The organism is Embleya sp. NPDC025285 (assembly GCF_055558835.1).
Window position 1 is genome coordinate 1 of record NZ_JBVHLU010000070.1, and the last position, 57,671, is coordinate 57,671.

At 71.1% G+C, this 57,671-nt stretch carries 41 protein-coding genes (1 of these 41 running past the window's edge); 16 read left to right on the forward strand and 25 right to left on the reverse strand.

Annotation, left to right across the window (positions count from 1 at the left end; all coding sequences use genetic code 11):
- Nucleotides 1-347: 347 nt before the first annotated feature.
- Nucleotides 348-3,311 (reverse strand): LamG-like jellyroll fold domain-containing protein, encoded by a 2,964-nt coding sequence (locus ACZ4FV_RS35140; protein ID WP_465324395.1) that lies wholly within the window; start codon nt 3,309-3,311, stop codon nt 348-350.
- A 617-nt stretch (nt 3,312-3,928) separates the two neighbouring features.
- Here ACZ4FV_RS35140 and ACZ4FV_RS35145 point away from each other — a divergent pair.
- Nucleotides 3,929-6,289 carry a hypothetical protein gene (locus ACZ4FV_RS35145; RefSeq protein WP_465324397.1) on the forward strand — a complete coding sequence of 787 codons (2,361 nt, stop codon included), beginning with the start codon at nt 3,929-3,931 and terminating at the stop codon, nt 6,287-6,289.
- A gap of 66 nt (nt 6,290-6,355) precedes the next feature.
- Here the strand turns inward: ACZ4FV_RS35145 and ACZ4FV_RS35150 are convergent, their stop codons facing one another.
- Nucleotides 6,356-7,363: an LLM class flavin-dependent oxidoreductase gene (locus ACZ4FV_RS35150; protein WP_395865963.1), complete on the reverse strand. Its 1,008-nt coding sequence runs from the start codon at nt 7,361-7,363 to the stop codon at nt 6,356-6,358.
- Between the two features lie 376 nt (nt 7,364-7,739).
- On the opposite strand from ACZ4FV_RS35150, the gene ACZ4FV_RS35155 reads away from it, so the two are divergent.
- Nucleotides 7,740-9,515: a 3-hydroxyacyl-CoA dehydrogenase family protein gene (locus ACZ4FV_RS35155; RefSeq protein WP_402230624.1), complete on the forward strand. Its 1,776-nt coding sequence runs from the start codon at nt 7,740-7,742 to the stop codon at nt 9,513-9,515.
- Between the two features lie 118 nt (nt 9,516-9,633).
- Nucleotides 9,634-9,933: an ATP/GTP-binding protein gene (locus ACZ4FV_RS35160; protein WP_465324399.1), complete on the forward strand. Its 300-nt coding sequence runs from the start codon at nt 9,634-9,636 to the stop codon at nt 9,931-9,933.
- On the opposite strand, the gene ACZ4FV_RS35165 is transcribed toward ACZ4FV_RS35160, so the two are convergent.
- The 3 genes from ACZ4FV_RS35165 to ACZ4FV_RS35175 all read right to left on the reverse strand — a co-directional run bounded on the left by ACZ4FV_RS35165 (nt 9,917) and on the right by ACZ4FV_RS35175 (nt 12,719).
- Nucleotides 9,917-10,369, reverse strand: a complete 453-nt coding sequence (locus ACZ4FV_RS35165) for a hypothetical protein (protein WP_395865958.1) — start codon at nt 10,367-10,369, stop codon at nt 9,917-9,919. The two genes, ACZ4FV_RS35160 and ACZ4FV_RS35165, sit on opposite strands and share 17 nt — an antisense overlap.
- A 176-nt stretch (nt 10,370-10,545) precedes the next feature.
- Nucleotides 10,546-12,087 (reverse strand): long-chain-fatty-acid--CoA ligase, encoded by a 1,542-nt coding sequence (locus ACZ4FV_RS35170; RefSeq protein ID WP_395865956.1) that lies wholly within the window; start codon nt 12,085-12,087, stop codon nt 10,546-10,548.
- A gap of 239 nt (nt 12,088-12,326) precedes the next feature.
- Nucleotides 12,327-12,719: an SCO5389 family protein gene (locus ACZ4FV_RS35175; RefSeq protein WP_395865954.1), complete on the reverse strand. Its 393-nt coding sequence runs from the start codon at nt 12,717-12,719 to the stop codon at nt 12,327-12,329.
- Between the two features lie 395 nt (nt 12,720-13,114).
- Between ACZ4FV_RS35175 and nucS the strand changes: the two genes are divergently transcribed.
- Complete coding sequence (gene nucS / locus ACZ4FV_RS35180) at nt 13,115-13,774, forward strand: endonuclease NucS (RefSeq protein WP_395865952.1); 660 nt, start codon at nt 13,115-13,117, stop codon at nt 13,772-13,774.
- Nucleotides 13,775-13,928: 154 nt separating this feature from the next.
- On the opposite strand, the gene ACZ4FV_RS35185 is transcribed toward nucS, so the two are convergent.
- The 12 genes from ACZ4FV_RS35185 to mce form a co-directional block, all read right to left on the reverse strand.
- A complete protein-coding gene (locus tag ACZ4FV_RS35185) occupies nt 13,929-14,114 on the reverse strand; it encodes a hypothetical protein (protein ID WP_402230629.1) in 186 nt (61 codons plus the stop codon).
- A 447-nt stretch (nt 14,115-14,561) separates the two neighbouring features.
- A complete protein-coding gene (locus ACZ4FV_RS35190) occupies nt 14,562-15,155 on the reverse strand; it encodes a GTP-binding protein (protein ID WP_395866498.1) in 594 nt (197 codons plus the stop codon).
- A gap of 40 nt (nt 15,156-15,195) precedes the next feature.
- The gene (locus tag ACZ4FV_RS35195; RefSeq protein ID WP_395865948.1) at nt 15,196-15,600 is read right to left on the reverse strand and encodes a DUF742 domain-containing protein; all 405 of its coding nucleotides are present in this window, start codon (nt 15,598-15,600) and stop codon (nt 15,196-15,198) included.
- The gene (locus tag ACZ4FV_RS35200) at nt 15,590-16,045 is read right to left on the reverse strand and encodes a roadblock/LC7 domain-containing protein (RefSeq protein WP_395865946.1); all 456 of its coding nucleotides are present in this window, start codon (nt 16,043-16,045) and stop codon (nt 15,590-15,592) included. The genes ACZ4FV_RS35195 and ACZ4FV_RS35200 overlap by 11 nt, the downstream gene beginning before the upstream one ends.
- Entirely contained in the window at nt 16,042-17,937 is a 1,896-nt protein-coding gene (locus ACZ4FV_RS35205; RefSeq protein ID WP_465324405.1) for a sensor histidine kinase, read from the reverse strand. The genes ACZ4FV_RS35200 and ACZ4FV_RS35205 overlap by 4 nt, the downstream gene beginning before the upstream one ends.
- Before the next feature lie 306 nt (nt 17,938-18,243).
- Nucleotides 18,244-19,188 carry an ABC transporter permease gene (locus ACZ4FV_RS35210; protein ID WP_465324407.1) on the reverse strand — a complete coding sequence of 315 codons (945 nt, stop codon included), beginning with the start codon at nt 19,186-19,188 and terminating at the stop codon, nt 18,244-18,246.
- A gap of 3 nt (nt 19,189-19,191) precedes the next feature.
- Nucleotides 19,192-20,307 (reverse strand): ABC transporter ATP-binding protein, encoded by a 1,116-nt coding sequence (locus tag ACZ4FV_RS35215; RefSeq protein ID WP_395865940.1) that lies wholly within the window; start codon nt 20,305-20,307, stop codon nt 19,192-19,194.
- Nucleotides 20,308-20,467: 160 nt separating this feature from the next.
- The gene (locus ACZ4FV_RS35220; RefSeq protein ID WP_402230635.1) at nt 20,468-21,958 is read right to left on the reverse strand and encodes an AI-2E family transporter; all 1,491 of its coding nucleotides are present in this window, start codon (nt 21,956-21,958) and stop codon (nt 20,468-20,470) included.
- Nucleotides 21,959-22,123: 165 nt separating this feature from the next.
- Entirely contained in the window at nt 22,124-23,065 is a 942-nt protein-coding gene (locus tag ACZ4FV_RS35225; protein ID WP_020555437.1) for a coiled-coil domain-containing protein, read from the reverse strand.
- Nucleotides 23,066-23,174: 109 nt separating this feature from the next.
- Nucleotides 23,175-27,782, reverse strand: coding sequence for a hypothetical protein (locus ACZ4FV_RS35230; RefSeq protein ID WP_402230638.1), 4,608 nt, complete (start codon nt 27,780-27,782; stop codon nt 23,175-23,177).
- 157 nt (nt 27,783-27,939) lie between these two features.
- Entirely contained in the window at nt 27,940-29,277 is a 1,338-nt protein-coding gene (gene ccrA / locus ACZ4FV_RS35235; protein ID WP_402230641.1) for a crotonyl-CoA carboxylase/reductase, read from the reverse strand.
- 252 nt (nt 29,278-29,529) lie between these two features.
- Nucleotides 29,530-29,970: a methylmalonyl-CoA epimerase gene (gene mce / locus ACZ4FV_RS35240; protein ID WP_395873469.1), complete on the reverse strand. Its 441-nt coding sequence runs from the start codon at nt 29,968-29,970 to the stop codon at nt 29,530-29,532.
- A gap of 261 nt (nt 29,971-30,231) precedes the next feature.
- On the opposite strand from mce, the gene ACZ4FV_RS35245 reads away from it, so the two are divergent.
- Together ACZ4FV_RS35245 and meaB are read left to right on the forward strand one after the other, a co-directional pair.
- Complete coding sequence (locus ACZ4FV_RS35245; RefSeq protein WP_395873458.1) at nt 30,232-31,419, forward strand: acetyl-CoA C-acetyltransferase; 1,188 nt, start codon at nt 30,232-30,234, stop codon at nt 31,417-31,419.
- Between the two features lie 188 nt (nt 31,420-31,607).
- On the forward strand, nt 31,608-32,558 hold the full coding sequence (gene meaB / locus ACZ4FV_RS35250) for a methylmalonyl Co-A mutase-associated GTPase MeaB (RefSeq protein WP_402230643.1): 951 nt from the start codon (nt 31,608-31,610) through the stop codon (nt 32,556-32,558).
- Nucleotides 32,559-32,732: 174 nt separating this feature from the next.
- On the opposite strand, the gene ACZ4FV_RS35255 is transcribed toward meaB, so the two are convergent.
- Nucleotides 32,733-33,233, reverse strand: a complete 501-nt coding sequence (locus tag ACZ4FV_RS35255; protein ID WP_395873456.1) for a MarR family winged helix-turn-helix transcriptional regulator — start codon at nt 33,231-33,233, stop codon at nt 32,733-32,735.
- Between the two features lie 172 nt (nt 33,234-33,405).
- Here ACZ4FV_RS35255 and ACZ4FV_RS35260 point away from each other — a divergent pair, with 172 nt between their 5' ends.
- From ACZ4FV_RS35260 to ACZ4FV_RS35275, 4 genes are all read left to right on the forward strand, one after another.
- Complete coding sequence (locus ACZ4FV_RS35260) at nt 33,406-33,987, forward strand: MarR family winged helix-turn-helix transcriptional regulator (RefSeq protein ID WP_402230646.1); 582 nt, start codon at nt 33,406-33,408, stop codon at nt 33,985-33,987.
- Between the two features lie 124 nt (nt 33,988-34,111).
- The gene (locus ACZ4FV_RS35265; protein ID WP_395873454.1) at nt 34,112-34,432 is read left to right on the forward strand and encodes a DUF3817 domain-containing protein; all 321 of its coding nucleotides are present in this window, start codon (nt 34,112-34,114) and stop codon (nt 34,430-34,432) included.
- An 86-nt stretch (nt 34,433-34,518) separates the two neighbouring features.
- Entirely contained in the window at nt 34,519-34,836 is a 318-nt protein-coding gene (locus tag ACZ4FV_RS35270; RefSeq protein WP_395873453.1) for a DUF3817 domain-containing protein, read from the forward strand.
- 136 nt (nt 34,837-34,972) lie between these two features.
- On the forward strand, nt 34,973-36,697 hold the full coding sequence (locus ACZ4FV_RS35275; protein ID WP_465324414.1) for an acyl-CoA mutase large subunit family protein: 1,725 nt from the start codon (nt 34,973-34,975) through the stop codon (nt 36,695-36,697).
- Nucleotides 36,698-36,911: 214 nt separating this feature from the next.
- On the opposite strand, the gene ACZ4FV_RS35280 is transcribed toward ACZ4FV_RS35275, so the two are convergent.
- Nucleotides 36,912-37,553: a TetR/AcrR family transcriptional regulator gene (locus tag ACZ4FV_RS35280; protein ID WP_402230652.1), complete on the reverse strand. Its 642-nt coding sequence runs from the start codon at nt 37,551-37,553 to the stop codon at nt 36,912-36,914.
- 292 nt (nt 37,554-37,845) lie between these two features.
- Here ACZ4FV_RS35280 and ACZ4FV_RS35285 point away from each other — a divergent pair, with 292 nt between their 5' ends.
- From ACZ4FV_RS35285 to ACZ4FV_RS35295, 3 genes are all read left to right on the forward strand, one after another.
- On the forward strand, nt 37,846-38,799 hold the full coding sequence (locus tag ACZ4FV_RS35285) for a tetratricopeptide repeat protein (RefSeq protein ID WP_395873451.1): 954 nt from the start codon (nt 37,846-37,848) through the stop codon (nt 38,797-38,799).
- 457 nt (nt 38,800-39,256) lie between these two features.
- Complete coding sequence (locus ACZ4FV_RS35290; protein WP_395873450.1) at nt 39,257-39,892, forward strand: DUF6230 family protein; 636 nt, start codon at nt 39,257-39,259, stop codon at nt 39,890-39,892.
- A gap of 77 nt (nt 39,893-39,969) precedes the next feature.
- A complete protein-coding gene (locus tag ACZ4FV_RS35295) occupies nt 39,970-41,721 on the forward strand; it encodes a DUF6114 domain-containing protein (protein ID WP_465324416.1) in 1,752 nt (583 codons plus the stop codon).
- A 64-nt stretch (nt 41,722-41,785) separates the two neighbouring features.
- Here the strand turns inward: ACZ4FV_RS35295 and glgB are convergent, their stop codons facing one another.
- Genes glgB through ACZ4FV_RS35315 form a run of 4 tightly spaced genes read right to left on the reverse strand, consistent with a single transcriptional unit; the run spans nt 41,786 to nt 49,550 of the window.
- Entirely contained in the window at nt 41,786-44,065 is a 2,280-nt protein-coding gene (gene glgB, locus ACZ4FV_RS35300; protein ID WP_395873448.1) for a 1,4-alpha-glucan branching protein GlgB, read from the reverse strand.
- Nucleotides 44,066-44,113: 48 nt separating this feature from the next.
- On the reverse strand, nt 44,114-45,565 hold the full coding sequence (locus ACZ4FV_RS35305) for a maltokinase N-terminal cap-like domain-containing protein (protein WP_395873447.1): 1,452 nt from the start codon (nt 45,563-45,565) through the stop codon (nt 44,114-44,116).
- On the reverse strand, nt 45,562-47,256 hold the full coding sequence (treS, locus tag ACZ4FV_RS35310; RefSeq protein ID WP_355532028.1) for a maltose alpha-D-glucosyltransferase: 1,695 nt from the start codon (nt 47,254-47,256) through the stop codon (nt 45,562-45,564). Before treS ends, ACZ4FV_RS35305 begins: the two co-directional genes overlap by 4 nt.
- Nucleotides 47,253-49,550: a maltotransferase domain-containing protein gene (locus ACZ4FV_RS35315; RefSeq protein WP_402230660.1), complete on the reverse strand. Its 2,298-nt coding sequence runs from the start codon at nt 49,548-49,550 to the stop codon at nt 47,253-47,255. The genes treS and ACZ4FV_RS35315 overlap by 4 nt, the downstream gene beginning before the upstream one ends.
- A 419-nt stretch (nt 49,551-49,969) precedes the next feature.
- Between ACZ4FV_RS35315 and glgP the strand changes: the two genes are divergently transcribed.
- Nucleotides 49,970-52,582, forward strand: coding sequence for an alpha-glucan family phosphorylase (gene glgP / locus ACZ4FV_RS35320; RefSeq protein WP_395873445.1), 2,613 nt, complete (start codon nt 49,970-49,972; stop codon nt 52,580-52,582).
- A gap of 84 nt (nt 52,583-52,666) precedes the next feature.
- Here glgP and ACZ4FV_RS35325 read toward each other — a convergent pair whose 3' ends face one another.
- On the reverse strand, nt 52,667-54,979 hold the full coding sequence (locus ACZ4FV_RS35325) for an MMPL family transporter (protein WP_395873444.1): 2,313 nt from the start codon (nt 54,977-54,979) through the stop codon (nt 52,667-52,669).
- A 262-nt stretch (nt 54,980-55,241) separates the two neighbouring features.
- Between ACZ4FV_RS35325 and ACZ4FV_RS35330 the strand changes: the two genes are divergently transcribed.
- Together ACZ4FV_RS35330 and ACZ4FV_RS35335 are read left to right on the forward strand one after the other, a co-directional pair.
- Nucleotides 55,242-56,531 carry a sensor histidine kinase gene (locus ACZ4FV_RS35330; RefSeq protein ID WP_465324420.1) on the forward strand — a complete coding sequence of 430 codons (1,290 nt, stop codon included), beginning with the start codon at nt 55,242-55,244 and terminating at the stop codon, nt 56,529-56,531.
- A complete protein-coding gene (locus ACZ4FV_RS35335) occupies nt 56,488-57,168 on the forward strand; it encodes a response regulator (protein ID WP_402230666.1) in 681 nt (226 codons plus the stop codon). Before ACZ4FV_RS35330 ends, ACZ4FV_RS35335 begins: the two co-directional genes overlap by 44 nt.
- A 79-nt stretch (nt 57,169-57,247) precedes the next feature.
- Here the strand turns inward: ACZ4FV_RS35335 and ACZ4FV_RS35340 are convergent, their stop codons facing one another.
- A protein-coding gene (locus ACZ4FV_RS35340; protein WP_402230667.1) for an enoyl-CoA hydratase/isomerase family protein crosses the window boundary here: on the reverse strand, nt 57,248-57,671 show its 3' portion. Its footprint extends 350 nt past the window's final position; only the last 424 of its 774 coding nucleotides appear in the window; its start codon lies beyond the right edge, outside the window — the gene reads right to left on this strand; the stop codon is at nt 57,248-57,250.

Consider the following 57,671-nt stretch of genomic DNA (forward strand, 5'->3'; position numbering starts at 1 on the left):
TTCCGGGGGAGCGGCGGTTGGTGAGTGCCGGTGTCCTCAAACGCCGGACGGGCTGGAGTGGGGTTGGTCCGGCTTCCGGGGGAGCGGCGGTTGGTGAGTGCCGGTGTCCTCAAACGCCGGACGGGCTGGAGTGGGGTTGGTCCGGCTTCCGGGGGAGCGGCGGTTGGTCAGTGCTCGGGTTTCGGGTGTCCTCAAACGCCGGACGGGCTGGATTGGGTGCCGGTCGGGCTGGAGTTTGTGCCGGCGGGCTGGGAGTGGTGCCGGGCGAGCTGGAGTTTGTCTCGGCGGGCGGGAGTTGGGGTGGGAGGGTGCCGGACGGGCCTGGGTGGCCCGTCCGGCGGGTGGAGTCAGGGGATGGGGCGGGCCATGTCGGCGGCTATCTCGGTGGGGGTGAGGGGGCGGTTGTAGATGCGGACGTCGTCGATGAGGCCGGTGAAGTATTCGCCCCAGACCGTGTTGCCGCCGATGCGGAGTGCGCCGCCGGCGTCGACGATCGGGCCGGTGTGCGCGGTGGACCGGACCTGGACACCGTTGACGTACAGGCGCAGCGTGGCGCCGTCGTAGGTGGCCGCGACGTGTGCCCAGGCGCCGGTGGCCAGGGGTGCGGTGCCGTCGGCGTAGGTGTCGTTGTTGGTGCCGGTGGTGTTGATGGACGTGTTGGGCGCGTTGGTGCCGTTCGCGTACAGCGCGTAGGACAGGCCGCCGCCGCGTTCCTTGAGCAGGATGGTGCGCCAGTTCGTGATCGCCGAGGGTTTGACCCAGGCCTCCAGGGTCATCCCCGTGGTGAGCGTGAGCCGGGCGCTGTGCGGCACCGTCACCATCGACGAAGTGCCGTTGAAGGAAAGCGCGTTGCCGGAATGGCCGGGGACCCAGGTGCCGCCCGTGACGGTGCCGTTGTTGCCCTGGCCGGCGTCGTCCGTGACGAGCGTGCCGCCGGCCGCGTTGAAGCCGTACTGGGCCATCAGCCCGGGCGTCGGCCCGTCGATCTCGCGATAGGTGGCGGTCAACGTGACCGGCGTCGCGGGCGCGGTGATGTTGTGTGCGGCGGCGCCGCCGTCCGACCAGGACACGAACTCGTAGTTCTTGCCGTTCAGGACCTGGGTCGAGGGTGCGGCGATGGAGGACGTGCCGCCGACGATCACCGTGCTGGTGAACGGCGCCGGGCGTTGCGAGGAGAACAGGCCCAGGGTCAGGCCCGGTGGGTTGGACGCGAGCGTGACGTTCACGGTCTTCGGGTCCAGCCGCACGCTGGTGGTCCCGGTCAGGCCGCCGGAATCGGTCGCGGTCAGCCGCAGTTCGAGCCAGGACGGGTACTCGTGGTCGACCGCAGTGAAGCTGCCCGAGGCGCCGCCCTGCCCGGTTATCTGGTGTTCGTGGCAGGTGCTGGGCGTCGTGCAGTGGTGCATGATGATCTGCCAGTTCAGACCGCTGCCGGGGATGGTGCCGTCCTGGGGGTCGGTCGCGTGTCCGCTGAACGCGATCGGGTCGCCCACCTTCCAGGTCAGTGACCCGGCCGGGGTGTCGATCACCGGGGTCGGCGGCGCGTTGCCCGCCGAGATGGTGATCGGTGCGGAGACGCCGGTCAGGCCGACCGGGTCGGTGACCCGCAGTCTGGCGGTGTACGTGCCGGACGCGGTGTAGGTGTACGAGGGGTTCGCCGCGGTCGAGTCGTCGAACGCTCCGTCGCCGTCCAGGTCCCACGCGTACGTGAGGGACTCGCCCGGGTCCGGGTCGGTCGACGCGGAGCCGGTGAACGACACGGTCAGCGGGGTCGTGCCGGTGGTCGGGGTCGCCGAGGCGACCGCGTTCGGCGCGCTGCCGGTGTAGCGGACCCGGTGGATCGCGCCGTCCTCGAAGCCGACGTAGTACACATCGCCCTCGGGGCCGGTGGTGAGCTGGACCGGGTTCGCGTTGGTCACGAACGCCTGGCGGGTGGCCGGGTCCGGGAGTCCGTCGGGGCCGGCCAGCATGCTCCACACGCAGCGCCGACTGTGGTCGGCGAAGAACATCGCGCCCCGGTACGCGGCCGGGTAACGCTGCCCCGAGTAGAAGGTCACGCCGGAGATCGCCGAGCCGCTGCCGGTCGGACAACCGTCACCCGGGGCCACCACGGCGCCGTGCTGGTAGGCGTAGTAGGGCGTCTTCACCGCCGCCGGACCCTCGGCGTAGAGGTTGGCGCACAGGTTCAGGCCGATCGACTCGTAGCCGCCCTGGCGGGACGAGCCCTCGTAGCAGGGCCAGCCGAAGTTGGCCACGGCGGCGCTCGACGGGGTGAGTCGGTCGATCTCCTCCCACGTGCTCCAACCGACGTCGCCCACCCACAGCTCGTTGGTGCCCGGCCGGAAGCCGAAGCGGAACGGGTTGCGCAGGCCGGCCGCCACCAGTCGGCGGGCGTTGGCGTCGGCGTTGCCCGCCAGCGGGTTGCCGGGCGCGCCGGCGCCGGTGGCCGGGTCGATCCGGATGATGCTGCCGTTGAGCGCGAACGGGTCGCCCGACGTACGGAAGTCCTGCGCGCGCAGGGCGCCGCCCTCGGCGGTGGGCGCGGCCAGCACGGTGCCCACCGGACTGGTGCCGTCGGCACACGGGTTCGCCGGAATCGGGTCCTTGCCCGGGATCGGGCCACTGGCCGTGGTCTGGCCGTAGTCCGCCCAGTCGAAGCTGGCACCGTCGCCGGCGGAGGCGTACAGGTAGCCGTCCGGGCCGAACCCCAGGCTGCCGGTGGCGTGTGACGGGAACTGCTGGCACCAGCCCTCGACCAGCACCTGTTCGGGGCCGGCCGTATTGCCCGTCGCGGTCAGTTTGGCGATCCGGCCGGTGACCAGGCAGCCCTTGGCCTGGGCGCCGGGCGGGTCCGGGCAGCCGTCGTCCAGGGCGCCGGCGGTGCCCCAGTAGGGCGCCGAGCCGCCGGGGCGCGCGTCGTGCGTGTACATCACGTACACCGACGGATCCGTCGGGAAGTTCGGGGCCAGGGCCAAGCCGAGCAGCCCTCGGTCCCAGAAGTTGTGCACCTTGGCCCGCAGGTCGGTGAACACCGTGGGCGTGGGGTCGGTGATCGAGTCGAACACCTTGACGACGCCGGTCTTCTCGGCGACGAAGACCCGACCGTCCTTGGCGAAGGCCACATCGACGGGTTGGGTCAGGCCGGTCAGTACCGCGTCGTCGGAGAACTTCGGCGGTACCGCCGCCGCCTGCGCGGACGCGGCGCGTGCGGTGGGCGCCGAGCCGAACAACTCGGGACCGGGTGGGCGGGACGGGGTGTCCGAGACACCCGCGGACGAGGCCGGCGACGCGCCGGCCGAGGGTATGGACAAGGCTAAGGAGGCGAGCAGTGCGACGGCGCACGCGAGCCGGGTCCCGCGCCGACTCACCCGCCGTCCCACGCGTCGCGTACGTATGGAACCGGACATGTGAGTCCCCCTGTTCCCCCTGTGCGCCGGACTGATGTGGCGCCCCTTGTGCACCATAGGGCGACTCCACGCGCATGCACCGACTTTTCGCCAAGCCCGCCGCGGTGGGCGCGCCTGGGCCGATCGGTGGGTGTGCGCCGGCGCCTCGGCGCGCTCGTACCGGCCGTTCGGCGGGCAACGGGGGGTCGGGACGCAGCCCGGCGCGATCGTCCCCGTGACCACTCGGGGGGCGCGCGCGTTGTTGTGAAGAGGGAGCGAAGGTCGGCCCGGACCCGGTCCACTCGACGGCGGGAGGTGGCAAGGTGGGACGCGGTACGGAGGGGACACGCGCAACCCATGCTCGGTCGCCCCGCCGCTCGACGCGTCGGTGCTCAACGATCTTGTCACGAACCCGGCACCGGGTATCGGTGTGCCGGCCGCGCCCGGCACACTGATCACCGGTTTCCGCCCCCCGGGGCCCGGACTTGTCCCCGGCCGCACCGGTGCGTCGAGAAACCACGACGGGGAGCACAGGGAGTGGCATGAACGGCGGCGGCAGGGAACGGCCGGAAGAAGACGGGGAAAAGCGCTTCGAGGACGACCCGCTCGAATTTCCCGCCGACGCCTCGGCACGCTCCGCGGCCGATTCGGGAAGCGGGTCGGCGAGCGGCTCCTGGGGCGACGACGCGTATCTGGACGAGTTGTTCGGGCCGCGCCCGGGTGCGGCCGAGGAGCGTGACGCGCGGGCGGTCGAGCCGCCCGGGCTCGCGTCCGGCTCGGCGCGCGCGTCCGGGTCCGCGCGGGCGTCCGCGCCGCGCATCGGTGGGGCCGAGCCGATCCGGCTCGACGACGACGACCGGTCGGGCCCGGTCCCGGGAGTGGACCGGGGCGGCGCCGACGAACCGGGGTCGGGCGCGCTGCAACTGATCGCGGGCGACCTGCTGTTGACCTTCGGCGGACCGGACGGCACCGACGCGAGTGCGATGCCCGCCGGAGCCCGGCCGCCACTGACCTCCAGGCTGCCCGGCTCGGTGCCCGCGAACGACCTGCCGCCGCTGGGCCGCGACGTGGAGATCGCCGAGCTCACCGGCCTGTTGCAGCGCGGGACGTCGGTGCGGATCGGCGGGTCCTCGTCGAGCGGTCGCACCACCGTGCTGCGGCACCTGGCCGCGCTCGACCCGGCGGAGGCGCCGGACGGGGTGGTCCTGCTCGACGGGCGCCGCCGCGGTCTGGACGACCTGCTGCAGCAGTTGCACGACGCGTGCTTCACCGGACCGGCGTACCGGCCGACCCGGCGGCAACTGGGCATCATCCTGGCCGGTGTGGCCGCGCTCGTGGTCGTGGACGACCTGGAGCTGGGGCAGGAGGACGTGCACGAGCTGCTGCGGATCGCCCCGGAATGCGCTTTCCTGGTGGCCGGTCCGGAGGTGGCGGATCCGATCGTGCGCCGGGACTCGCCGCTGCACGAGATCACCCTGGGCGGACTCCCGCAGGAGGCGTGCTTCGACCTGCTGCGGCGGATCGCCGGGCGTGAACTCGACGACGAGGAACTGGCCTGGGCCTCCGCGCTGTGGTTCCAGGTGGGCGGCCACCCGGGTCGGTTCGTGCAGGCCGGCGCGCTGCTGGGGCGGCGTGAGCGCGGGCGGTCCGGCTACGGGCTGCTCGACGACGGTACGGCGGACAGCTCGGGCGAGTTGCCCTCGCCCGGCGAGCCGAGGCAGTTCGTACCGCGCCTGGTGCCGCTGGTGTCCGCGTCGGCGCAACAGGTGCTGCGGCTGGCCTCCGCCTTGGACGGGGAACTGCCGGACCCGGTACACCTGCCGGCCCTGACCGGCGCGGTGGACGCGGTGGGCGCGGCCGACGAGCTGGTCGCGGCCGGGCTCGCGGTGCGCGAGTTCGGCCGGTATCGGCTCACCGGCGGCACCGCCGAGGCGATCGCCACGATCGTGCGCGGGCCGTCCTCGTGGGCGGTCGCGGCGATACAACACTTCACCTGGTGGGTCTCGCACCCCTCGGTCACTCCCGTGGAGATCGCGCGCGAGGCGGACACGATCCTGGCCTGCCTGCGTGAGTCGGAGCGGCTGGGCAAGGCCGGATCGGCGCGCGCGCTGGCCCGGTCCGCGGCGCCCGCGTTCGGCGCCTCGGCACGCTGGGACACGTGGGGCGAGGTGCTCGACCTGGGCCTGGCCTCGGCGCGCGAGGCGGGCGCCTCGGCGGCGTCCGACCACGCGTGGTTCCGGCACGAGCTGGCCGTCCTGGCGCTGTGCACCGGCGACACCCGGGGCGCGCGCGAGGAGGCGGTCGCGGCCACCCGGATGCGCGACGTCGGCTCGGACAAGCGCGGACTCGCGGCGGACCGCCGGGTGCTGGCGCTGGCGGGCGGCGACCGGGTCGCGGTCGCGGCGGCGGGCGGGGACGGGTCGGGCGGCGCGGCACGCGGCGGGATCGGTCGTCGCGGCGTGCTGATGACGGCGGGAGCGGCGGCGGTCCTGGTGCTGACCCTGGCCGCCGTGGTCGCGATGGGCTCGGATTCGCCGGACAAGATCGACCACCGCAATCCGGTCGGCTCGACCGGCTCGGCGGCCTTCGACCCGAACACGCCCAACCGGGGTCCGGAGGCGGATCCCAAGGCCGACCGGGACAAGCCGGCGTCCCCGACCGGCAGCCGCAAGCCGGGCTCCGGCAGCGCGACCTCGACGATCACCACGACGACCCGCGAGTCACCGCCCGCGACCACCGCCCCGGCGAGCACGGCGCGCTCGTCCAGCCCGGCCAACTCGGCGTCCCAGGGCAACAGTTCGCCCCCGACCACGACGTCGGCACCCCCACCGGCCTCGACCGCGCCACCCCAGCCGAGCACATCCGCCCCGGCCCAGCCCCCGGCGGCCGGCGACGGCATGTGAGGTCGACGAACGCGGCCTCGGCGCCGGATCCCGGGGCCGGGCGCCCGGCGTCCGGCCCCGGCGGCATCACCGCAGCGCCGGCAGTACTTCCTTCCCCAGCCGCTTCACGTTCTCCAATGTCGTCGATGCCGCGCCCCCGCCCTCGGTGAAGAGCAGGAAACGGGTGATGCCCGTGCGTTCCGCGGTGTGGGAGAGGCGGCGGACGCAGTCGGTCGGGGAGCCGACCGGGTGGATGCGGCACAGGAAGTCGGTGTATTCCGCCGGGTCGCGCATGCGGCGTTGCCGGTCGTCCACCGTCACGTGCGCCGACAGGCCCCGGCGCAGCCACCTCGGCATCGCGCCACGCAGGGTCTCGGTGGCCTCGCGGCGGGTGTCCGCGACGTAGGCGACGCTCGCGGCGGCGTGCTCGACCGCCTTGGGGTCGCGGCCGCACGCGGACGCGGCGCATTCGTAGGTGCGGACCATCGTGGCCTTCTCCTCGTCGTCGGCGTGCATGCCCAGGAGCATCGGCAGGCCGTGGCGGGCGGCGAGCGAGGCGCTCGCGGGCGAGGTGCAGGCGACGATCACCGGAGGGTGCGGGTAGGTGCGCGGACGCGGTACCACCGGCACCTTGCGGAACGCGAAATGTTCGCCCTCCGCGCCCACCCTCGGGTGGGTGAGCCAGCGCATCAGCAGGTCCAGCGACTCCGGGAAGGCATCGTCGTACCGGCGCAGGCCGGTGCCGAAGACCTCCAGGTCCACCCACGGGCCGCCGCGCCCGACTCCGAGGGTGAAGCGCCCCCCGGAGAGTTGGTCCAGCAGGGCGGCCTGCTCACCGAGAGCGACCGGGTGCTGGTCGGAAAGCACACTGATCGCCGTACCCACCCCGATTCGATGGGTACGCCCCAGTAGCATGGAGGCGAACGTGACCGCCGACGGGCACAACCCGTACGGCACGAAATGGTGTTCGGCGATCCACGCCTCGTCGAACCCGGCCTCCTCCGCGGCGATTCCCGCGTCCATGGCAGCGGTGAGCACGCCACCGTGATCGCCCGCGTCGAACTGTGCCGCCAGCAGGAAGATGCCCAACTTCATCGCGTCCTCCTTGTCGTGACCCCGTCGGCCCGGGCCGGGCGGGACCGGCGGTGGGCGGAGCGGGAGGTGGGGACAGGGCGCCCACAGACAAGACAACGCTCGAAGGCCTTCGGAGGTAATCCTTCACCTGTGATGGTTTTTCACCCGACCGGGCGGTTATCGGACCGGCGGCGCCATCGTGCGGTCGGCGACGGGGACGCTTGATCACCCATCCGAACACATATTCGGGACGGATCGAGGCGAACGGCACATCCCACCGGTCTGTGCCTGTCCGACAGGGGCTGCCATACTCCTGAAACCCCGCGGTACTACTTCGCAGTAACCAAGGCGTACTCCCGGTAGGGAGACGCCATTTCAGCAGCGAGGAGCACAGCAGATGACCCGTGACATCAGCACGGTCGGCGTGGTCGGCCTGGGCACCATGGGTGCCGGCATCGTCGAGGTCCTGGCCCGGGCGGGACTCACCGTCGTGGCCGTGGACGTCTCCGACGAGGCCATCGCGCGTGGCCGGGCCCGGATCGCCGAGTCGACCGCCCGCGCCGCGGCGCGCGGGAAGCTGACCGAGGACCAGCAGCGAGACATCTTCGATCGCATCACCCTCGGCACCGACCTGAACTCGGTCGCCGCGGCGGATCTCGTCTTGGAGGCGATACCCGAGCAGCTCGAGCAGAAGCAGGAGCTTTTCGCCCGGCTCGACAAGATCTGCGGCCCGGACACCATCCTGGCCACCAACACCTCCTCGCTGTCGGTCACCGAGCTCTCGGTGTCCACCACACGTTCCTCGCGCGTCGTGGGGCTGCACTTCTTCAACCCCGCGCCGGTGATGAAGCTGGTCGAGGTCGTCCGCACGGTGGTCACCGAACCCGAGGTGCTCGCCGACGTGGTCGCGCTCGCCGAGCGGCTGGGCAAGTCGCCGGTGGTCGCCGGCGACCGGGCCGGCTTCATCGCCAACGGGCTGCTGTTCGCGTACCTCAACCACGCGGCGTCGATGTACGAGCAGAAGTACGCCACGCGTGAGGACATCGACGCGGCGATGCGCTTCGGCTGCGGTCTGCCGATGGGCCCGCTCGCGGTGCTCGACCTGGTCGGGATCGACACCGCGTACGAGATCCTGGAGCAGATGTATCGCCAGTCGCGCGATCGCCTGCACGCGCCCGCGCCGATCCTCAAGCAGATGCGTACCGCGGGCCTGCTCGGGCGCAAGAGCGGTCGCGGCTTCTACACCTACGAGCAGGCGGGCTCGCCGGTCGTGGTGGCCGAGGCCGGCGAGACCGGCGCGGTCGCCGGCACGCCGCGCGACGTGCGCGCGGTGGGCGTGGTGGGCACCGGGACGATGGCCACGGGCATCGTCGAGGTGTTCGCCAAGTCCGGCTACGACGTGGTCTACGTCGCGCGCAGCGAGGAGAAGGTCGAGCGCGTGCGCACGGCGCTGATCCGCTCGCTGGACAAGCAGATCCAGCGCGGCCGGTTGACCGAGGAGGCCAAGGCCGACGCGCTGGCCCGGGTGACCGGCTCGACCCGGCTCGACGACCTCGCCTTCGCGGACCTGGTCGTGGAGGCGGTGGTCGAGGAACTGTCGGTCAAGCAGGCCCTGTTCGAGAACTTCGACGAGATCTGCAAGCCCGGCGCGATCCTGGCGACCACCACCTCCTCGCTGCCGGTGATCGACTGCGCGGTGGCCACCTCGCGCCCCGGCGACGTGGTCGGCATGCACTTCTTCAACCCCGCGCCGGTGATGAAGCTGGTCGAGGTGGTGCGTACGGTCGCCACCACGGACGACGTGGTGGCCACCATCCACGAGGTCTGTCGCCGCACGAGGAAGCACGCGGTGGACTGCGGCGACCGGGCCGGCTTCATCGTCAACGCGCTGCTGTTCCCGTACCTGAACGACGCGGTGCGCATGCTCCAGGCCAACTACGCCGCGGCCGAGGACATCGACACCGCGATCAAGCTGGGCGCGGGCTACCCGATGGGTCCGTTCGAACTGCTCGACGTGGTCGGGCTGGACGTCTCGCTGGCCATCCAGAAGGTGCTGTTCGCCGAGTTCCGCGAGCCCGGCTGGTCGCCGGTGCCGCTGCTGGAGCACCTGGTGACCGCGGGCTACCTCGGCCGCAAGACCGGACGCGGCTTCCGGGACTACGCGAAGCGGTAGCGCGGGCCGGAGCGCTGCGGGCCGGAGCGATGCGGCCGGACCGGTCGCGGTCGGACGGGAGTAAGTAGTACGAGAGGGGTACGGGTGCACGCGGCGCGTGCACCCGTACCCTTTTTGTGTGCCGCGTCGTAACAAGCCCACCAGCCGCTCCCGGTCCGTCGACCGGGACGAACCCCGCGACCCCAGCCTCGGCTTCGAGGAGCGCGAGTCGGGGATGGACGGGGATTGGCTGGTGCGACCGATCAGCGGTCAGGCCGCGACCAAGACCTACCGTTGCCCCGGATGCGACCACGAGATCGCGCCGGGCGTGCCGCACGTGGTCGCGTGGTCCGCGGACGGCCGGGTCGAGGAGCGCCGGCACTGGCATCGCCCGTGCTGGAACAGCCGCGGGCACCGGCGGATCACCCGGCGACGGTAGAGGCCCCGTCCCGACCCGTGGCCATCCGTCGACCGGTCGGGCGCCGGGGGCGGGTCGCCAGCGTCGCCGCGAGCAGCAGCGCCAGGGCCGGCAGGGTCACCGCGAGCACGATCGGGAAGATCAGCGCGACCGCCGAGCTCGCCACATGCAGACCGGCCGCGCCGATCAGGCCGACCCGGGAGGTCGATCCGGTGTGCAGCCGATCCCGCAGGTTGTTCACCGCCCAGACCGACCAGATCACGATCACCAGGCCGAGCAGCACGAAGAAGGCGGCCCCGAGGGCGCCGGCCGCGGTCCCCTTGCTCGCGTACCGGTCCGACAGCGCGTTCATGACCACGATCGGCGCGACCACGCCACAGCCGACGACCGCGGCCACCGCCTCGATGGTCAATGTCACGACCGCCGCGTACGTCACGATCCCCCGGGTCACCGTCATAAGCCGCGATCGTGCCCGCTGGGCGCGGGTTTGTCGAGAGTCCGTTCGAGTCCGGTGGGGGCGCCGGCCGGGCGTGAGGCGTCGCCCCGGCGCCGGTCCCGGGCGCCGGGGCGGTGGGTCCGCTCAGCCGCGTCGCCCGATGCGCAGCGAGACGTAGCGGTCGAGCATGGTCGGGTTCACGCCTGGGTCGTCCTCTCTCGCAGCACGGACTTGCGCACCTTGCCGGCCGCGGTCAACGGCAACGCGTCGACGAACTCGACGCTCCTGGGCGCCTTGTAGCCGGCGATCAACGTCTTGACGTGGGCGCGGACCTGCTCGGCGGTCAGCTCGCGATCCGGGTGCAGGACCACGACGGCGTGCACCCGCTCGCCCCACGTGGGATCGGGCAGACCGATCACCGCGCAGGCGGCGATGTCGGGGTGCGCGTTGACCGCGTTCTCCACCTCGGCGCTGTACACGTTCTCCGCGCCGGTGACGATCATGTCCTTGAGCCGGTCGACCACGGTGACGTAGCCGTCGGTGTCCATGAACCCCAGGTCGCCGGTGTGCATCCAGCCGTCGCGCAGCGCCTGTGCGCTCTCGTCGGGCCGGTTCCAGTAGCCGAGCATCACGTGGTCCCCGCGCGAGACGATCTCGCCGACGTCGCCGCGCGCCGCCTCGCGCCCGTCGGAGCCCAGGATCCGTACCTCGGCGTGGTGGCACGGCCGACCCGCCGAGCGCAGCCGCGTCGGGTCCGCGTCCAAGTGGTCCTGTGGCATCAACAGCGTTGCCAGCGGCGAGAGTTCGGTCTGGCCGTAGGCCTGGACCAGGGCGGTGCCGGGCAGCGCCTTGAGTACTCGCTCCAGCAGCGCGGCGGTGATCGGCGACGCACCGTAGGTGAGCAGCCGCAGCGAGGACACGTCGTACTCGGCGAACCTGGGGTGTTCCAGCACCATTTGCAGCATCGTCGGGGCCAGGAAGACCTCGGTGATCCGCTCCCGCCGGATGGTCGCGGCGACCTGCTCGGGCTCGAAGAACGGCAGTACCACCTGGGGGATCCCGACGATCGAGGTCATCAGCGACACCCCGAACCCGGCGATGTGGAACAGCGGCGCGGCGTGCAGCACGCGCGCGTCCGGCACGATCCGGAAGGCGGCGGTGGCGACCAGGCCGCCCATCGCGGACGCGAGCAGGTTGTCGTGGGAGAGCATCACGCCCTTGGGGAATCCGGTGGTCCCGCCGGTGTAGAAGACCCCGGCGAGGTCGTCGCCGCCGCGGTTCGCGTCCGGGATCGGCTCGGCCGCCGCCAGCAACTCCTCGTAGTCGTGCGTCCCGGGCCCGGTCGGCGCGATGCCCATGTGCACGACCTCGCGCACGCTCGACGAGGCGGCGCGCAGCGCGGGCACGAGCGGGGCGAACGTGTCGTCGACGAACAGTACGCAGGTCTGCGAGTCGTCCAGGGAGAAGGCGATCTCGGCCGCGCTCCAGCGGATGTTCACCGGGTTCAGCACGCCGCCGGCCCACGGGATCGCGCTCAGACACTCGAGGTAGCGGGACGAGTTCAGGGCCAGGATCGCGACCCGGTCGTCGGCACCGACGCCCAGATCGCGCAGCGCGCCGGCGACTTTGGCGACGCGCTCGCGCAGTTCGTGGAACGTGGTGCCCGCGCAGCCGTCGATCACGGCCGTGCGCTCCGGGGTCTGCTGGGCCCAACGGTGCAATGGCTGGGTGATGCCCATGGGCTGCTCCTCGCGTGGGAGGGGAGGGAGGGGTGCGCGGGTGCGGGCGGTGCGGCGTGACGTGCGTGTGGGCGACATGGCGCGACGGTGCGGTGCGCGCGGGGCGCGGGTGAGCGGCTGCGCGGGTATCCGCGGGCCGGATCGGGGGTCCGGGGCGCGCGTGCGCGGGGAGCCGGGTATGCGGAGGCGCGGGCACGCCGTCAGGCCCGCCCGCGCCGCCGAAGGGTTCCGAAGCGGTGTCAGCAGTCGCGCAGCGTCGGCGACTGGTTGAGCAGTTGGCCCCGGATCGAGGTGAACTTGGCGTACCGGTCCGCGTCCAGGCCCTCGACCGGGAAGACCGCGACCCGGTGGCAGTTCTGGAACGCGAGCTTGACCCCGAAATGCCGTTCCATCGAGCCGCGAATCGCGTCCGAGGCCAGCGCGCGAAGCAGTTGCCCGCGCTCGGTCTCGGTGGCGGGCGGCACCTGGTTGTCCGCGAACGGACCGCCATCCACTTGGAGTTGCGTCGCCAACGAGGAAACGAGATGCCAGGCGTAGGGCAGCGAGGTGCGCACGCAGTCGACGAACTCGGCCTCGTCCACGTCACCGCGTTCGGCCTGTTCCAACAACTTCGGAGGCACATCGAGCGACATCGGTGCTCCTTCCGGCCGGGACGTACGCAAGTTCGCCCGGCGGTACGGGTCGTGTCCGGTACGTAGCAGGTGGCGCCCATGCTCCGATCACGACACGCCCCGAACGCCCATCCGCGCGGCCCGCACCGTCTCCTGACTCACCGTAGGACATCGGGCACACGTTGCTCCATAGCGAACGGTCGGTGAACACGACCAGGAACGCGCGACCGCCCGTCCGTACTCCGGCCCGGTCCGGGGCCGTACCCAGCGGTCGTACGGACGGATCCGCGTGCCGAAGGCGGCCTCCGGTCCCGGCCGGACGGCCCCGGGGCGCCGCCATGACGTGCGTCACACGGGTCGAGGCGCCGATGAGGGGATGGCCGAGTCAGGGGTCGCGAAGGCGGTAGCGTCGGGGCATGCGTCTCGTCATCGCCCATTGCTCCGTGGACTACGTCGGGCGACTCACCGCCCACCTGCCGTCCGCCCCCAGGCTCATCCTCGTCAAGCGGGACGGGAGCGTGTCCATCCACGCCGACGACCGCGCGTACAAGCCGCTGAACTGGATGAGTCCGCCGTGCACCCTCAAGGAGGGCGACGGCGTGTGGACGGTGATCAACAAGGCCGGCGAGAAGCTGATCATCACGATCGAGGAAGTACTGCACGACACGTCGCACGAGCTGGGCGTGGACCCCGGCCTGGTCAAGGACGGCGTCGAGGCCCACCTCCAGGAGTTGCTGGCCGATCGACTGGACGCGCTGGGCGCCGGCTGGACCCTGATCCGCCGCGAGTACCCCACCCCGATCGGCCCGGTCGACATCCTGTGCCGAGACGCGGACGGCACCACCGTCGCGGTCGAGATCAAGCGCCGAGGCGAGATCGACGGCGTCGAACAACTCACCCGCTACCTCGAACTGCTCAACCGCGACACCCTGATCGCCCCGGTCAAGGGCGTCTTCGCCGCCCAGGAGATCAAGCCCCAGGCCCGTGTGCTCGCGGTCGACCGGGGCATCACCTGCGTCACCTTGGACTACAACGCCCTACGCGGCACCGAGGACGACAAACTGAAGCTGTTCTGACCGGTTCGGCGCCGGGACCGACCCTCGGGACCCGGGGACCGGTCCCGGCGCCGAACTTCCGCCAGGCGTGGAGCCGCCCGGGGTGGCTCGACCCGTGTGTCGGAGCCTGCCCGGCGCCGATTGCGGACGAGCGGTGGTGGTGGGGCTTCCCCGGTCATGGGCGTGGTGCTCGCTGCCGGCGCAGATCCCGTCGGGTGCCCGGTTGTTCGCGGGCTTCGGAGAGGGCGGTGCGCAGGACCGCCGCCCGGTTCACGCCCGGGCGGAGCAGGGTGCGGGCGAGAAGCTCGGCGAGGACTCCCGGGGTGAGGAGCTCGGAGGGCTTGCGGATTCCGGAGTACACGTCGAGAGGGGGCGGGAGCCTTCCGGACGGGCGGCCATGGAGCGCATGAGGGTTTCTTCGAGGGAAGTCACGGCGGTGGAGCGGGCCAGGGTGTAGGTCCAGTGGTAGGTCTAGCGGCATTCGTGGTCTCGGTGACGCTGCCAGGACGCGGTCGCGGCGCGTTGGGCGAAGATGCCGACGAGGGGCCGGTCCGGTTTGCCGCGTGGGCGGCGGGCGCCGGTCTCGATCGCCTCGTCCGGCACCCGGTGGAAGTGGAAGACCACCTCCGGGTGGGAGAACTCGTCCGGGCCGGCGAGCGCCTCCGGGCCCGAACCGCCCGGCGTCCAGGCGGATCACCGAGGACACGTTCCCCCGGTGGTCGTCCACGAGTTCCACGCGGGCCGGACACGTGCCCGATCGCACGCAGGGTGAGGTCGCCGTCCACGGGTTCCGAGGTGTCGTCCGTCCCTACGGGGTGAGGTCCAGCGCGTGCACGACCAATTCGGCCAGGGCGTCCACCGCGCTCTCCCGCACCCGCGCGTCGCATTCGGTCATCGGCGTGCGCGGGCTGATCGACAGCGCGTCGCGCAGGTCCTCCTCCGGATAGCGCGGCGCGTCGTCGAAGAGGTTGACCGCGACCACGAACGGAATGCCCGATCGCTCGAAGTAGTCCACCGCCGGGAAGCTGTCCTCCAGCCGCCGGGTGTCCACCAGGACGATCGCGCCCACCGCGCCGCGCACCAGGTCGTCCCACATGAACCAGAACCGGTTCTGCCCCGGGGTGCCGAACAGGTAGAGCACCAGGTCGCTTTCCAGGGTGATCCGGCCGAAGTCCATCGCGACCGTGGTGGTGCGCTTCTCCGGCAGGCCGGACAGGTCGTCGACGTCCTCGCTGAGCACCGTCATGACCGATTCGGTGGTCAGCGGCGGGATCTCCGAGACGGCCGCGACCAGGGTGGTCTTGCCGACCCCGAAGCCGCCCGCGACGACGATCTTCGTCGAGGTGATCGGCGGTCCCTCGCCGATCCGTCGACCACCGGCGCCGGCCGCGGGCAGCGGGATGGCCGGAACCTCGTCGCCGAGCCCGCCGGTCCCACCCAGATCAAATTTTGCGTAGTCCACCGAGCACCCTCTCCAGCAGCGCGCGATCGGGGCGGCCGGCCTCGTGCTCGGCCTGGTACACGCTGATTCGGCCCTGCGAGGCCAGGTCGCTGATCAGGACCCGGACCACGCCGAGCGGCATGTGCAGGATCGCGGCCACCTCGGCCACCGAGCGCACCCCTCGGCACAGGTGCACGATCCTGGCGACCTCGGGCATGTCGCCCGTGCCGTCCTGCGGACAGTCCAGGGTGGTGACCAGCGTCTCCACCAGCAGTACGTGGCCGTAACGGGTACGGCCTCGGGTCAGCGTGTAGGGGCGTACCCGCGAGGTGCGACCGCCCGGTTCGGGTCTGGTCGGATATCCCCGCTCGGTGTCGTAGTCGGAAAAACCGCCGTCAGGAGCCAACGCGACCACCTCCACGGTCCTGGTGCATCTGTGCGCGCAGGGCCGGCGTCAGGACGTGGCCGGCGCGCCGTACGAACGAGGTCATCTGATAGGCGATCACGCCGAGGTCGGCGGACCCGCCCGCGTGTACGCCCAGACAGGATCCGTCGCTGATCGACATCGCCACGACGTAGCCCTCGGCCATCGTGACGATCTCCTGGCGGACCGCGCCCATGTCGAGCACGCGCGAGGTGCCCTCGGCCAGGGCCACCAGGCCGCTGACGATCGCGCCGAGTTGTTCCTCGGCGTCCTCCGCCGCGGCGGCCGCGTCCGGGCCGCGCGCGCTGGCCAGCATCAGGCCGTCGGAGGAGACCAGGACGACCTCGCGGACCCCCGGGACATCCCCGGCGAGGCCGGCCACCAGCCAGTCGACATCGCGTGCCGTGGTGCCATTCGACCCGGTCACCGGTCTCCACCTCCTGTCTCCTCCCGCGCGTCCGGCGGGAAGGTGGGTTCTTCGTCGGACGACCCGACCGGATCGGTCGTGTCGCCCTCCCGGCGGGCCGCCTCCAGACCTTCCTGAAAGCCCGTCAGTTGCCTGCGCAGTTCGGCGGCGGAGAGCGTACCGGTGTCCCGGGACGCCTCCGCGGGGGGCACGATGCGCATCGCACCGCTGTTGTCGCCCGCCACGAGGCGCTTGGGCAGCCCGCGCCGGGTCCGGCCGACCGAGGAGACGGCGGGCCCCGTTCCGTCCCCGCTCGCGGCCGCCTGCGGCTTCGCGGGCGCGGCCGACCGCGCCCGCGGCTCGGCGGCCGCGGTACGGCGGGCGGGCGGCGCGACCCGCGGCACGTCCCGGGCATTCGCGGCGGCGGAAGCGGTCGAGGCAGCCGATGTGGTCGAAGCGGGCGACGTGGTCGAACCGTTCGAAGCCGCGGAGGGGTTCGAGGCATCCGAGCCGTGCGAGCCGTCGGAGGAGTTCGAAGCGGCCTTCGGGGTCGTCCCGGGCGGCGGGGCCTCGGCGCCGTCCTCGCCCATCAGCGCCTCGACCGCGGGGAACAGCGCACCCGGCGCGACCAGTTTGGCCGCCGCCTCGTCCGGTGCCGGCTCGGGGTTGGCCGCCGGCGTGCGCTTGGGCAGCCCCTTCGGCGTCCGGGCCGGCGGCGCGGCGTCCTCGCGCGGCACCACCGGACCGCGCGACGCGGGCGTGACCCGGGTCGCCGCGGCGGGCTCGATCGCGACGGCGGGCGCGGGGTTCGCACCGACCGGTCGGGCCGACGGCAGCGCCAGTCGGGCCGCGCCCGGCGGGATCGCCCGCGCGCCGGGAGCCACGCCCGGGATGGCCATCCGGTCCCGCTCGCGCTCCTGCTCCCGGTCGCGCTCGGCGGAGAACTCGGCGGGGGAGGGGCCCTGACCGTGGAAGGCCGCGGCGGGGATCACCACGACCGCGCTCAGGCCACCCTGCGGGCGCGGGCGCAGTTGCACCCTGATCCCGTGTCGGCGGGCCAGCCGGCCGACGACGAACACGCCCAGGCCGCCGCCACTGGCGGCCTCCTCCTCGGCGCTGTCCCGCTCGATCTGCGAGTTCAACTCGGTGAGCCGGTCCGCCGGTACGCCGATCCCGTTGTCGTCCACCGACAACACGACCTCGCCGTTCTCCAGCGTCCAACCGCCGATCTCCACCCGGGACTCGGGCGCCGAGTACGCGGCGGCGTTCTCCAGGAGTTCGGCGAGCAGGTGGCCGACGTCGTCGGCGGTGCGCCCGAGTACGTCGGCGCGCGGTACGTGGCCGACGTCGATCCGCTCGTAGCGCTCGATCTCGGAGACGCCGGCGCGGACCACGTCGAGCAGCGGGATCGGTGGGCGCCGGCCGCGCCGTTCGTCCGCGTCCGCGAGCACGAGCAGGTTCTCGCTGTTGCGGCGCATCCGGGTGGCGAGGTGGTCGAGCCGGAACAGGTCCTGGAGCCGCTGGGGTTCGTCCTCGCCGTGTTCGAGCTTCTCGATCAGGTCCAACTGCCGCTCGACCAGGGTCAGCGTGCGCATCGACAGGTTCACGAACACGTCGTGCACCCGGCCGCGCATCAGGGTCTCCTCGTCGGCGAGCGCCGCGCGGCCGCGCAACAGCTCGTCGTGTTCGGCTTCCAGCCGGGCGCGTTCGGCCTCCAGCCGGGCGCTCTCCGCGGCTTGACGCACGGTCAGCTCACGGAGTCGGGCGATCCGCCGCTCGGAGACCCGATGGCGCAACCACGCGGCGATCGAGGACAGGGCGACGGCGGTGGTGAGCAGCGTGCCCGCGAGCACCGACTCCCACACCGTCTCGGAGTTGCCCAGCAGGACGACGGCGGTGGCGATCCCCGCCAACGCGAAGACGGCCGCCGCGGAACCGAGCCCGGCCGCCAGTCCGCCCCCCGAGCGCCGGCTCTGGTGAACGGGAGCGGGGACGCGCACAGATGCCGCGTCCGCTGCGTTGGGTGTTCCTGGATCCCCCTGCCCATACATGGGACGTGAGCATATCGTCGGACTATCTCCGGATGTATCTTCCGTGGTTGCGCGAGTCGCCCCGAAAACGGCCGAAAGGCCCCGCCCGACGACTGTCGAGCGAGACCTTTTCGGTATGCGGACCAACATTTTTGACGAATGGTCAGGCAAACCGCCGGACCGGACGGGTCACACGTCGCGCGAACGCATCCGTACCCCGCCCGCGATCAGCGCGAGCGCCGCGTACGCCGCGATCAGCAACAGCGAGGGCCACGGACCCGGACCGCCGTCGTCGCCACCACCGCCGATCAGCTTGCCCAGGGCGAACATCGGCGAGTACTCCATGACCTTCTCGCCGACCGACTGCGGCAGGAACGGGCCGATGATCATCGGCAGCAGGATGGCGCCCATCAGCGCGGTGATCGCGCCCGCCGAGTGCCGCAGCAGCACGCCCAGGCCCAGCCCGAACAGACCGATCACGGCCAGGTAGAGCGAACCGCCGACGACACTGCGGAACAGGTCCACCTCGGCGGTGGAGTCACCGATCCGCGAGGTGAGCATCGCCTTGCCGAGCACGGCGGTCAGGCCCATCGTGACCACGCCGACCACGAACATCAGGCCGGCGAAGACCACACCCTTGGCCGCCAGCACCTGGAGCCGGCGCGGGTACGCGGTCAGCGTGGTGCGGATCATGCCCGTCGTGTACTCGGCGGAGATGGTCAGCACACCCAGCGTCGCGGCGGCGAGCTGCGCGACGATCACGCCGATCAGCGCGATGCTCACGTAGTCGTCGTCGGCATCCGGGCTGACCGTGCCGGCGAGCAGCACACCCAGGCCGAGGATGAGCAGCACCATCACGACCAGCGTCCACATGGTCGAGCGGACCGTGCGGATCTTGGTCCACTCGGACAGCAGCACCCGGCCGAAGCCCGCGTTGCCGCCGCCGACCTGCCCGCCGACCTGCAACTGCTGGACCGGCGGGTACGGCGCCTGCTGACCGGGCGGCGGGAACTGCTGTTGCGCCTGTTGCCCCGGCGGCGGGAACTGCTGGGTCTGCTGCGGCGCGGCCATCTGCGCCTGCGGCATCACGTGCGGTTGGCCCTGCGGCATGGGGGGCGGAGTGTTCTGCGCCATCGCTCAGCCCTCGCTTCCGTTGGACTGCGGCTTGGACAGGGACGGGGCACCGGCGGGCGGCGCCCCGGCGGGGGCTCCCCACGGTGCGCCGGGCGCACCCTGCTGCTGTGGATAACCGGCCGGGCCGGCGAACTGCGGAGCACCCTGCTGTGGATAACCGGGCGGCGGTGCCATCCCGGGCGGACCCCATCCGGGCGGCGGACCGCCCGGCAGCCCGGCGCGGTACTCCACGCTGTGCTGGGTCATTCGCATGTAGACCTCTTCGAGCGAGTCGAAGCGCGGCGACAACTCGTGCAGCGCGATGCCGTGCTCGGCGGCGAGGTCACCGATCACCGTCGGGGGCAGCTCGTGCACGCGGAACGAACCGGGCACCGCCTGGTCGGGAGTGATCGTCGCCCCCTTGCCCTGGAGCAGCGGCTTGAGCCGGTCCACCTGCGGCGAGCGCACCACGGTGAAGGACTGCGAGTTGGTCTCGATGAAGTCGCGCATCGAGGTGTCGGCGATCATCCGCCCCTGACCGATCACGATCAGGTGGTCGGCGGTCACCTCCATCTCGCTCATCAGGTGGCTGGAGACGAACACGGTGCGGCCCTCGGAAGCGAGCTGCTTCATCAGGTTCCGGATCCACAGGATGCCCTCGGGGTCGAGCCCGTTGACCGGCTCGTCGAACATCAGGATGCCGGGGTCGCCCAGCAGCGCCGAGGCGATGCCCAGCCGCTGGCCCATGCCGAGCGAGAAGCCGCCCGCGCGCTTCCTGGCGACCTGCGTCAGGCCGACCATCCCCAGCACCTCGTCCACCCGGCGATTGGGGATGCCGTTGCTCTGCGCGAGGCACAGCAGGTGGTTGTACGCGGTACGGCCGCCGTGCATCGCCTTGGCGTCCAGCAGCGCGCCCATCTCCCGCAGCGGGGCTTGGACGTGGTCGTACGGGCGGCCGTTGACCGTGACGTTGCCGCCGGTCGGCGCGTCCAGCCCGAGGATCATCCGCATGGTGGTCGATTTGCCGGCACCGTTGGGGCCGAGGAAGCCGGTCACCGAGCCCGGACGCACCTGGAAGGAAAGCTGATCCACCGCCAGCTTGTTTCCGTAGCGTTTGGTGAGCCCTCTCGCTTCGATCATCTGTTGCCGCACTCCCAGGATGGTTTCGGTGCATGAGTCTGTGAAGGGTTCGAGCTTAGGCCGAATCGCCGCCGAGCACGGCCGCCGCGCGTCGGGCCCGTGCTGGGTCACGAGTTCGAGGGAAGTCCCGCAGCATCATCCTCGAGGACGATTGACAGGCTCACGCCTGATCCTGTCGAGGTGTGACCACTTCGCGAAGTATGAGCAGTACGGCGGCCGCGATCGGAATCGCGAGCAATGCCCCGGTCACCCCGAGCAGCGCGCCCCCGACCAGCGCCGCTATCACCGTGATCGCCGGCGGTACGTTCACCGCGCGGTTCATCACCCGCGGATAGATCAGGTAGTTCTCGAACTGTTGATAGGCCAGGAAGAAGATCACGCAGGTGAGCGCCTTGCCGGGGGAGTCGAAGAAGACCACGAGCGACACCACCGCGGCGCCGATGGTGGCGCCGATCATCGGGATCAGGTCGGTGAACGCGATCACCAGGGCCAGCGGCAGCGCGTAGTCGTTGCCCAGGATCATCAGGAAGATGAACGAGGACAGACCCGCGCAACTGGCCACGATCAGCGCGCCGTTCACATATCCGCCGATGCCCGACAGGATCTCGTCGCCGAGCAGCCGCACCCGCGGTCGGCGCGACTTCGGGAACAGGTTGTACAGGTGCTCCTTGATGCTGGGCAGCGCGCCCAGGAAGTACAGCGTCAACACGATCACGGTGAGCGTGTCGAACACCGAGGTCAGCACCATCTTGCCGAAGCCCCAGAGCCCACCCGCCACGTTCTCCGCGGTCTTGGCGTTGGCCGCCCAGTCCTTGGCCCGGGTGACGATGTCGTACTTCTCGTCGAGCTTGCGGAATCTCTCGTTGTTGCGCAGCTCGGTGAGGCTGTCGGGGATCGAGTTGATCAGATTCGAGGTCTGCTCGACCAGGGGCTGGGCGATCGCGGTGACGAAGCCCGCGGCCACGATCACGAAGCCGAGCGCCACCGCGCACACCGCCCAGCGCCGGGGCAGGCCGCGACGCTCCAGCCGTTCGACGAACGGGTTCAGGCCCGCGGCGAGGAAGAACGAGATCAGGATGATGATCAGGACGTGCTGGATGCCCATCACGGCCTGGGCCAGGAACCACGCGGTGATCAGCCCGAGTCCGCCGATGAAGCCGATATAGAACGGCGACGACCGATGCAGCGGCCGGCCCGGATCGCCGAATCGCGAGCCGATCCCGGTCCACGGCTCGACCGTGGGCGAGTCCGAGTCCGAGCCCGAGTCCGAGGCGGGTGTCGAGGCCGATGTCGAAGCGGACGCCGGGGCCTTGGCGTCGGCCGGGACCGGTACGGAGGTCCCGGTGTCGTCGCCGGCCGGGGCCGCCGGGCCCGAGCCCGACGCGCCGGCCGCCGAGCCGGGCTGCGCCGACGCGACCTGGGCGGGCACCCGCGCGGGCGCCGGTTCGTCGGTCGAAGTCGTCGGCGCGGTCCCGGGCTTGCCCGGATCGGCAGGAGCCGCCGCGTCCGCACCGGCCGCGGGCGGTGCGTCGGGAGCGGCCCCGTCCACCCCCGCGCCCGGATCCGGGGCGGTACCGCCGGCGGGCGCCCCCGATCTGCGCCGCGGCCAGATGTTGCCCAGTCGACCCATGCCCCGTTGCTCCTCGTCCACCCGTTCGGATCCGCCGACTCGGCGCGGCGCGCGCGATCGGCGCGCGCCCCGAGATCGCGTCATGAAAATGCGGCCGGGCGGCGGGCGGGTCCTCGTGGAACCCGTCCGCCGCCCGGCCGCCGAAACCGGCCCCTACGGCCCGTACCGATGCCCCCCGAGAGAGGGTCAGCGGCTCTGCTGTGCCGGTACACCCGGCATCTTGTCGTCGTCGTCATCGATGCTCACACCCGCGGCGGCGACGGCCGCGCCGGTGAGGGTCGCCAGCATCTCGCGCACGTTGGTGAGCTGCGCGTTGATGCTGTCCCGACGGTGGGTCAGCGCGGCCAGCTCGCGCTCGGACTCCGAGCGGATCCGGTCGGCCTTGGCACGCGCGTCGGCGACGATGTCGTCGGCCTGGCGCTGCGCCGTCTCGATCGTCTGACGCGAACGACGCTCGGCGTCGGTGCGCAGCTTCTCCGCCTCCAGGCGCAGTTGCTCGGCCCGGTGCTCGACCTCGGACAGGCGCTTCTCGGCCTTGGCCTGACGGGCCGCCAGGTCGCGCTCGGACTGCTCGCGGCGCTTGGCCAGGTTGGTCTCGAAGTCCGCGGCGGCCTGGGCGGCCTTGGCCCGGGTCTCCTCGAAGAGGGCCTCGGCCTCCTCGCGCTTGGCCGACGCGTCCTTGGCCGCCTCGCCACGAAGCTGCGCGGCGTCGCTCTTGGCCTTGTCGAGGATCCGCGAACCCTCGTCCTCGGCCTTGGCCTTGCGCTCCTTGCCGTACTGCTCGGCGTCGGAACGCACCTGCTGCGCGGCGGCCTCGGCCAACTCGCGGTGCTGATCGGCGGCGCGGCGGGCTTCCTCGCGCAGGTCCTTGGCCTCTTCCTCGGCGAGGCGGAGGATCTTCTCCACCCGGGCGCCGAGACCGGCGTAGGAGGGTTCGGCGTCGGCGAGTTGAGCCTGCGCGTTCTGGCTTTCGAGGTGCAGTTCCTCGATCCGCTTCTCCAGCGCCGAGATCCTCGCGAGCGCGCTGTCACGGTCCGACACGAGCTTCGTGATGCGGTCGTCAACCTGCGAACGCTCGTACCCACGGCGGACGATGTCGAAGCCGTGCGGAGAGTTAGTGTCGCTCATGGGGTTCCTGTCGTATGACGGGTGCGGTGAATGAGGTGACGGGTGGAATCCTGGCACGAATCGGGCGGAGCATCGACCTGACCGGGGGATAAGAACCGGCCGGCATCGCTCAATCGGATGACGACGAACCGGCACCCTTCGCCGCGGGGCCCTTGCCCGACGAGGAGTTGCCCTTGCCGGAGGCGAGGCCCGCGGGAGCGGCGAGCGCGTCCAACACGCCCTGCACGCGCGACATCTCGGCGGTGATGTCCTTGCGCCTGCGGTTCAACTCGTCGAGTTTGCGCTGTCCGTCGGCGCGATGACGGTCGGCGTCCTTGCGCGCCTCGGTGCGCAGTCGCTCCGCCTCCTTCCGCGCCTCGTCGAGAACCTTCTCGGCATCCGCGGCGGTCTTGCGACGGACCGCCTGCGCCTCCCGCTGGGCGGCGGCCACCTGTTCGGCCACCTTCGCCCGCAGGTCGTCCGCGCCCTTCTGGGCGTCGGCGAGACGCTGTTCCGCTTCCGAGAGCAACGCCTCGGCCTTCTTCACCGCGGCAATCCGTACCCTATCCGCCTCGGAACCGGCCTTGTCACGAATCCGCTCGGCTTCCTCCGCCGCGACCACCTTCATCTTCTCGGCGTCCACGCGGGCCTCGCTCACCTGTTCCTCCGCTGCGGCGACCAGGTCGTCGACCCGCTTGCCGGCCTGCTTCAGGCCCTCCGCGGCCTGCCGGCGGGCACGTTCGACGACCTGCTCGGCCTCCTTGTCGGAACGCTCGCGGGTGGCGGTGGTGTCCCGGCGGGTCTCGCTGATCATCGCGTCCGAGTCCCCGCGCGCCTTCTCTATCACCGCGGTCGCCTCGGCGCGCAGGCGTTCGTCCTCGGCCTCGGCCTCGGCGATCAGGCGGTTCGCCGCCTCGTTCGCCTCGTTGACGCGCTGCTCGGCCTTGCGCTCGGCCGCGCCGACGATCTCGGTGGCCCGGCCCTTGGCCCGGATCAGCAGATCCTCGGCCTCGTTGGCGGCCCGGTCCAGCTCCGCGCGGGCCTGCTCGCGCAGCGCGGTCGCGGCCTCCTCGGCCTCGCGCAGCTCCTTGTTCGCCGCTTCCCGTCCGGCCGTTCGGGTCTTCTCGGCCTCCCGGTCGGAGTCGGACTTCATCCGCTCGGCGTGCTTGCGCGCCGCGGTGACCGTGGCATCCGCCTCCGCGCGGGCGCGCACCAGCGTGGTCTCGGCGTCGTCGCGGGCCTTGGTCAGATCGCGTTCGGCGAGCGCGGTGAGCCGGTCCGACTCCTCGCGGGCGGCGTCCTCGATACCCACCACGGCGGCGCGTACCGCCTCCGCCTCGGCCTGGGCCTCGGCCACCGCGCGCGCGGCGTCCTCCTTGGCCAGCCGGGCCTGCGTGGTCGCACTCTCCAGCAGATCGGTGCCGCGCGCCTCGGCCTTCTCCAGCAACTCGCGCGCCCGCGCCTTGGTGCGATCGCGCAGCTCGGCCGCCTCGTCGCGGGCCTCCTCCAGCGCCTGCGCGCCCTGGGTGCGCAGCCGGGCCGCCTCGGCCTCGGCCTCCTCGCGCATCCGGGCGGAGTCGGTGTCGGCCTGCTCCAGCTGGGTCAGCGCCGCGGTCTCCGCCTCGCCGCGCATGCGCTCGGACTCCGCCGTCGCCTCCGCCAGCGCGGCGGCCGCCTCCTCGCGCAGCGTGCCCGCGTCCCGGTTCGCCGAGGCCAGCGTCGCGGTCGCCTCGGTGTGCAGGCGCTGCGCCTCGGTACGCGCGGCGTCCAGTGCCTCGGCGGCCTCGGTGCGCAGTGTGCGGGCCGCGGTCTCGGCCTCGGTGCGCAGCTGTTCCGCATCGCGTTCGGCCCGCTCCAGCAGCGCCCGGGCGGCGGCCTGCGCCTCGGACCGGGCCCGGTCCGCGTCGGTCTCGCCCTGCGCCCGGGTCGCGTCCGCGTCGGACCTGGCCGCGGCCAGCGCGGCGGTCGCCTCCTGGCGCAGCGTGCGGGCCTCGCTGTCGGCCTGCTCGAGGATGCCGAGCGCGGTCTCCTCGCCCTCGGCGCGCACCCGCGCGGCGTCCGATTCGGCCTTCTCCAGCGCGGCGCGCACGGTGGCGGCGGTCTCGGCACGCAGCGTGTGCGCGGCCTCCTCCGCCTCGGTGCGCATGCGCTCGGCCTCGGCGTGCGCCTGCTCCAGCACGGAGCGCGCGGTCTCGGTGGTCTCCTCGCGCAGCGTTCGGGCGGCCGTCTCGGCCTCCGTGCGCATGCGCTCGGCCTCCGCGTCGGCCTGCTCCAGCACGGAGCGCGCGGTATTGGTGGTCTTCTCGCGCAGCGCCTGCGCGGCGGTCTCGGCCTCGGTGCGCATCCGGGTCGCGTCCGCGTCCGCGTCGGCCAGCAGCGTGCGGGCCTGCTCGGTGCTCTCCTCGCGCAGCGTGCGGGCCGCGTTCTCCGCCGCCTCGCGGACCGCCAGCGCGGTGGCCTCGGTCTCCTCGCGCAGCGTGCGCGACTCGGTCTCCGCCTCCTCGCGCATCGAGGCCGCGTCCCGGCGGGCGGCCGAGCGCATGCCGTCCGCCTCCTCGCGGGAGTCGGTGAGGACCTTCTCGGCCTCCTCGCGGGCCTTGCCGATCAGTTCGTCGGCCTTGACCGCGGCCGACTGGGTACGCGCGCCGGCCTCGGCGCGGGCCTGCTCCATGGTGGCCTGGGCGTCCGCCCGGGCGCGGTCCAGCGCGGCCTCCGCATCCGTGGCGGACTGCTCGGCGCGGGCCCGCAGTTCCTCGGTGCGGGTGCGCAGCTCGGCGGTCTGGCGCTCGGCCTCGGCGCGCATCGCCTCGGCGCGCGCCACCGCCTGATCGCGCAGTTCGGTCGCGGCCTGCTCGGCCGAGCGGATCAGCTCCTCGGCCGCGCGGGCCGCGTCGGCGCCGGCCTTCTGGGCCTCGGCGCGGGCCTTGGCCACCAGTTCCTCGGCCTCGGCGTGCGCGCGACCGGCGTTCTCCGCCGCCTCGGTGCGCACCCGCTCGGCCTCGGCGCGGGCCGCCTCGACCCGTTCCGCCGCCTGCGCGCTCGACTCCTCGCGCAGTTGCTCGGCGGCTGCCGCGGCCTCGGCGCGCAGGTTTTGCGCCTCGTCCTGGGCGCGCTGCAACTCCTCGACGGCCTCGGCCTGTTGGCGCTGAGTCAGCTCGCGCAGACGGTGCGTGTCGGCGACCGCCTTCTCGCGCAGCTTTCCGGTGTCGGCGCGGGCCGCCTCCAGCAGTTCCTCGGCGCTCTCGGCGGCCTTGGCACGCAACTGCTCCGCGTACTCGCGGGCCTCGTTCGCGAGTCGATCGCTCGACTCGCGGGTGCGCGTCTCCACCGCCTCGGCATCGGCCTGCGCGCGGGCGCGCAACTCGTCCGCCTCGGTACGGGCCTCGCTTTGTACCCGCTCCGCCTCGGACCGGGACTTGGCCATCAGGTCGTCCGCGGCACGGGCGGCGGTCTCCAGGCGCTCGGCGGCGCCGGCCTCGGCATTGGTGAGCAACTGCTGCGCCTCGCCGCGCAGTCGGTCCACCTCCTGCCGGCGGCGTTCGATCTCCGCGCGCGCCCCGGCCTCCAACTCGTCGACCCGGGCCAGGGTTTCCTCGCGGGCGGTGTCCAACTCGGCGCGGGTGTCCGTGCGCAGCGCCTCGGCCTCGGCGCGTGCCTCGTCGCGCAGCCGGTCTGCCTCGGCGAGTGCCTCGGCACGCAGCCGCTCGGCGGCGGCACGGGCCTCGGCGGTGAGCTTGTCCGCCTCGGCACGGGCCTTGCCCACATACGCCTCGGCCTCGCCGGCGGCCTTGCCGAGCTTCTCGCTCGCCTCGGCCTCGGCGCTCTGGAGCAGGCGCTGCGCCTCGGCCTGGCGGCGGTCCGCCTCGCCGGCCGCCTCGGCGCGCAGGCGCTCGATCTCCAACTGGGCGGATTCGAGCAGCTTCGCGGTGTTCTCGGAGGCGCCCTGGGCCCGGGCGCCGGCCTCGCCGGTGACCCGCTCGGCCTCGGAGCGCGCCTCGCCGATGATCCGGGCGGCCTCGACCCGGGCGTCGCCGACCAGGCTCTCCGCGCGGGTTCGGGTCTCGGTGCGCAACTGCTCGGACTGGTCCACGGCCGCGCTCGCCCGGGCCTTGGCCTCGGCGATCACCCGGTCCGCGTCGCCCTGCGCGCGGGAGAGCAGCGATTCGACTTCGGCGCGGGTGCTCTCACTGGTGCCGGCGGCCTGCTCGCGCGCGGCGGCGGCGATCCGCTCGGCCTCGGCGCGGGCGTTGTCCACGAGTTGGCGCGAGCGCTCCTCGGCCTGCGCGCGCAACTGCTCGGCCCATGCGACGTTCTCGTTGACCCGGGTCTCGGTGGCCTGGCGGGCCTGGGTCAGTTCCTCGTCCAGGCGCCGGCGGCGCTCCATCACCTCGGCCTGCCAGTCGGCCTCCAGCCGGGCGGAGCGCGCGGCGGCCTCCTGGAGCAGGCGCTGCGTGGTCGCGCGCGACTCCTGCAATTCGCGCTCGGCGTCCGCGCGGACCTGGTCGGCCTGCAACTGGGCGTTGCGCAGCATCTGCTCGGCCTGGCCGCCGATGCTGTCGAATCGGGGCGTGGCGAGTTGGCGGCGAAGGTCATGCAGCTTCGCGCGGAGAACCTCGACCTGATAGCCGAGGTCCTCCGCGTGTGCGACGGTGTCGTCGCGCTCCTTCTTCAGCCGCTTGATCTCGTCGTCGAGTACTTCGAGGTGCTCGTCGACTTGGTAGCGGTCGTAGCCCCGCACTGTGGGGTCCCACTCCATCCCCTGGCCGCGTACGTTTCAGTACTGCATATCGGCCGTTTCCGACCGGTTGGTGACGACACGACCCCGTATGTACATCCGGAACCGCCCGTACCGCATTGACTACCAGGGAGAATGGTCTCAGATCCAGGGACCGCCGTCAGACGTTACGAAAGCGGTTGATGGCGTCGATATGCCGCGATCGCATCTCGGCGTCCCGAACCCCCAGGCCCTCCTCCGGTGCGAGACACAGTACGCCCACCTTGCCCTGGTGCAGGTTCCGGTGGACGTCCCGGGCCGCCTGGCCGGTCTCTTCCAGAGCGTAGGTGCGCGACAACGTCGGGTGAATCTTACCCTTGGCCACCAGACGGTTCGCCTCCCACGCCTCCCGATAGTTGGCGAAGTGCGAGCCGACGATGCGCTTCAGGCTCATCCACAGATAACGGTTGTCGTACTCGTGCATGTAACCCGACGTCGACGCGCAGGTCACGATGGTGCCGCCCTTGCGGGTGACGTACACGGACGCGCCGAAGGTCTCCCGGCCCGGGTGCTCGAAGACGATGTCCACGTCCTCGCCGCCGGTGAGTTCGCGGATGCGCTTGCCGAGCCGGTTCCACTCGCGCGGGTCCTGGGTGCGCTCGTCCTTCCAGAACCGGAAGTCCTCGGCCCGGCGGTCGATCACCAGCTCTGCGCCCATGTCCCGGCACAGTTGCGCCTTGTCCTCGGAGGACACCACGCAGATCGGCGTCGCGCCGCCGGCCAGGGCGAACTGGGTCGCGTACGAGCCCAGGCCGCCGGAGGCGCCCCAGATCAGCACGTTGTCGCCCTGCTTCATGCCCGCGCCGTTGCGCGAGACGAGCTGGCGGTACGCCGTCGAGTTGACCAGGCCCGGCGAGGCGGCCTCTTCCCACGACAGGTGTGCCGGCTTGGGCATCAACTGGTTGCTCTTGACCAGCGCGATGTGCGCGAGACCGCCGAAGTTGGTCTCGAAGCCCCAGATGCGCTGCTCGGGGTCGAGCATGGTGTCCGCGTGCCCGTCCGCGCTCTCCAGCTCGACCGACAGGCAGTGCGCGACCACCTCGTCGCCGGGCTTCCAGGCGTTCACGCCCGCGCCGGTGCGCAGCACGACACCCGCGAGGTCGGAGCCGACCACGTGGTAGGGCAGGTCGTGCCGCTTGGTCAGGTCCGAGTTGCGGCCGTACTTCTCCAGGAAGCGGAAGGTGGAGACCGGCTCGAAGAGCGAGGTCCACACGGTGTTGTAGTTGATCGCACTGGCCATCACGGCGACGAGGGCTTCGCCGGGGCCGAGTTCGGGCAGCGGCACGTCTTCGACGTGCAGCGACTGACGCGGATCCTTGTCCCGCGATTCCATGCCCTCGAACATCGTCTCCTCGTCCTTGTGGACGGTGACGGCGCGGTACGAGTCGGGAAGCGGGAGCGCTGCGTACGCCTCCTTGGGGGTGTCCCCCGCGAGGATGGCGTCGAGGATCTCCTTCATCGTCGGCCTCCATGGGTCGGCGGTTGAAGCATGAGACAACATGAGGGATTGCTGAACTTCGCTGAACTTACCCGCTGGTAACGTTAGGCGGTCGGCACAAAGCCGACAAGAGGCGGAGTCGCAGGAACTCCGCCACTCGTTTGACGATGTGTCGGTTCACGAAGGGTCGCAGTGGTCGGGCGGGTGCCCGGGAAGGCGGCGGGGCCGGGCGCGATGGCGCGGGCCGGGCGCTCGGTGCGGTGACGTGGGCGGTCAGTGCTCCGCGGCGGGGTTCGCGGCCGAGGTCACCAGCTCGGTGAGCACACCGTGACAGTCCTTGGGGTGCAGGAAGGTGATGCGCGAACCCATGGAACCACGGCGCGGCTCGTCGTACAGCACCCGGACGCCCTTGTCCTTGATCGCGGCCGCGTCGGCGTCCACGTCGGCGGTGCCGAAGGCGATGTGGTGCACGCCCTCGCCGTTCTTGGCGAGCCACTTCGCGACGGTGGAGTCCTCGCGGATGGGCTCCAGGAGCTGGAGATAGGACGCGCCGCCGTCCGAGGTCTCGTTGATCTTGAGCATCGCCTCGCGAACGCCCTGCTCCTCGTTGACCTCGGTGTGGAACACCTCGAAGCCGTAGGTCGCCCGATAGAACGCCACCGTCTCGTCGAGGTTGTGGCAGGCGATGCCGATGTGGTCGATACGTGTGAGCACCATGGCCTCCAAAGGCCTCTGGGAAGTAACCGGGTTACCTGCGGGTAGATACCCGGTCCGTCGAAACGAGACTATGGGTGAGAGCACACCCGGTATGGGTGGCCCGAGATGGTGGGTTCCGTCACATCGGAGCCCCCTGCCGTGGTCGCGGCCCTTGCGGGTAGGTTCCGGAACAACCTCACGTCCGTCGCGGGGATGCCGCACGTCGCCCGGGCCGCCTGGCGATGGCACCCCGACCATCAAGTTGTGGAGGCCACCCTCATGGCCGGTTCTGTCATCGTCGCGGGGGCCCGCACCCCCATGGGCCGTCTGCTCGGATCCCTCAAGGGCTTCTCCGGCACCGACCTCGGCGCCATCGCGATCAAGTCCGCGCTCGAGCGCGCGGGCGTCACCGGGGACCAGGTCCAGTACGTGATCATGGGTCAGGTGCTCCAGGCCGGCGCGGGGCAGATGCCCGCCCGGCAGGCATCGGTGAAGGCCGGCATCCCGATGAACGTGCCCTCGCTCACGATCAACAAGGTCTGTCTCTCCGGCCTGGACGCGATCGCGCTGGCCGACCAGCTGATTCGCGCCGGCGAGTTCGACATCGTGGTCGCGGGCGGCATGGAGTCGATGACCAACGCCCCGCACCTGCTGCCGAAATCCCGTGAGGGCTTCAAGTACGGCGCGATCGAGATGCTCGACGCGATGGCCTACGACGGCCTGACCGACGCGTTCGAGAACATCCCGATGGGCGAGTCGACCGAGCACCACAACGGCAAGCTCGACATCTCCCGCCAGGAGCAGGACGAGGTGGCCGCGCTGTCGCACCAGCGGGCCGCCGCCGCCGCGAAGAACGGGGTCTTCGACGCCGAGATCGTGCCGGTGCAGATCCCGCAGCGACGCGGCGAGCCGGTCGTGTTCGCCACCGACGAGGGGGTCCGCCCGGACACCACCGCGGAGTCGCTGGGCAAGCTGCGGCCGGCGTTCACCAAGGACGGCACCATCACCGCGGGGTCGGCCTCGCAGATCTCCGACGGCGCCGCCGCCGTCGTGGTGATGAGCAAGGCCAAGGCCCAGGAGTTGGGTCTGGAGTGGCTGGCCGAGATCGGCGCGCACGGCAACGTCGCGGGCCCGGACAACTCGCTGCAGTCGCAGCCCTCGAACGCGATCAAGCACGCGCTGGGCAAGCAGGGCCTGACCGTCGACGACCTGGACCTGATCGAGATCAACGAGGCGTTCGCCGCGGTGGCCGTGCAGTCGATGCGCGACCTCGGGGTGGGCACCGACAAGGTCAACGTCAACGGCGGCGCGATCGCGCTGGGCCACCCGATCGGGATGTCCGGCGCCCGCGTGGTGCTGCACCTGGCGCTGGAGCTCAAGCGACGCGGCGGCGGCACCGGCGCGGCGGCGCTGTGCGGCGGTGGCGGCCAGGGCGACGCGCTGATCCTGACGGTCCCGGGCAACTGAGCCCAGCGGTCGCCGTGCCGGGCGCGGGCGGGGGCCGAGGCGACGCGGGCGACCGGGCGGTTCACGACGCCCCACCCACCTGAAACGATCTCGGAGTCGCGTGGCCCGCACCCCGGTGTGCGGCCGCGCCGACTCCGGGGTCGTTTCGGCATATCCGAGTAGGGAAGCGGTGGCGCATGAGGTCGGGGATGGATGTCGCGACGTTGGTGGCCCAGGCCCGAGAGGGTCGGCCCCGGGCGGTCGCCCGGTTGATCTCGCTGGTCGAGGACGCGTCGCCGAAGCTGCGCGAGGTGATGGCCGCGTTGGCGCCGTTGGCCGGCAACGCGTACGTGATCGGGCTGACCGGATCGCCCGGCGTGGGCAAGTCGACGTCCACCACCGCGCTGGTGAGTGCCTACCGCAGGTTGGGCCGGCGGGTCGGGGTGCTCGCGGTGGACCCGTCCTCGCCGTTCTCCGGCGGCGCGCTGCTGGGCGACCGGGTGCGGATGCAGGACCACGCGACCGACCCCGGGGTGTACATCCGCTCGATGGCCTCGCGCGGGCATCTGGGCGGGCTGTCCTGGTCCACCCCGCAGGCACTGCGCGTGTTGGACGCGGCGGGCTGTGACGTGGTGATCGTGGAGACCGTCGGCGTGGGCCAGTCGGAGGTGGAGATCGCCTCGATGGCGGACAGCACGGTGGTGCTGCTCGCGCCCGGGATGGGGGACGGGATCCAGGCGGCCAAGGCCGGGATCCTGGAGATCGGCGACCTGTATGTGGTCAACAAGGCGGACCGGGACGGCGCGGCGACCACGGCGCGCGAACTCGGGCACATGTTGTCGCTGGGCGAGGCGCGCGGGCCGGGGGACTGGCGTCCGCCGATCGTCAAGACGGTGGCCTCGCGCGGCGAGGGCGTGGACGAGGTGGTCGAGGCGCTGGAGAAGCACCGCGCCTGGATGGAGGCCGGTGGCGAGCTGACCCGGCGCCGACGGCGCCGGGTGGCGGACGAGGTCGAGGCGATCGCGGTCACCGCGCTGCGGTCGCGGATCGGCGATCTGCGGGACGGCCTTCGGCTCGACGCGCTCGCGGCGCGAGTGCTCTCCGGGGATCTGGATCCGTACGCGGCCGCGGACGAGTTGATCGCGGGGCTGGGGGCCTGAGGCGCTGTGGGCCGACCTCGGCTTGTCGTCCTCGAACGCCGGACGGGCTGATGGGTCGGCCCCGAGCGTGGGGTCGGCCGGGCTCGGAGCGTCGTCCTCGAACGCCGGACGGGCCGGATGTGGTGCCGTTTTCGGTGCGGGCTCGGCTTGGGTGTTCGGCGGGCCGGGGGTGGTTCAGGGTTGCTTCGGGGATGGACAGGCCGTGGCGCGGGCGGCCGGGCGGAGCTTTTCGGCCACCGCGCCGAACGCCTCGCCGACGATCCGCTTCTGATCGGCGGTCATCACGTCCATCAGGTGCTCGCGGACGCTCTCCACATGGGTGGGTGCCGCGGCCTCGAGCACGCGCCAACCCTGGTCGGTGAGGACCGCGAAGGCGCCGCGCCGGTCGGTCGGACAGTTGCGGCGCGCGACCAGGCCGGCGTTCTCCATCCGGGTCATCTGGTGCGAGAGCCGGCTCTTCGATTGCTGGGTCGCCTCGGCGAGATCGCTCAGCCGTACCTCCCGGTCCGGGTGCTCGGAGAGCCGGACCAGGATCTGGTAGTCGTGCAGGGACAACCCGTGCTCGCGCTGGAGCTCGCGCTCCAGCCGCGGCGGCAGCATGTTGATCACGGCGATGATCTGGCGCCACACGCACTGGTCTTCATCGCTCAGCCACCTGGGCTCGGCTTCGGTCATGTAACGAGAATACCGAAGATAGTTGAAACTTGAATGACCTGTTGGTTGTGCGCGGGTCCCCGGCGCGCCGCGCGGGCGGGTGTGCGAGCCGCGCCCGCGTATACACGCGGGGGTATGCGCAAGACGTGAGACAGCCACGTGACCGATGGGTAACCTCCACTACGCTCGGCCCGTGCCGAAGCCACTGAATCTCCCCTTCGATCCGATCACGCGTGCCGACGAGCACTGGCGAGAGCGCTGGGGGGAGTGCCCGCCGATGGTCGCGATCACCTCGATCATGCGCGCCCAGCAGATCCTGCTCGCGGGCGCCGACGCGGTGCTCAAGCCGTACGGGCTGACCTTCGCCCGCTACGAGGCGCTGGTACTGCTCACCTTCAGCCGGACCGGCTCGCTGCCGCTGTCCCGGATCGGCGAGCGGCTGATGGTCCATCCCACGAGTGTGACCAACACGATCGACCGCCTGGAGCAGGCCGAGTTGGTCGCCCGCCGGCCCAACCCGCGCGACGGGCGGGGGGTGCTCGCGGTGATCACCGACAAGGGCCGCGACGTCACCGAGCGGGCCACCCGGGACCTGACCGCGCGCGAGTTCGGGCTCGGCGCGTACACCCCCGAACAGTGCGCCCAGCTCTTCGACCTGCTGCGGGTGCTGCGGGTGGACGCGGGCGACTTCCGTGTCGAGGAGACGCCGGCCGGGAGTGAGGCGGCATCGGCGCAGGCGCCGGCCGGTTCGGTGCGCGACACGGCGGGCGCGTAGCGGGCACATATCGGTGGGGAGGGGGCGGATTCGGGGACCCCGGTGCCGGCGACGTAAGCTGCATGCGCCATTGTGAAAAGCGGTCGACGAGGTCGTCGATGCCGCCGTTACCGAAGGTGCCGCCGTGAAGCCTGTCGTATTGACCCGTTACCGGGTGATGGCCTGGATCACCGGGTGCATGCTCCTGGTCCTGTGCCTGTGCATGGTCCTGAAGTACGGGTTCGACACGGGCGAGAAGGCGACGCTGTACGTCAGCCAGGCCCACGGCTTGTTGTTCATGGTCTACCTCGTCGTCACCTTCGACCTCAGCAGCAAGATGAAGTGGAAGTTCGAGCGCATGCTGCTGATGATGGTCGCCGGCACGATCCCGCTCGCGTCGTTCTACGCCGAGCGCAAGGCCGTCGAGGCGGTCCGCGAGCGCGAGCCCGCCGCCGCCACCGCCTGAGCCGTTCGCCCCGTCCGAGGCCGGCCCGGCATGTGTCGGTCGGCTCGGGTCAGCCCGTTTCGAACCCGCTTCCCCCGAGGATCCCCATGCTTTCCACCGCTGTCGGCCGCTTCAAGGTGATCTCCATCGCCGAGGGCACGTCGTTCCTGCTCCTGCTCGTCTTCGGTTCGCTGCTGAGCCGGATCTCGGACATCAACCTGGTCATGCCGCTGGGCCTGCTGCACGCGGTCATGTTCATCCTGTACCTGCTGGCCATGATGGACGTGCGGACCAAACTGTCGTGGGACAACAAGACCACGCTGCTCGCGTTCATCGCGGCGATCCCGCCGTTCGGCCCGTTCGTCTTCGACCACAAGATGAAGCACAAGCTGGTCGAGCCGACCGCCGCGCCCGCCACCGCCTGAGCGGTCGCCGCCCCCGGGCCGCGTGCCCGGCTTCGAGTGCATCCCGAGCCCCCGACGTCCCGTCGGGGGTTTTGGCGTTTTCCGGGTCGTGGACATTTACTAGGACGTCCTAGTAATTTTCTCGTGCCGCGCGGGAATGGGTCCTACGACGACGGCAGCGGACAGGAGCCACGTGAACACCGAGGACATCGAAGCGGGTCGGCGGCGCTGGCAGGACCGGTACGACAAGGTCGGCAACGACGGGATGCGCCGCACCACGCTCTCCGAACTCGAGGTAGAGCCGGTCTACGGACCACCGGCCGATCAGCCCTACGAGGGCTTCGAACGGATCGGCTGGCCGGGCGAATTTCCCTACACCCGCGGTCTGTACGCGACCGGCTATCGCGGGCGGGCGTGGACCATCCGGCAGTTCGCCGGTTTCGGCAACGCCGAACAGACCAACGAGCGCTACCGGATGATCCTGGCGAACGGCGGCGGCGGGCTCTCCGTCGCGTTCGACATGCCGACCCTGATGGGCCGCGACAGCGACGACGAGCGTTCGCTCGGCGAGGTCGGGCACTGCGGTGTCGCGGTGGACTCGGCGGCCGACATGGACGTGCTCTTCCGCGACATCCCGCTCGGCGACGTGACCACGTCGATGACCATCTCGGGCCCGGCGGTGCCGGCGTTCTGCATGTACCTGGTGGCGGCCGAGCGTCAGGGTGTGGACATCGGCACGCTCAACGGCACGCTGCAGACCGACATCTTCAAGGAGTACATCGCGCAGAAGGAGTGGCTGTTCGCTCCCGAGCCGCACCTGCGGCTGATCGGCGACCTGATGGAGTACTGCGCCGCCGAGATCCCGGCGTACAAGCCGCTCTCGGTGTCCGGCTACCACATCCGCGAGGCCGGGGCGACGGCCGCGCAGGAACTCGCGTACACGCTGGCCAACGGCTTCGGCTACGTCGAGCTGGGGTTGTCGCGCGGCATGGACGTGGACGTGTTCGCGCCGGGCCTGTCGTTCTTCTTCGACGCGCACGTGGACTTCTTCGAGGAGATCGCCAAGTTCCGCGCGGCGCGCCGGATCTGGGCGCGGTGGATGCGCGACGTGTACGGCGCCAAGACCGCCAAGGCGCAATGGCTGCGCTTCCACACCCAGACGGCCGGCGTCTCGCTGACCGCGCAGCAGCCGTACAACAACGTGGTGCGCACCGCGGTCGAGGCGCTCGCGGCGGTGCTCGGCGGCACCAACTCGCTGCACACCAACGCGCTGGACGAGACGCTCGCGCTGCCCAGCGAGCAGGCCGCGGAGATCGCGCTGCGCACCCAGCAGGTGCTGATGGAGGAGACCGGGGTCGCGGCGGTGGCCGACCCGCTCGGCGGGTCGTGGTACGTCGAGGCGCTCACGGATCGGCTGGAGGCGGAGGCGGAGGCGACGTTCGCGCGGATCCGCGAGCTGGGCGAGACGTCGCCGCACCCGATCGGGCCGATGACATCGGGCATCCTGCGCGGCATCGAGGACGGGTGGTTCACCGGGGAGATCGCCGAATCCGCGTTCCGCTACCAGCGGGCGGTGGAGAAGGGTGACAAGCGGGTGGTCGGGGTCAACTGCCACGAGGGCTCGGTGACGGGTGACCTGGAGATCATGCGGGTCAGCCACGAGGTGGAGCGGGATCAGGTCTCGGCGCTGGGGGTGCGGCGGGGCGCGCGGGATCAGGCGGCGGTGGACGCGGCTCTGGGGGAGATGCGGGTTGCCGCGCGGGGGTCGGTGAACCTGGTGCCGCCGATGTTGGCGGCGGCTCGGGTGGAGGCGACGCTCGGGGAGATCTGTGATGTTCTTCGGGAGGAGTGGGGGACGTACACGGAGCCGGCGCGGTTCTGATTTTGGGTGGGCTCGCCTTCGGCCTCGCATTGGCCTCAAGCGCCGGCCGGGCTGCTTGGCCTCATGCGCCGGCCGGGCTGGATGAGTTCGGCTCACGTGGGGCGTCGGGGTCGCTGGGGTGGCCTCATGCGCCGGCCGGGCTGGATTGAGTTCGGCTTACGTGGGGCGTCGGGGTCGCTGGGGTGGCCTCAAGCGCCGGTCGGGCTGATCGGCTTCAAACGCCGGCTGGGCTGATCGGCTCGGGGCTGGTGGGTAGGAGGCCGGTGACCACGAAGGTGGTGAAGCGTTGGACCCAGGCGTCGGAGGCGGGTTCCGCGCTTACCAGGACGTGTTGGACCACCGTGCCGGCGATGACGTCGAAGATCAGGTCCACGTCTATGTCGCCCGGGGCGGAGATCTCGCCTCGGGCCTTGGCTCGGGCTCGGCCCTCGACGACGAGGCGCTTTTGCGGGTCGACGACCTCTTCGCGGATGCGCCGCCGCAGGGCCGGGTCGCTGGTGGAGTCGGCGACCAGGCCCATCAGGGCGGTGCGCATCTCCGGGCGGCCCAGGAGCGCGGCGAAGCGGCGGACCACGTCCTCGATGTCCGCGCGCAGGTCCGGACCCTGGTCCGGCAGGTCGAGGGTGTCGAGCATCTCGGCGACCGCGGCGATGGCCAGATCGTGCTTGGAGTGCCAGCGGCGGTACAGCGTGGTTTTGGCCACGCCCGCGCGCGCGGCGACGTCGCCCATGGTCAGGCCCGCCCATCCGCCGTCGGCCAGCAGCGCTCGCGCCGCGTCCAGGATCGCGTCGTCCGCGGTGGCGCTGCGTGGGCGTCCCTTGCGCTGTAGGGGCACTCCCGCCGATTCGTCGTACACGGGCGGTCATGTTACCGGCTGGTACCGTGCGGGGCGGTGGCGCAACTCACATCCGCCATTCGCGATGCCACGGTCGCATTCCCCCCGGCGCTCCCCTTACGCTACGAGCCGTAGCGAATCGCGGTGCCTGGATGGGGATTCGAGCACACGATCGCGACTGACGACCTGTCAAGGGTCGTCGTCCGTCCCGGGGCCCGCATCCTGCGGGGACCGGGACGCGACGAGGCTTCGAACGTGCGCCGGTGGGTCGCCCCGTGCATCGTTCGGCGTGCTCTCGGGGGAAGATGTCTACATGCAGCCACGGAACATGTCCATGCGCGGAGTAGTCGACCTCGGCGCGGTCAAGGCCGCCGCCGACAACGCCGCCAAGCGTGCGGCCGCGCCGGCCGGGAAGCCCGCCGCCGCGTCCGGTGCCCAACGGGTCGTCATCGACGTCACCGAGGCCACCTTCGAGACCGATGTGCTCGCGCTCTCCCAACAGGCCCCCGTCGTGATCGACTTCTGGGCCGAGTGGTGCCAGCCGTGCAAACAGCTGAGCCCGCTGCTGGAGCGCCTGGCCGAGGAGTACGCCGGCCGCTTCGTGCTCGCCAAGATCGATGTGGACGCGAACCCGCGTCTGGCCCAGGAGTTCGGCATCCAGGGCATTCCCGCCGTGATGGCGGTCGTCGGTGGTCAGCTCGCGCCGCTGTTCCAGGGCGTGGTGCCCGAGGCGCAGGCGCGGCAGGTGCTGGACCAGCTCGTCCAGCTCGGCGAGGAGCGGTTCGGCCTGACCGGTATCGCGGTCGACGGTGAGCCCGCCGCGGCCCCCGCCGACGACGAGGAGGAGCCCGCCGGGGATCCGCTGCTCGCGGCGGCGGACGAGGCGCTGGAGCTCGGTGATCTGGACGGCGCGGCACAGGCGTTCCGCAACGTGCTCTCCGACCACCCCGCGCACGCCGAGGCCAAGCTCGGCCTGATCAACACCGAACTCCTGCGGCGTACCCAGGAGGTGGACGCGGAGAAGGCTCGCGCGGACGCCGCCGAGCACCCGGACGACGTCGCGGCGCAGACGCTCGCGGCCGACCTGGACATCCTGGACGGCCGGGCGGACGAGGCCTTCGCTCGGCTCGTGGAGACCGTGCGGCGGACCTCGGGCGAGGAGCGCAACACCGCGCGACTGCACCTGCTCGACCTGTTCGAGATCGTCGGCGCGGACGACCCGAGGGTGCCCAAGGCCCGGATGGCCCTTGCGGGCGTGCTCTTCTGATCCTGCGTCAGGCGCTCGCTTTGTCGATGAAGCCCCGGTCGTTCTCGTGGTCGAGAGCGATCGGGGCTTCGTCTTTACCCATCTTTGACTCGGGGCAATTTCCCTAGCCCTGCGTGGCATTTGGTGATCTCCGCGTGATCCGTTAACGGACCTTTGCCACGAAATCGGATCACTCGACGTCGGTGTCGATACCGCGCTGTGATCCGGTGGCGGGTGTCGTTCGAAGGTCCGCGTTACTCGCCGGTAACGAACCTCTTGTGTGCCGACCCGGTCGTGAAAGATGATCGGGCCGCTCGATCCGTGTCCCATTCGCCCCGGCAGCCGGTCGGTGGCTCGGACGCGGACCTCCCCATCCAGGCCGTGCCGGTCCGTCCCAGGACAGGCAGGCCCTCCCTCCATGCCCCGCCACGTGCGGCCCTGGTCCGCATGAGGAGGGGACTCTGTCCCGAGGAGGACCATGGACAAGAAGGTTCAGGCGGGTAGCGGCAAGACCCGCTGGAAGCGATTCGGCATCGTGCTCGTCCCGGTCGCGGCGATGACCGTCGGTATGTTCGCGGGTGTCGCGAACGGTGCCATTCCGGTCGACATCGCGGTGTCCGGGGGAAGTTTCAAGGTCAGCGCCGCGGAGCTGCAGGCGAACGAGTTCTCCCAGTACGGCAATTTCGTCAAGAGCCCGGGTGGTCAGAAGCCGGTGGCCGTGGCTGCGATCGGCGACGCCAGGATCACCAAGCTGTGTCAGTCGGTCGAGGTCCCCGGCATCGGTGTGGTCCTGCGCATCGAGGCGGGTGGCGACGGTTCGCCGGCGACCGCGAAGAACATGACGCTCGCGATGGACGCGCTCGACGGTGATGCCGAGTTCGAGAACATCGACATCGGTGTCGACGCTTCCCGGATGGCCAAGGGCACCCCGGAATCGCCGTGGGCCAAGGGGCCGGCGGCGATCGGCAACGGCGCGCCGGGCATGTTCGGCCAGCAGGCGACCAAGGCCACGTTCACCAACGTCAAGCAGTCGGCCTGGCTGGTCACGGCGACCAACTTCAAGCTCAACGGCCTGCACCTGAAGGTCGGCGGCAAGGACAAGGTCTGCTTCTGATGTGCCGTCGGCCGCGAGCGGGTCTCCCTGCTCGCGGCCGGTCCGCCATACCGGAGCAACACCTCAGGGAGTGATTCGTGACCGCAGCACAGCCGCAGCCCAACGCGCTCGTGCGCCGGTGGCGGGCGTTCGGGAGGTGGCGGCGCGTTCGGCCTTTCTGGGCCGGGCTGTTCACCATGCTGGCCGCCGGGCCCATCCTGTGGGCGCCGTACGCGTCGCTCAAGGCCGGCGACGTGACCGTCCAGCTCAAGCAACACAGCGGTATCTCGGCGCTGTTCATCGGCGTGATCCTGATCATGCTCGGCATCGCCACCTGGCTCAATCCGAAGGTACGGATCTACCTCGGCGTCTTCACCATCATCGTGTCGCTGGTGTCCTTCATCGTGGCCACCTTCGGTGGCTTCGGGCTGGGCATGTTGTTCGGTCTGATCGGCGGGATGCTCGCGGTGTCGTGGGCGTACGCCGAACCGCCGAGCGACGCGGAGGAGGCCGAGTCCCCGGCCGACGACGACCGGGACGGCGACGACGACGGACGGCCCGGGCCGGACGGGGACGACCACGGCGACACCCTCGTCGAGGACGGCTTCCTGGCCCAGGCGCTCCACGGGAAGGCCCCCGATGCCTCGGGGGAAGCACCCACCGGGTCGGTGACGACCGACCGGCCCGGTGAACCCTCCAGGGCGATGACCTCGCCCCGCGTCGCGCTGACCGCGATCGTCACCGCGATGGTCGGTGTGGTGGGCGTGGTGGGCATTGCCCACGCGTCCCCCAGCGATCCGCTGCCGGACAACCCGTACGCGGACGGGCCGTGCGTACCCGCGAGTGCCACGGCCTCTACGAGTGCGTCGGGTTCGGCGTCGGCATCGCCGGCCGAGTCGAGCGCGGCGCCGAGTGCCGGCAAGTCGTCGACCCCGGTGCCCGCCGGCAAGGCGGCTCGGCCGACGGCGGCGCAGGGTCCGGCGGGCGAAGCCACGCCCGTCACGCCGACGCCGGCGCAGAGCACGGCGGCGCCGACGAGCAAGGCGCCGGAACTGAAACTGCCGGAGCTGAAACTGCCGGAACTCGAGCTGCCCGAGCTGAACCTGCCCGGGTTGCCCGGACTCGGACTGCCCGGAATCAAGCTGCCGTCCGCGGCGTCGTCCGCTCCGGCTGCTCCGGCTGCTCCGGCTGCTCCGGCTGTCCCGGCTGTCCCGGCGGCCCCGGTCGCGCCGGTCGGCTCGGCGTCGACCACCCCGACGGCCTCCGCGAAGCCGTCGGCCAAGTCCTCGGCGAAGCCCTCGACGACGTCGGCCAAGCCGTCGGCCACGTCGTCCTCGGCCGTGCCCAAGGACGGCAAGTCGCCCTTCCCGTGCCCGGTGCAGGGCCCCGTGAACGCCAAGAGCGGCGGCGGACTCCCACCGGTAGCGGTGGATCCGCTGGTCCTGAAGTCCAGCCTGCTGGCCATGGCCGGGCTGAACTACGAGGGCGTGGTCAAGGTGAAGACGCACACCGGGACCGAGGAGAACGCGCTCAAGTTCACCGTGTCCAAGGGCATCGACATCTGGAACATGTCGATGACGGTGAAGGAGGAGGGCGGCAAGGACATCGTCATCTCGTCCGACGAGGGCAGCAAGTCCTGGATGGACGCGGACATCCCGACGACGATGTACGTGAAGTACCTCAAGGGCAACATCTTCGGGATCGTCCCGATCACGTTCACGCCCGAGAGTCCGCCGCCGATCAACATCCCGATCGTGTTCTTCACGAACGTGGAGAGCTCGATGTACGCCCAGTTGGGCGGCAGGCTGCACATCCCCGGCTACGGCATCAACAAGGCCGGGATCAAGTAGTCCGCCGGCCGGCGCGCCACGCGACGCGCCCCGGGACCCACGCGGTCCCGGGGCGCGTCGAGTGCTATTCGGGCACGAACCACACCGTGGCCAGCGGGGGCAGCGTCATCGTCGCCGAGGCCGGGCGGCCGTGCCACTCCGACTCCTCGGCCGTGATCTCGCCCTGGTTCCCGACGTTGGCGCCGCCGTAGCCGCCGGCGTCGGTGTTGAGCACCTCGCGCCAGCGGCCCGCGTGCGGCAGACCCACCCGGAAGTCCTCGCGGACCACCGGGGAGAAGTTGCACACGCAGACCAACTGCTCACCGGCCGCGCCGATCCGGATGAAGGACAGCACGTTGGACGCCGCGTCGCCGCCGTCGATCCAGGAGAAGCCCTCCGGCCGGGTGTCCTGGGTCCACAGCGCGGACCTGCCCCGGTACACCGTGTTCAGGTCGCGGACCAGCCGCTGGATGCCCTGGTGTTCGGCGTGGTCGAGCAGCCACCAGTCCAGACCCCGCGCCTCGGACCACTCCGCGCCGTGGCCGAACTCCGAGCCCATGAACAACAACTGCTTGCCCGGATGGGCCCACATGAAGGCGAGATAGGCGCGCACGTTGGCCATCTGCTGCCAGCGGTCGCCCGGCATCTTGTCCACCAGCGAGCGCTTGCCGTGCACCACCTCGTCGTGACTGATCGGCAGGATGTAGTTCTCGCTCCAGGCGTACATCAGCGAGAAGGTGATCTCGTTGTGGTGGTGTTGGCGGTGGATCGGCTCCTTCTGGATGTACTCCAGCGAGTCGTGCATCCACCCCATGTTCCACTTGAAGCCGAAGCCGAGCCCGCCGCCGTCGGTGGGGCGGGTCACCCCGTCCCACGCGGTGGACTCCTCGGCGATGGTCAACACCCCCGGCACCCGCCGGTACAGCGTCGCGTTCATCTCCTGGAGGAAGGCGACCGCGTCCAGGTTCTCCCGGCCGCCGTGCTGGTTCGGCGCCCACTGACCGTGCTCGCGCGAGTAGTCCAGGTAGAGCATCGAGGCGACCGCGTCCACCCGCAGGCCGTCGATGTGGAACTCCTCGCACCAGTAGACCGCGTTGGCGACCAGGAAGTTGCGCACCTCGTGCCGGCCGTAGTCGAAGACCAGCGTGCCCCAGTCCGGATGTTCGCCCCGGCGCGGATCCGGGTGCTCGTACAGCGGTGTGCCGTCGAACCGCGCCAGCGCCCACGCGTCCTTGGGGAAGTGCGCCGGCACCCAGTCCACCAGCACGCCGATGCCCGCGCGGTGCAGCGCGTCGACGAGGTGGCGGAACTCGTCGGGGCTGCCGAAGCGCGACGTGGGCGCGTAGTACGAGGACACCTGGTAGCCCCACGACGGCCCGTACGGGTGTTCGGCCACCGGCAGCAGCTCGACGTGGGTGAAGCCCATCTCGGTGACGTAGGCGGGCAACTGCTCGGCGAGTTCGAGGTAGCTCAGGCCCGGCCGCCACGAGCCCAGGTGGATCTCGTACACGCTCATCGCCGAGGTGTGGTGGGTGACCTCGGCGCGCTTTTCCAACCACTCCTTGTCCGCCCAGGAGTAGGTCGAGGTGTGCACGACCGACGCTGTGGAGGGCGGCAGTTCGGTGGCGAAGGCCAGCGGGTCGGCCTTCTGCCGGGACACCCCGTCGCGGCCGAGGATCTCGTACTTGTACTTGGTGCCGTCGCCGACGTCGGGAACGAACAGCTCCCAGACCCCGGACGAGCCGAGCGAACGCATCGGGTGCGCGATGCCGTCCCAGTAGTTGAAGTCGCCGACCACCCGCACACCGCGCGCGTTCGGCGCCCAGACCGCGAAGGAGGTGCCGGCGACGGGTCCGTTCGCGGTCTCGAAGGAGCGCACGTGCGCGCCGAGCACCTCCCACAGCCGCTCGTGCCGACCCTCGGAGATCAGGTGCAGGTCGAACTCGCCCAGGGTGGGCAGGAACCGGTACGGGTCGTCGGTGTGCAGCTCGGTGCCCTCGTAGCGGACCTCCAGCCGGTAGTCGGGCACCGTCGAGCCGGGCAACAGACCGGTGAACAGGCCCTCGGCCTCGTGGGTCAGCTCGACCCGGTGCTCGCCGGTGACCACGATCACCTCACGGGCCCACGGCCGCAGCACCCGCACCACCACGCCGTCGACGCCGGGTACGTCCGGGTGCGGGCCGAGCAGCCCGTGCGGATCGTGATGACCGCCTTCCACGAGCCGGCGCAACTCGTCGGCGGCCAGCGGCGGTACCACCGGGGTGCCGGCCGGGCGGGTGCGGCTGCGCGTGCTCCGACGCGGAGCGGGACGGCCGGCGACCCCGCCGCCCTCGGATGACGCGGTGCTGTGCGGACGGGCCGTCACGGATGGGACCTCCTGAGACGTGGGTGCTGAAACGGAATCGACAGGTCGTCAGTGCGGCTGCGGTGCGCGTTCGGCCAGCCGCCGGATCGCCGACATCGGCACCGGCAGCCACGAGGGTCGGTTGCCCGACTCGTACATGACCTCGTACACGGCCTTGTCGGTCTCGAAGGCCCGCAACAACACGGGCTCGGAGTGCGGGTCGAACGAACCCGCGTCGGCGTACCCCGCACAGAAGGCTTCCCGGTTGCGGGTCGCCCATTCCTCCGCGCGGCGCACCAGGTGCGGTGCGGGCGCCCCGCGACCCCAGAACCCGCCACCGCCGGCGAGCAGGTGCCGGGCCGCGTAGTCGAACGAGCGCAACATCGCCGCGATGTCGCGCAGCGGCGAGTGCAGCGAGCGTCGTTCGCTCAGCGGCCGGGCGGGCTCGCCCTCGAAGTCGAGCAGCACCCACCGGGTGGCGGTGCGCATCACCTGACCGAGGTGGAAGTCGCCGTGGATGCGCTGCAACGGGACCGGATGCCCGTCCCGACCCAGCGTCTCCAGGTCCTGATACGCCTCGCGCAGCCGGTCGGTGAACGGCGCCAACTCCGGCACCGCCTCGGCCGCCGCGTGCAATCGGCGCTCCATGTCCTGCGCGATCGCGGCCAACTCCGCCTCGCCCGCCACCGAGGTGGGCAGCGAGCGGGCCAGGTCGGCGTGCACCTCGGCGGTGGCCGCGCCGAGTCGGAAGGACTCGCCGGCGAAGTCGCCGCCGGTCTCGTGCGCGTGCGGACCGGCGCCGCGCACCTCCTGGCCGGCGTACAGGTCGCGGACCGAGGTCTTGGCCAACTCCCAGCCGTCGGTGCCGGTGCGCAGGTATTCCTGGAGCAGGCCGAGCGTGGTCGGTTCGGCGTCGGTGTCCGGGAACGGCATGTCGAACCAGGCGATCGGCGCCGGGATCCGCCGCGAGCCCGCGCCCGCCAGCGCGAGCGAGACCTCCAGGTCCGGATTGACGCCGGGCACCACGCGCCGGAACAGCTTGAGGATCACGTCGTCGCCGAAGATGATCGACGTGTTCGACTGCTCGGCGCCGATCACCAGGCCGACGTGTTCGGGGTCGGGGGCCTGCGCGCCGGGCCGGTGGAAGGCCAGGGAGCCGACGGTGTCCGCGGCGACGAACCGTTCCGGCAACCACCGGGTCAGCTCGGCGTCGTGTACCGCGTCGTAGAGGCTGCTGCCGTTGGGCAACCGGCCGATGGCCGCGTGCGCCAGCCGGTCCGGCAGGGTGCCCCGAACCCCGAGCAGGAGTTGGTAGTGCTCGGGCGTGGCACCGTGCTCGACCCGCAGCAGCACGTGGTGCAGCGCGGGATCGCCGGAGACCACTTCGAGACTGTGGACCACGCCGACCCCACGAAGAGGTCGGCCCTTGCCGGCGAACCATCTCTGCTGCGGCAGCCAGTCGCGCAGCACGGCGATCACGGCGGAGGCAGTCGGATCGTGGGGTCGGGTGGAATCCGTCACAGCGTCATTTCTCCACGGGTGAGGCGGAACCAATAGAAACCGTGCCCCGCGAGGGTGAGCAGATACGGCAGCTCGCCGATCGCGGGGAACGTCACCCCCCCGAGCAACTCGACCGGTTCGTACGTCTCGAACTGCCGCAGGTCCAGCTCGGTGGGCTGGGCGAAGCGCGAGAAGTTGTGAACACACAGCACGATGTCGTCCTCGTATTCGCGAAGGAACGCCAGCACGCTGGGATTGGACGAGGTCAGCTCGTTGTACACACCGAGCCCGAAGGCCGGGTTCTGCTTGCGCACCTCGATCATCCGGCGGGTCCAGTGCAGCAGCGAGGAGGCGTTGGACATCTGCGCCTCGACGTTGGTGACCTGGTAGCCGTAGACCGGGTCCATGATGTTCGGCAGGTACAGCCGACCCGGATCGCACGTGGAGAAGCCCGCGTTGCGGTCCGGCGTCCACTGCATCGGCGTGCGCACACCGTCGCGGTCGCCGAGCCAGATGTTGTCCCCCATGCCGATCTCGTCGCCGTAGTACAGGACGGGCGAGCCCGGCAGCGACAGCAGCAGCGCCGTGAACAGCTCGATCTGGTTGCGGTCGTTGTCCAGCAACGGCGCGAGCCGACGGCGGATGCCCACGTTGGCCCGCATCCGCGGGTCCTTCGCGTACTCCTTGTACATGTAGTCGCGTTCTTCGTCCGTGACCATCTCGAGGGTGAGCTCGTCGTGGTTGCGCAGGAAGATGCCCCACTGGCAGTTGTCCGGGATGGACGGGGTCCCGGCCAGAATCTCCGAGACCGGGTAACGCGATTCGCGGCGGACCGCCATGAAGATGCGCGGCATCACCGGGAAGTGGAACGCCATGTGGCACTCGTCGCCGTCGCCGAAGTAGTCCACCACGTCCTCGGGCCACTGGTTGGCCTCGGCCAGGAGCACGGTGTCCGGGTACTTGTCGTCGATCTCCTTGCGCACCCGCTTGAGGAACTCGTGGGTCGCGGGCAGGTTCTCGCAGTTGGTGCCCTCCTGCGCGAACAGGTACGGCACCGCGTCCAGTCGGAACCCGTCGATGCCCAGGTCCAGCCAGAACCGCAGCCCGGCCAGCATCTCCTCCTGCACGCGCGGGTTCTCGTAGTTGAGGTCCGGCTGGTGGCTGAAGAAGCGGTGGAAGAAGTACTGCTTGCGCACCGGGTCGTAGGTCCAGTTGGAGGACTCGGTGTCGACGAAGATGATCCGGGCGTCGCCGTACGCCTTGTCGTCGTCGGCCCACATGTAGTAGTCGCCGTACGGCCCGTCCGGGTTGTTCCGCGACTCCTGGAACCACATGTGTTGATCGCTCGTGTGGTTCATCACGAAGTCGATCACCACCCGCATGCCGCGCTTGTGCGCCGAGTCGACGAACTCGACGAAGTCGGCGAGGTCGCCGAACTCGGGCAGCACCGCGGTGTAGTCGGCCACGTCGTAGCCGCCGTCGCGCAGCGGCGACGCGAAGAACGGCGGCAACCACAGGCAGTCGACGCCGAGCCACTGGAGATAGTCCAGCTTCTGGGTCAGGCCCTTCAGGTCGCCCACCCCGTCCCCGTTGCTGTCCTGGAAGGACCGCACGAGGACCTCGTAGAAGACGGCTCGCTTGAACCACAGGGGATCGCGATCCCGCGACGGGGTGTCGTCGAAGGTGTCGCGGACGGGTTCGTTGACGATCACGGGCTGTTCCTCCGGACCGAGAAGAGATGCGCGGGCTCGTGCGCCGGATCCAGCCGCACGTAGTTGTGCCGACCCCAGCGATAGCCGGCTCCGGTGAACTCGTCCTGCACCGCGAAGGTGTCCTGCCAGTCCGACCCGAGGGCGGGCAGGTCCAGGGCGACGGTGGCCTCGTGCGTGTGGTGCGGATCCAGGTTCACCACCACCAGGACCAGGTCGTCGACATCACCCACACGGGTGCGCTTGGAGAAGGCCATGACCGCATCGTCGTCCACGTGATGGAAGGTCAGGTTTCGCAGACGTTGCAGACTCGGGTGGCGTCGGCGCATCCGGTTCAGCGTGGTGATGTACGGCGCCAGCGAGCGTCCCTCGCGCTCGGCCCCGGCCCAGTCGCGCGGGCGGAACTGGTACTTCTCCGAGTCGTGGTACTCCTCGCTGCCCGCCTTGACCGCGCGGTGCTCGAACAGCTCGAAGCCCGAGTAGACGCCCCACGTCGGGGAAAGCGTGGCGGCGAGCAGGGCCCGGATCTTGAACGCGGCGGGCCCGCCGTACTGCAGGTAGGCGTGCAGGATGTCCGGGGTGTTCACGAAGAAGTTCGGCCGCATGTAGGAGGACGCCTCGCCGGTGGTCAACTCGGTGAGGTACTCCTGAAGTTCGTCCTTGCCGTTGCGCCAGGTGAAGTACGTGTACGACTGCTGGAAGCCGACCTTGGCCAGCGTGCGCATCATCGCCGGTCGGGTGAACGCCTCGGCCAGGAAAATCACGTCCGGGTCGGTCGCGTTGATCGTGGCGATCACCTCCTCCCAGAACATCACCGGCTTGGTGTGCGGGTTGTCCACCCGGAAGATCCGCACGCCGTGCGCCATCCAGTGCCGCAACACCCGCAACGTCTCGGCGACCAGACCCTCGAAGTCGGCGTCGAAGTCGATCGGGTAGATGTCCTGGTACTTCTTCGGCGGGTTCTCCGCGTAGGCGATGGTGCCGTCGGCCCGGTGCCGGAACCACTCCGGGTGCTTCTCGACCCACGGGTGGTCGGGGGAGACCTGGAGCGCGAAGTCGAGCGCCACCTCCATCCGCAACTCGCGGGCCCGGGCCACGAACGCGTCGAAGTCCTCGATCGTGCCCAGGTCGGGGTGGATCGCGTCGTGCCCGCCCTCGGGCGAGCCGATCGCCCACGGCGACCCGGGATCGTGCTCGCCGGCCTCGAGCGAGTTGTTGGGCCCCTTGCGGAACGCCCGGCCGATCGGGTGAATCGGTGGCAGGTAGACCACGTCGAAGCCCATCGCGGCGATCTGCGGCAGGCGTTCCATCGCGGTCCGGAAGGTGCCGCCGCGCGGCGGGTGATTGCCGGCGGGGTCCACCACCGCGCCCTCGGAACGCGGGAAGAACTCGTACCAGGACCCGTACAACGCGCGCTCGCGCTCGACCCGCAGCGGATGGCGCGCCGAGCTGGTGAGCAACTCCCGCAGCGGATACCTGGCCAGCACTTCGTCCAGCACGCTCGACCGTGCCGCGGCGAGTCGTTCGGTGGGGCTGCGCGTCTCGTCCCGGACCGCGTCCACCGCGGCCAGCACGACCGCCCGCAGGCCGTCCTTCTTGGGCACGCCGGCGGCGGCCCGCTCCAGCAACTGCGCGCCCTCCTCCAGCACCAGGTCGACCTCCAGGCCGGCCGGGACCTTGATGCCGGCCGCGTGCCGCCAGGAGGCGATCGGGTCGCCCCACGCCTCGACGGCGTAGGACCACAGGCCCTCGGTGGTCGGCGTGACGCTCGCGTGCACCCGGTCGGTCCCGGGCGCGCCCGGAAGCATCGGGGTGAGCGCGCCGGCCCGGCCGCGCGGGTCACGCAGCACCACGCCCGCGGCCACCGCGTCGTGGCCCTCGCGAAAGACCGTGGCGGCCACGGGGAACGTCTCGCCCGGGATCGCCCGGGCCGGCCGGGTGCCGCCGTCGACGGCGGGCTCGACGTCCAGGATCGGGATGCGCCCGATCCGCGGCGTCACCGGTTTGGCCGATCTCCCGGCGCGCGCGGGTGACTTGGCCGCGGCGGGCGGCGCGTCGGGTTGCGCGGCAAGGGGCCGCGCCGGCTCGGGCCGCACGGTGCTCGCCTTCGTCGCGCTCGCCTCGGGTGCCGGCTTCGTCGTCGCACCGGGCGCCGGCCCGGTGGCCGACGTCGGTTCGGGCCGCGCGGCCCTCGACTTCCCGGCGGTCGTCTTCCGTGCCGCGGCCTTGTCGGCCGCGACCTGCCCCGCCCGGGGTGCGCGGGCGCCCCCGGGGTCCTTCTCAGCCGAACTGGTCATGCCGAACTCCTGTACCCACGGACGGGCATCCCGTGCGCGTCGCGCGCGATACACCCGTACGGAAACCCACTCGATACCCCGATTGCCGGACCCGGGAGTGGCGGAAAACCGACCCGGCGGCGACCGGTGGGATCGCTCGGGTCCACCTCTCACCGCTGCGCGGCGGCCATTGCTCGTGACGCGACCACCAGGCGGGGACCGGGTGGGGCCCGGCCCGCGATCGTGGACGGTGGATGTCTGGTGTGTCCGCGATACGGCGGGACGGAAGGACCCGGCTGTTCAACGATCGTCAAGTCGCTCGGGGCACGGTCCATATGGTGTAAAAACGCCCCCAGATCCATCCGCAAGATCTTGCCGGCTTTGCAAGCGCACTGCATCCACTGTCGCAAGTTCTGCCGCCTTCCGGCTAGGGTCGCAGCGTGAGAGCAATCCGCAGATTCACCGTGCGTACGGTTCTGCCCGCTCCGCTGGAGCCACTGGGTGAACTGGCGATGAACCTCCGCTGGTCCTGGCACGCGGAGACCCGCGACCTGTTCGAGTCGATCGATCCGGACACCTGGGCCTCGGTCGGCCGAGACCCCGTCCGCCTGCTCGGCACCGTGCCGAACGACAAACTCGGCGCCCTCGCCGACGACCGCCGCTTCCTCGCCCGACTGCGGGTGGCGGCCGAAGACCTGCACGAATACCTGACCGGACCTCGTTGGTACCAAACCCTGTCGGAGGCTGCTCCCGGCCCCGACGCGCCACCGGCGGCGATCGCGTACTTCTCGCCGGAGTACGGCATCACCGCGGCACTTCCGCAGTACAGCGGCGGTTTGGGCATCCTCGCGGGCGACCATCTGAAGGCCGCGAGCGACCTGGGTGTCCCGATCGTCGGAGTCGGCCTGATGTACCGCCACGGGTACTTCCGGCAGTCGTTGTCCCGGGACGGGTGGCAACAGGAGCGCTACCCCCTCCTGGACCCCAACGAGTTGCCACTGACGCTCCTTCGGGGTGCCGACGGTGCACCCACACGAGTGGTCATCGGACTCCCGACGGGTGAGTTGCACGCGCGGATCTGGAAGGCCCAGGTCGGTCGGGTGCCACTGCTGCTGTTGGACTCGGACATCGAGGAGAACGAGCCCGCCGAACGCGAGGTGACCGACCGGCTGTACGGCGGCACGAGCGAACACCGCTTGCATCAGGAGATGCTGCTCGGCATCGGCGGGGTACGGGCTTTGCGGGCATTTTGCGAGATCACCGGTCATCCGGCGCCCGAGGTCTTCCACACCAACGAGGGCCACGCCGGCTTCCTGGGCATCGAGCGCATCCGCGAGTTCACCCAGACCGAGGGGCTGGACTTCGACGCGGCCCTCGAAGCCGCCCGCGCGGGCACGGTGTTCACCACGCACACCCCCGTGCCGGCCGGGATCGACCGGTTCGGGCGCGATCAGATCCAGCGGCATTTCGGCGGCGACCTCGCTTGTCCGGGGGTTCCGGTGGACCGGGTCCTCGCGCTCGGCGCGGAGACCTACCCGGACGGCGATCCGGGCGTGTTCAACATGGCCGTGATGGGCCTGCGGCTCGCCCAACGGGCCAATGGCGTGAGCAAGCTGCACGGACGGGTCAGCCGGGGCATGTTCGACGGCCTGTGGCCAGGCTTCGACACCACCGAGGTACCGATTACCTCGATCACGAACGGCGTACACGCGCCCACGTGGGTGGACGCCGATGTGCTGGACCTGGCCGGCCGCGAGGCGGGCGTCGAACTCACCGAGGACCCCTCGGCGTGGGCGGCCATCGATCGGCTCTCGGCCGGCTCCTTGTGGGAGCTGCGCCGGGGGCTGCGCGCGAAGCTGGTCGCCGAGGCGCGGCTGCGGCTGCGCGCGTCCTGGAAGCAACGCGGCGCGGGCGACGCGGAATTGGGCTGGATCGAGGGCGTGCTCGATCCGGACGTGTTGACCATCGGGTTCGCCCGCCGGGTGCCCTCCTACAAGCGGCTCACCCTGATGCTGCGGGATCCGGCCAGGTTGCGCGGGATGTTGCTGCACCCGGAACGGCCGGTGCAGATCGTCATCGCGGGCAAGTCGCACCCGGCCGACGAGGGCGGCAAACGACTGATCCAGGAACTGGTGAGGTTCGCCGACCGCGAGGACGTGCGACACCGGATCGTCTTCCTGCCGGACTACGACATCGCGATGGCCCAGCACCTGTACCCCGGGTGCGACGTGTGGCTGAACAACCCGCTGCGCCCGCTGGAGGCGTGTGGCACCTCGGGGATGAAGGCCGCGCTGAACGGCTGCCTGAACCTGTCCATCCTGGACGGGTGGTGGGACGAGTGGTACGACGGTTCGAACGGTTGGGCGATTCCGACCGCCGACGGGATCACCGACGTGGACCGCCGGGACGACCTCGAGGCCGGGGCCCTGTACGACCTGATCGAGAACTCGGTCGCGGCCAGGTTCTACGACCGGGGGCCCGAGGGCCTGCCCACCCGGTGGCTGGAAATGGTCCGGCACACGCTGGCCACGCTCGGCCCGAAGGTGCTCGCGGACCGGATGGTCAAGGACTACGTCGACGTGCTGTACGCGCCGGCGGCGTTGTCCGGTCGGGCGATCACCGGCGCGGCCGCGCGCGAGTTGGCGGAGTGGAAGGCGCACGTGCGGAGGTCCTGGGCGGGCGTCCGGGTCGATCACGTGGAGTCGGGCGGGATAGGGGACGCCCCCGAGGTCGGCAACACGCTGAACCTGCGGGTCTTCGTCTCCCTGGGCGAACTCGCGCCCGCCGACGTCGAGGTCCAGGTCGTGCACGGCCGGGTCGACGACGCGGACCGGATCGTGGAGAGCACGGTGGCGCCGCTCAAGGCGGGGCACCGGGACGAGCACGGTCGCCGGTTCTACGAGGGCTCGTTGGCCCTGGATCGGACCGGTCCGTTCGGCTACACCGTCCGGGTGATGCCGACCCATCCGCTGCTCGCGGGTCCGGCCGAACTGGGCCTGATCGCGGCGCCGCCGGAGAGTGAGGGCTTCGCGGAGGGCATCGCGCTGCGCTGACCGCACTCGCTCGACCGTTCGGGCCCCGCCGTCCTTGTCGACGGCGGGGCCCGAACGTGCTTTCTCCGCGGCGGTATCGCTCGGTCAGCCGTGCGGCTGGTCCGGGCGGTACGGCGGGTAGGGCTGCTGGTGTTGTCCCTGGTACGGGTGTCCCTGGTAGGGCTGTCCCTGGTGGGGCTGAGCCTGGTACGGCTGCCCGCCCTGGTACGGCGCGGGCCCGTAGCCGCCGGCCATCTGCGGCTCGGTCACGAGCGTGCGGTCCGAGTCCGGGTGGCCGTACGCGTCCTGCGCGCCGGTGCCGCCGCCATGCCCTTTGGCCTTGCCGCTCCGGCGCGGCCACCACAGGCCCCGACCCAGGATCGCGGCGATCGCGGGCACCAGCACGATCGAGAGCAGCATCGAGGAGAGCAGGATGCCCACCGCGGTGGCGAAGCCGATCTCCGCGGTCGCGGGGCTGGCCGCCAGGCTGGCGAAGGATCCGGCCAGTACGAGACCGGCCGTGGCGATCGCGGGCGCGGTGTGCTCGACCGCCATGGCCACCGCCTTGCGGGCCGGGACCGGCTTGTCCATCTCCTCCCGCAGCCGGTCGCTCATCAGGATGTTGTAGTCGGTGCCCAGCGCGACCACGAACAGGAACAGCACCAGCGGCAGCGTGAAGGACACGCCGGGTCGGTCGAGCATGTGCTGGAAGACCAGCGTTCCGGCGCCGAGCGTGGCCACGAAGCCGAGGCCGACCGCGAGCATCAGCACGAGCGGCGCGAGCAGCGAGCGCAGCAGCAGGAACAGGATCAGCGCGATCAGGATCGCGGCGACCGGGAAGACCAGCTTGAGGTCCTTGTCCACCGCGTCCGAGACGTCGGCGAAGATGGCCGCCGTTCCGGTGATGTGCGCCTCGGCGCCGTCCGGAGTGTGCTTCGAGATGGTGCCCCGGACCGGGCCGGTGATCAACTCCCGCGCCTTCTGGGTGTCGGCCTTCGCGGCCAGGAACACATCGATCCGAGCGGCCGAACCGTCCGGGTTGAGCACCGGCTTGGCGACCTGGCCCACGCCCTCGACCTTGCCCAGCGCACCGGTCAGCCCGGTGAGCGAACGTTCGTCGAGCTTGCCGCCGGCCTTGGTCTGCACGTAGACCGTGTGCGGGTCCGACACGCCCGCCGGAAGCGAGCGGGAGATCTCGTCGGCGGTCCTGGTCGCGTTGGTGGTGGGCTGACCCTCCTGGTCGTAGCTCATCTTGACGCCCACCGCACCGGCGCCGAGCACGCCGAGCAGGACCAGGCTGCCGGCCAGGTAGCGCACCGGACGCGCGCTGACCTTCTCGCCCAGACGGGCGGCGAAGCCCGCCGGACGCTCCTTCTTCCACGCCCGGGCCGGCCAGAACATCCCGCGACCGCACACCGCGAGCAGCGCGGGCATCAGGGTCAGGCTGCCCAGCAGGCACACCAGGACCGAGACCGCGATGGCCGGGCCGAGCACCTTGAACTGACCGAAGCTCGCGATGCCCAGGGTCGCGAACGCGGCCACGATGGTCAGTGCCGCGCAGGTGATCGCGTTGCCCACCTTGCCGGCGGTGATCGCGGCGGCCTCGCGCTTGTCCTGATCGGGGTTGGCGCGCAGTTGCTCGCGGAAGCGGAACATCAGGAAGAGGAAGTAGTCGATGCCGATGCCCAGGAGCACGACGGTGATCAGGGACGGCACGGACGGGTCGAGCTTGATGTCCAGGAGCTTCGCGCTGCCGGCCACCGCGCCGGTCGCCACACCGCCGATGAACGTCACCGCGAGCAGCGGCAATATCGCGGCCAGGACACTGCGGAAGACCAATACGTTGAGCAGGACGATAAGGCCCATCGTCAAAATTCCGACGAGCGCCTGGGTGTCCTCTTCCTCGTCCAGGTTGTCGACCGTGTTCGCGATACCACCGGTGAATCCGACCCGGAATCCGGCGGCCTCGTAATCGGTCTTCGCCAGATCACGGGCGTCCCGGTAGACGTCCTGGAGACCGACGTCGTTCATATTGCCGTCCAGCGACAACGAGACCAGTTGGAACGTCCCGTCCGGGGCGACCACACCCACGGCGTAGCTCGGCGTCTGCGAGAAGTCCTTGGCGAACTGCTCGGGCTTCGCCTCGATCGGCTTCTTGGCCAGCGCGGCCGTGGTGTCGGCGATCTTCTTCTGGTCCTGCGGGCCGATCTTGGCACCGTCGGCACGGGCGACCAGCACGGTCACCGCGTTCGGGTCGGGCTTCTCGTCGAATTTCTTCTCGGCGATCTGAATGGCCGCCGCGGAGTCGTATTTCTTCGGCAGGAAGTCACCGGTCGAGGAATCGGTGACGCTGTTCATCAACGGTGTTCCGACGGCGGTCAGGGCGAGACCGAAAACCGCCCAGACGATGATGGTCATCCATCGATGACGTGTGGCGAACGCGGTTGTTCTACGGATCATTTTCCTTCTCCGCCGTCGGATCGAAACGCGGGAGCTCGATGCGGGAACTCCGGATTGGCTCAATGTCATCACGCGTACTCCCCTTCGGACATCGACCGGCGGAAGGGGAATGGACCGGGACCTCGGTCCGGGAGTCACGCACAACCAGGACTCGGGTCCGGGGGTGCGGATCGTCTGCGATGAGGTTCAGGAACAGGGTCGAAGAGGATGGAATGGGTGCATGAACCTCGTCGTCGCGCCGGGCGCTTCGGCGCCGGCGAGCAAGCCGGACCCGGAGGCGCCCGATCCCGGGCCGCCGAAGGGCCTGCTGCGGCTGGTCCGGCGCCGGGTCCGGGCCTTCCCGTGGACCCGGAACGACCTGCTGATCGCGCTCGCGTGTGTGGCGGCCGACGTCGCCGCGTACCTCACGACCGGCCACCGCGCCGGCCCGCACATGTCGGTGCTCGCGGTGCTGCTGCTCGCGGCCGGCGGTGTGCTGATGATCGTGCGACGTCGGCATCCGGTGCCGGTACTGGCCGCGGTGATCGCGGTGCAACCGGTGCCGGTGTGGGCCGCCGATCCGGCGACGCACAACTTCGGCCTGGCCCCCGCGGTCGGGCTGTACACGGTGGCCCGGTTCTGTTCGTACCGAGTCGCCGGTATCGCCGGCGCCGCGGTGCTCGCGACTCAGGTGACGCGCGACGTCCTGATCGGCTGGTCGGTGCCGTTCGCGATGCTCCCCAACCTGATGACGATCTGCCTGCTGATCGCAGTCGGCGTCGGGGTGCGCAGCCGGCAGGACCAGGTGGCGCTGAACCGACGGCTGTTGGCGGATCGCGCGGTGGCCGACGAGCGCCGGCGGATCGCGCGCGAGCTGCACGACATCGTCGCGCACCACATCACCACGATGTACCTGATGTCCGGCGGCGCGCGCTCCACCCTCGATCGCGACCCGGAGACCGCCAAGGCCGCGCTGGTGACACTGGAGTCGTCCGGCCGTACCGCGATGCGCGAGATGCGCCAACTGCTCGGTGTGCTGCGCGGCGCCGACGTCGTCGAGGAGGCGCCCTCGGCGCCGCAGCCGGGGATCGCGGAGATCGACCGGCTGATCACCGACTCGTGCGCGGCGGGTTTGCCCACCGAGTACGAGGTGCTCGGCGAGCCGCGGTCGCTGCCGCCGGCCACCGGGCTCACGCTGTACCGGGTCGTGCAGGAGGCGCTCACGAACGCGCGCAAACACGCGGGGAACGCGCGCGCCTTCGTCCGGTTGGAGTACCGATCGGATCGGGTCCTGGTGGAGATCTGCGACGACGGCGACGGCGGTGGGTCGGCGATGGTGGGCGGTGGGTACGGTCTCCTGGGTATGCGCGAGCGCGTCGCGGTGCACGGCGGGACGCTGGTGGCGGGCAGGCGCCCGGAAGGCGGCTACCGTGTGACGGCGCTGGTGCCGCTGCCGCCGGCGGAGCCTGGAGAGGACTGGAACCGAGATGAGCCTGGACGCACCCCCGATCACCGTGCTGCTGGCGGATGATCAGCCGCTCGTGCGTCGGGGTCTGGCCCTGATTCTGCGCTCGGACCCCGGCATCGAGGTGATCGGCGAGGTCGGCGACGGCGCGCAGGCCGTCGAGGCCGCACATCGGCTGCACCCGGACGTGATCCTGATGGACATCCGGATGCCCGTGCTCGACGGCGTCAAGGCCACCGCGCGGCTGTCCGAGGAACTGCCCGAGTGCCGGGTGCTCGCGCTGAGCACGTTCGACATGGACGAATACGTGGTCGGCGCGTTGCGCGCGGGCGCGATCGGCTTCCTGCCCAAGGACGTGTCGCCCGAGGATCTGATCGCGGCGGTCTACACCGTGCACCTGGGCGAGGCCGCGGTCGCGCCACGACTGCTCACCCGGCTGATCGAGTCCTTCGTCAAGGCCCCGTCGGCCCCGCAGCCCTCGTCGACCGCCCTGCGCGACCTGACCCCGCGCGAGGTGGAGGTGCTGCGGCTGATCGCGGCCGGCCTGGACAACGCCGAGATCGCCGCGTCGATGAGCATCGGCGTCCAGACGGTCAAGAACCACGCCACGGGCCTGTTCGCCAAACTCGGCGTCCGCGACCGTGCCCAGGCCGTCGTCTTCGCCTACGAATCCGGCGTGGTCCAGGCGGGCCGGACGCCGTAGCGCCGAGCCCGGGGGCCGGTGGCGCCGGGGGGCGGCGGCACCGGCTCCGCGGGTGCGGTCGGTTCGAGTCGCGCGGTGGTCAGCGGCCGGTGAACTCGGGCTTTTCCTTGGCGATGAAGGCGCGCATGCCGGTGTCGCGGTCCTCGGTGGCGAACAGCGCGGTGAACTGCAGTCGTTCCAGTTCCAGGCCGGTGTCCAGGTCGACGTCGAGGCCGCGGTCGATCGCCTCCTTCGCCGCGCGCAGCGCGTAGGCCGGGCCGTTGGCGAATCGGGCCGCCCACTTCACCGCCTCGGCGTACACGTCCTCGGCCGGGACCACCCGGTCCACCAGGCCGATCGCGAGCGCCTCGTCGGCGGCGACGAAGCGGCCGGTGAAGATCAGGTCCTTGGCCTTGGCGGGGCCGATCAGCCGGGGCAGCCGCTGGGTGCCGCCCGCGCCCGGGATGATGCCGAGGGTGATCTCCGGCTGGCCCAGCTTCGCGGTGTCGGCGCATACCCGGACG

Bases quoted from the DNA above. Each gene is read 5' to 3' on its own strand.
- ACZ4FV_RS35270 (WP_395873453.1), top strand. From the start codon at position 34,519: ATGCTTTCCACCGCTGTCGGCCGCTTCAAGGTGATCTCCATCGCCGAG.
- ACZ4FV_RS35330 (WP_465324420.1), top strand. From the start codon at position 55,242: ATGAACCTCGTCGTCGCGCCGGGCGCTTCGGCGCCGGCGAGCAAGCCG.
- ACZ4FV_RS35275 (WP_465324414.1), top strand. From the start codon at position 34,973: ATGGGTCCTACGACGACGGCAGCGGACAGGAGCCACGTGAACACCGAG.
- ACZ4FV_RS35225 (WP_020555437.1), bottom strand. From the start codon at position 23,065: ATGAGCGACACTAACTCTCCGCACGGCTTCGACATCGTCCGCCGTGGG.
- ACZ4FV_RS35335 (WP_402230666.1), top strand. From the start codon at position 56,488: ATGAGCCTGGACGCACCCCCGATCACCGTGCTGCTGGCGGATGATCAG.
- ACZ4FV_RS35290 (WP_395873450.1), top strand. From the start codon at position 39,257: ATGGACAAGAAGGTTCAGGCGGGTAGCGGCAAGACCCGCTGGAAGCGA.
- ACZ4FV_RS35215 (WP_395865940.1), bottom strand. From the start codon at position 20,307: ATGATCGAAGCGAGAGGGCTCACCAAACGCTACGGAAACAAGCTGGCG.
- ACZ4FV_RS35285 (WP_395873451.1), top strand. From the start codon at position 37,846: ATGCAGCCACGGAACATGTCCATGCGCGGAGTAGTCGACCTCGGCGCG.
- ACZ4FV_RS35175 (WP_395865954.1), bottom strand. From the start codon at position 12,719: ATGTCGCTCGATGTGCCTCCGAAGTTGTTGGAACAGGCCGAACGCGGT.
- nucS (WP_395865952.1), top strand. From the start codon at position 13,115: ATGCGTCTCGTCATCGCCCATTGCTCCGTGGACTACGTCGGGCGACTC.
- ccrA (WP_402230641.1), bottom strand. From the start codon at position 29,277: ATGAAGGAGATCCTCGACGCCATCCTCGCGGGGGACACCCCCAAGGAG.
- ACZ4FV_RS35155 (WP_402230624.1), top strand. From the start codon at position 7,740: ATGACCCGTGACATCAGCACGGTCGGCGTGGTCGGCCTGGGCACCATG.
- ACZ4FV_RS35325 (WP_395873444.1), bottom strand. From the start codon at position 54,979: ATGACCATCATCGTCTGGGCGGTTTTCGGTCTCGCCCTGACCGCCGTC.
- ACZ4FV_RS35255 (WP_395873456.1), bottom strand. From the start codon at position 33,233: ATGACCGAAGCCGAGCCCAGGTGGCTGAGCGATGAAGACCAGTGCGTG.
- ACZ4FV_RS35170 (WP_395865956.1), bottom strand. From the start codon at position 12,087: ATGGGCATCACCCAGCCATTGCACCGTTGGGCCCAGCAGACCCCGGAG.
- meaB (WP_402230643.1), top strand. From the start codon at position 31,608: ATGGATGTCGCGACGTTGGTGGCCCAGGCCCGAGAGGGTCGGCCCCGG.
- ACZ4FV_RS35165 (WP_395865958.1), bottom strand. From the start codon at position 10,369: ATGACGGTGACCCGGGGGATCGTGACGTACGCGGCGGTCGTGACATTG.
- ACZ4FV_RS35210 (WP_465324407.1), bottom strand. From the start codon at position 19,188: ATGGCGCAGAACACTCCGCCCCCCATGCCGCAGGGCCAACCGCACGTG.
- ACZ4FV_RS35145 (WP_465324397.1), top strand. From the start codon at position 3,929: ATGAACGGCGGCGGCAGGGAACGGCCGGAAGAAGACGGGGAAAAGCGC.
- ACZ4FV_RS35245 (WP_395873458.1), top strand. From the start codon at position 30,232: ATGGCCGGTTCTGTCATCGTCGCGGGGGCCCGCACCCCCATGGGCCGT.
- ACZ4FV_RS35315 (WP_402230660.1), bottom strand. From the start codon at position 49,550: ATGACCAGTTCGGCTGAGAAGGACCCCGGGGGCGCCCGCGCACCCCGG.
- ACZ4FV_RS35150 (WP_395865963.1), bottom strand. From the start codon at position 7,363: ATGAAGTTGGGCATCTTCCTGCTGGCGGCACAGTTCGACGCGGGCGAT.